This is a genomic window from Novosphingobium sp. Sphag1I (assembly GCF_056279125.1).
In genome coordinates, this window is sequence record NZ_JBWBQS010000005.1 from 223,280 (window position 1) to 279,027 (window position 55,748).

Genomic DNA, 55,748 nt, shown 5'->3' on the forward strand with positions numbered 1-55,748 from the left:
CCTGCCCGAAAGCCATATTCCGATCCATCTTCGACACGGTACTTCCCATCCTTAGCAACCGTCGGTCACCCGATCGGCAATGCGCCCCCGACAATTGGCCCCTTTCGGCGGCCAGTTGCGCGGTCCCCGTGTTTGCCTGTTTCGTCTTTTCCGGGCGACCGGACGAAACAGCACTCCATCTTGCGCGTCATGCGCCCTCTGCCCGATGCTGGCACAGCTTTCAAGGCATCTTGCGCCAGAGCGACAAGCGACCTGTTCAAGCCCGGCCGTTTTTAAAGGCCAAACAAATCCGTCGGCATCAGATCGTTGATCGTGACAAACACCATCAACGCCAACACGAAAGCAATCCCGGTGCGAAAAGCCCACTCCTGGCTCTTGGCATCCAATGGTTTGCGCCGCACTGCTTCGGCCACATAAAATGCTAAATGTCCACCATCCAGCGCCGGGATTGGCAGCAAATTGATGAATGCCAAATTAATTGAAATGAAAGCCGCGAAATAGACGAATTCCTGCCAGCCCAACGCCAGACGCTGGCCAGAGAATTTCGCGATCTTGACCGGCCCGCCCAGCTCCTTGATGCTGCGCTGACCAAACAGGATCTGGCGGATTCCGGTGACCATCGAACCCATGACGCCGATGGTCTGATCCCCGGCCATGGTCAACGATTCCACCGGCCCCAAACGGACCCGCTCCAGATTGCCGCCCTGTACACCCAACATGCCAACCCGGCTTTCATTGCCGAATTCATCATGCTGCACCGCACTGGGGATGGTCATGTTGAACGTCAGGCGCGCAGCCCCACGCTCAACCACAATCGCCGTCTGTTCGCCCGGAAAGGGCGCAATCAGCGGACGAATGTCTGAAAAGCTGTCAACCTTGGTGCCACCGATCGAAAGGATCCGGTCGCCCGTCTGCATGCCCACCTGTTGCGCCGCCGAATTTTGCGCGAATGCCGCCACCACCGGCGGGGCATAAATCCGGCCATAGGTGACGTTAAAGGCTGCAAAAATCAGCACCGCCACGATCAGATTCGTCGCAGGTCCGGCCAGAACGATCAGGAACCGCTGCCACAAAGGCTTGAAATGGAACCAGCCCTCGCGCTCCTTGATGTCCAGCGGGATCTTGTCCACCCCCGCCGAGGCCGGGTTCATATCCCCCGCAAACTGAACATAGCCGCCCAGCGGCAGCATCGAGATCTTCCACCGCGTCCCGCGCCGGTCGGTCCACCCCGCAATCTCGCGCCCGAAACCAATCGAAAAAGCCACCGCCTGAACACCGCACCAGCGGCCCACCAGATAGTGCCCCAATTCATGCACCATCACCAAAGGCCCCAGCAAAAGGCCAAAGGCGATGATGGTCATCAAGATCGACGGTTGCGCCATGATTCAGGCGATCTCCAGCAAGGCTGCGGCGTGGCGGCGGGCCTGCGCGTCAACCTCATGCACATCCTCAATAGCAGCCGGCGGCGGCGGCGCATAGGCGCTCAACACATCCTCGACCATTGTGGGAATGCGGGTAAAGCCGATGCGCCCGTTCAGGAAAGCATCGACGGCAATTTCATTCGCCGCATTCAGGACCGCAGGGATGCCCCCGCCCGCATGGGCCGCCTGCCGCGCCAGACGGGTCGCGGGAAAACGGGTTTCATCGGGCGCGCGGAACGTCAATTCCCCAATCGCGGCCAGATCGAGCTTATCCGACAACGGCGTTTCCATCCGCTCAGGCCAGGCAAGGCACGAGGCGATGGGCACGCGCATATCGGACGGCCCCAATTGCGCCAGCGTAGAACCATCGTGATATTCCACCATCGAATGGATAATCGATTGAGGATGCACGATGATGCGCAGCCGATCCAGCCCGACCGGGAACAAGTGATAGGCCTCGATGAATTCGAGCCCCTTGTTCATCATGCTGGCCGAATCGACGCTGATCTTGGCACCCATGCTCCAGTTGGGATGCTTGATCGCCTGCGCCGGGGTCGCGGTGTGCAACTGCTCCAGCGTCCAGTCGCGGAACGGACCGCCGCTGGCCGTCAACGTGATCCAGCGGACGTGATCGACCTTGTTCCCCGACAAGCATTGGAAAATGGCGTTATGCTCGGAATCAACCGGCAACAGCGTGGTGCCATGGCGCTTGACCGCCGCCAGCATCACTTCGCCCGCCGATACCAGCGCTTCCTTGTTGGCCAGCGCGACCGTCCGCCCCTGTTCAATCGCCGCCATCGTCGGGGCAAGGCCCGCACAACCGACGATCGAGGCCATCACGATATCGGCCGGACGCCGCGCCGCATCGACCAGAGCATCCGACCCGGCCGCCGCTTCAATACCCGATCCGGCCAAAGCCTCACGCAACGCAGGCAAAGCGGCCCCATCGGCGCATACCGCCACTTCGGCCTCAAACTCACGCGCCAATGCGGCCAAAGCCTGCGCATTGCCATTGGCGGTCAGCGCAACAACGCGCCAGTCACCGCGATTGCGGCGGATCAGATCCAGCGTGGAGGCGCCGATTGACCCCGTAGCGCCTAAAACGGAAATGGATCGCACTTAGAATCTTCCTACTGCGCCGATAACACCGGCAACGAACAGCACGGCGAGCAAACCGTCAACCCTGTCGAACAAACCGCCATGGCCCGGAATGAGATGGCCGGAATCCTTGACCCCTGCACGACGCTTCATCCAGCTTTCGAAAAAATCGCCGGTCTGGGCGATGATGGCGATGCAGGTGCCCATCGCCAAGGCTTGAGGAATAGTCGCCAATGGCGTCGGCCAACCGCCCAAAACACCAGCAGCCACGGAGGCCCCAAAAATACCCCCGCCAAGACCCGACCAAGTTTTACTTGGGCTAATCCTTGGAGCAATTTTCGGGCCACCAAACGTCCGCCCTGTGAAATAGGCTCCGATGTCCGTGAAGATGACCGATGCTACCACCATCAGCACCAGCAACAGCGCCTCTGCCCGCAATGTTATCAACATTTCACAGGCGAACCCGACGTAAGCCACCCCCGCCACCAGCCACAGCGCCCTGCCCCACCAGCTCGCCGCAATCGCTCGCGAAAGCTTGCTCCACTCCCACAAGACGCCCGTGGCGACCAGCAGCACGAAGACCATCCATGGCAAACCACCCAACCACAGGGCCAAACCCGCCACCGCCACCATCACGATGGCCGACAGCGTGCGCACCTTAAGGTCAGAGTTCTTTTTGGGCGCAACGGCCCCCTCGCCCGTCACATCAGGCGTTTCAACGGCCGCCAAAACGACGCTCCCGCTGGCCAAAGGCGCCAAGGGCATGGGCCAAATGGTCGGGCGTAAAATCGGGCCACAACACATCGGTGAACCACATTTCGGCATAGGCCGCCTGCCACAACAGGAAGTTCGACAGGCGCACCTCGCCGCTGGTGCGCACCACCAGATCGAGCGGCGGCAGACAGGCGGTGTCGAGTTCGGCCTCAATCGCTTCGGGCGTCACTTCGCCCTTGGCGGCGGCGGCGGCGGCGGCGCGGGCAATCTCTTGCTGGCTGCCGTAATTCAAAGCAATCGCCAGTGTCAGTTCACGATTGCCCGCCGTGCGCGCCATCGCGCCTTCGAGCAATTCGACAATATCAGGCGACAAAGCCTTGTAATCACCGATGATCTTGAGCCGAACGCCATTCCCGGCAATCTCATCCAGATCGCTGATGATGAAGCGCTTGAGCAGCCCCATCAAATCCGACACTTCCTGCTCCGGCCGACGCCAATTTTCGGACGAAAAGGCGTAAAGCGTCACCGCCTCCAGCCCCATGCCGCGCACACCGCGGATCAGGCGGCGCACCGCCTCAACCCCGCGCTGGTGGCCCAGCACGCGCGGCAAATGCCGCTTCTTTGCCCAGCGGCCATTGCCATCCATGATGATGGCCACATGGCGGACGCCGTGATCGGCGCCCCCATTGGCAGGCCCGGAAGCCGGAAGCAGCGCAGCGGTCACTTGCCCAGGATTTCCTTTTCCTTGGCCGCCGCAGCTTCATCAGCCGACTTGATCGCCTCATCGGTCAGCTTCTGCACTTCGGTTTCAGCGCGCTTGCGCTCGTCTTCCGAAATCAGCTTCTTGTTCTCGTCAGCTTTCAGCGCTTCCATGCCGTCACGACGCACGTTGCGGATGGCGATACGCGCGCCTTCGGCATATTTGCTGGCCAGTTTCGCCAGTTCCTTGCGGCGTTCCTCGGTCAGGTCGGGGATCGGCAGACGGATCGTGTTGCCATCGGTGATCGGGTTCAGCCCAAGTCCGGCCGAACGGATCGCCTTTTCCACCGGGGTCACGCTGGAACGGTCCCACACGGTGACGGTCAACATGCGCGATTCGGGCGCGGCCACCGTGGCGCAGGCGTTGAGCGGCATGTGGCTGCCATAGATTTCCACCGTGATGGGATCGAGCAGCGCGGTGTTGGCGCGGCCCGTGCGCAGACCCGACAGGTCGCCCTTCAGCGATTCCACCGCGCCCTTCATCCGGCGCTCAAGATCAGCCTTGTCATATTTGGGAGCAGCCATTGGTATTCTCCTGAATTACTGCACAATCGTCTGGGTGCCCTCACCCATCAACACGCGGGCCAGATTGCCACGCTCGCGGATCGAGAAGACGACGATCGGGATCTTGTTGTCACGACACAGGGCCACTGCACTGGCATCCATTACCTTGAGGTTATCGGCCAGAACAGTGTCATAATCTATGGTATCATAACGCTTTGCCGCAGGATCATGCTTGGGATCGGCATTATAGACGCCGTCCACGCTGGTCCCTTTAAGCAGAGCATCGCACCGCATTTCCGCCGCGCGCAAAGCAGCGCCGGAATCGGTGGTGAAATAAGGCGCACCAACACCGGCGGCAAAGATCACCACGCGGCCTTTTTCAAGGTGACGCTCGGCGCGGCGACGGATGACGGGTTCGCAAACCTTGTCCATTTCGATGGCCGATTGAACGCGCGTCGGCACGCCCAGTTGTTCGAGCGCATTCTGCATCGCCAAGGCGTTCATCACCGTGGCCAGCATGCCCATATAATCGGCCTGCGCCCGGTCCATACCCTTGGCCGCGCCGGCCATGCCGCGGAAGATATTGCCCCCGCCGATGACCAAACAGATCTCAAGCCCGCTTTCCTTGGCGGCCTTCACCTCGGCGGCCATTTCGGCCACAAATTCGGGATCGATGCCGAAAGGCTGGCTCCCCATCAACACTTCGCCCGAAAGTTTCAACAAAACGCGCTTGTATTGGGGTTGAGCCATGGTTCCGATCTATCCTTATGCTTCGCAAGCGCCCTTATACCGTGGCGTTGCCTGTGCCAAGGGCGCGCAAAAACTAATGCACACACGGATAGTAGAAACCCCGAAAATGACAAACAAAAAGGCCCGCCGTTTCCGGCGAGCCTTCCTGATTTCCTTGACGGAAAAGAAACTTACTTCAGGCCAGCGGCAGCAGCCACTTCGGCGGCGAAGTCGGTTTCTTCCTTTTCAATGCCTTCGCCCAGCTGGAAGCGGACATAGTCCACCAGCTTGATCGTGGCGCCAGCGGCCTTGGCAGCAGCGGCAACAACGTCCGAAACCGGGGTCTTGCCGTCCATCACGAACAGCTGCGACAGAAGAGCGTTTTCCTTGGCATACTTGGCCACGGCGCCTTCAATCATCTTGGCCTGAACGGCTTCGGGCTTGCCCGATTCCGCAGCCTTTTCAGCAGCGATCTTGCGCTCGCGCTCGATCAGCGAAGCGTCGAGATCTTCAGCCGACAAGGCCAGCGGGAAAGCGGCGGCAATGTGCATGCCGATCTGCTTGCCCAGGGGTTCCAGAACGTCAGCCGGAGCGCTGCCTTCCAGAGCGACCAGCACGCCGATCTTGCCCAGGTTGGGGGCGGCAGCGTTGTGCATGTAGGCGACAACCACGCCTTCGCTGACCGAAACGGCCTTGATGCGACGGACCTGCTGGTTTTCACCGATCGTGGCAACGTTGCTGGTCAGCTTTTCGCCAACCGTGCCGCCGTCAGGGTACGCAGCAGCCTTGAGAGCTTCGACATCGGTGATGTCGCCGTTCAGGGCAGCTTCGGTCGTCTTGCGCACAAAGTCCTGGAACTGGTCGTTCTTGGCAACGAAGTCAGTTTCCGAGTTCACTTCAACCGCGATGCCCTTGGTGCCGGCAATGGCCAGACCCACGAGACCTTCAGCAGCGGTGCGGCTCGACTTCTTGGCGGCAGCAGCCAGACCCTTGGCGCGCAGCGCGTCAACGGCAGCTTCCATGTCGCCATTGGCTTCCTTGAGCGCCTTCTGGCAATCCATCATGCCAGCGCCAGTGCGTTCGCGCAGGTTCTTCACGTCGGCGGCAGTAAAGGCCATGTCCGATAGTCCTTAGACAAGAGTTTTATACAGATGCGCCGGGCCACATGGACCCGGCGCGTTCCAATTTTGTGACGGGGTCGTTTTGGCAACCCCGCTCCAAAGGCTGATTAGCCTTCGACCACTTCTTCAGCGACCGGCTCGGCCATGGCGCCGATGTCCGCGCCCGAAGCGACCACAGCAGCGCGGTTGCCCTTGGTGGCAGCAGCAGCAACAGCGTCGCAGTACAGGCGGATAGCGCGCGAGGCGTCATCGTTGGCGGGGATCGGGAAAGCAATGCCTTCGGGCGAAACGTTCGAGTCGAGGATCGCAACGACCGGGATACCCAGCACGTTGGCTTCCTTGATCGCCAGCTCTTCCTTGTTGGCGTCGATCACGAACATCACATCCGGAATGCCGCCCATGTCGCGGATACCGCCCAGCGACAGTTCCAGCTTGTCGCGTTCACGCGTCAGCTGCAGGATTTCCTTCTTGGTCAGGCCCGAAGTCGCGCTCGACAGGCGTTCTTCAAGGGTCTTGAGACGCTTGATCGACTGCGAGATCGTCTTCCAGTTGGTGAGCATGCCGCCCAGCCAGCGGTGGTTGACGAAGTGCTGACCAGCAGCACGAGCGGCTTCAGCGATGGGCTCCTGGGCCTGGCGCTTGGTGCCAACGAACAGAACCTTGCCGCCGGCCTGAACGGTGGCCGAGATGAATTCCAGAGCGCGGCTGAACAGCGGCACGGTCTGCGACAGGTCGAGAATGTGGATGCCGTTGCGCGCGCCGAAGATGTACGGCTTCATACGCGGGTTCCAACGGTGGGTCTGGTGGCCAAAGTGGGCACCGGCTTCGATAAGCTGCTGAATCGTGACGACAGGAGCCGCCATAGGTAATTCCCTTCCGGTTGTTCCTCTGAGGCGCTGGAACCGTGCGGCCAAGGTCGAAAGACCCGAAATCCCGCTGCGGCACCGGTGAAAGTGCGCCCCATGTGGGGTGGCCCAAGGTTGCGAAATCCGCAGGATAGCGAATCTCTTTGTTCTCGGGTGCCGCGCCCTTAGCGCCTGCGGCCCGAATAATCCAGACCCATTTTGGATGTCGGCGTGATGAAGGCACCGCAAGGAATCTTCAACTCACCGCAAAAAGCGCTTGACCGACGGGAACAATGGTGGAACAAAGTGCATACAGAACGGAACACGGAAAGGTCCGGATAGGAACCGTTCAAACTCTTAATGGTTATCCACATGTTGTACACAGGGTCATTCGCCGCATCAAGCCGCGCCTGACCGGATGGACAAAGGACTATACCGCGATGCTGACTCTTGTGATCAATGGCATGACCGGCCTTATTGCCGCCCTTGTTATCGTTTCGGTGATCCAGAGCGCTCGCGCTTTCATCCCTGCGTGGAAAAAACTGCATGCAGAGGTCAAGCGGCTTGAACAGGGAAGCATCATTCACGCCTCGCTGCGCGAGGTGACGGCGGCAGATTTGGATCGCCTGTCGGCACCGGCGCCGGCGTTTGCGGTACATATTGAAAGACCGGCGGTTAAGCCGGTCTCCCTTATTCCCCAGAATCGGCGCGCGCTTCGCTCACCCTTGCTCCACGCGGTCGCTTGACCCTTGCATACATGATCAACCCCACCGGGATCAGGATCAGATAGGCAACGCAAATCCCCACCAGCGTAAACCATGGCTCGCTGAGCAAAGCGGCAAAAACGATGCCGAACAAAGCCAGCAATTCCAAGCGAACCGAACGGCGCGGACGGATGGATTTCCAGCTGAGTGTCGGAATGGCCGAGATCAGCAGGAACGCATTGAACGCCAGCCAGACGCCGACGATGCGCGGATCGCGAAAGATCGGATTGCCCGAAACATCGCCACCGCTGGCAATCCAAAGATAGATCGGCAGGAAAGCCAGCCCGGCCCCAACAGGCGCGGGAACGCCGGTCAGGAAACCAGCCTGCTTACGCGGCTCATCGGGCATATCGATGCGGGCATTGAAACGGGCAAGGCGCAACGCCATGCAGATCGCAAAAGCCAGAGCCGCAAACCAGCCCAGACGCGGAACGTCCTTCAACGACCATAGGAACACGATCAGCGCAGGTGCGACACCAAAGGAAATGGCGTCGGCCAGACTGTCAAGTTCGGCACCAAAGCGGGATTGCGCCTTGAGCAAGCGGGCAATCCGGCCATCGATGCCATCAAGCACCCCGGCTAGAATGACCGCCAGCACCGACTTTTCCCAATCGCCTTGAATGGCAAAGCGGATGCCCGTCAGTCCGCAACACAGCGCAGCAGAAGTAATGGCATTGGGCGCCAAAGCCCTCAGCGTCAGCCCACCGGGCATACGCTTTTGCCAACGCGGTCCATCACTCACTGGCTTACGCCCTCGATCAGGCCGACCTCACCGATTTCGGCCAGAATGGTTTCACCGGCCACCGTGCGCTGACCCAGCAGCACCTTGGGTTCGGTCCCTTCGGGCAAATAGACGTCGACGCGGCTGCCGAAACGGATCAGGCCAACGCGTTGGCCTGCGCCGATAATATCACCCGGCTTGACGAAAGGCACGATGCGGCGTGCGACAAGGCCCGCGATCTGGGTAAAGCCGATCATCGCGCCATTGCCGCGATCAATCAGGATATGCTGGCGCTCGTTCTCTTCGCTGGCCTTGTCGAGGTCAGCGTTCAGGAACTTGCCGGGAATATAGATGACACGGGTCACGGTGCCGCTGATCGGTGCGCGATTGATGTGAACATCAAACACGCTCATGAAAATCGACACGCGCGTGACAAGGCCATCGCCAAGGCCCGGCGTACCGGTGCCATCTTCCATGGTCAGCTCACGAGGCGGCGCAACCTTTTGAATCAGCGTGATCAGGCCGTCAGCGGGCGCCACAACATAGCGGTCACCGCGCGGCGTCACGCGCAGGGGGTCGCGGAAAAACGCGCAAATCCCATAGGTTAAAATACCAAGCGGCCATGCCAACAAGCTCCACCCCATAAGCGCCGCCAAAAGGCAGGCAAGGGCAGAAACCGCAGCAAATTTGCGCGCTTCGGGGTGTACGGCGGGCCAATGCCATCCGGCAGTGCCACGCCCCTGGTTATCAAGAATTTCTCCGGGCATAGTCTCGTTCTCTAGGGCCTCGATTGGCCGCCTGCAAGCGCCGCCTGTCGCCTACCCCCAGATAGCTGTTGGCCAAGGCCGGTTTGCGACTTCTGCGGTCAGGCGTCTTCCTCAACAACCTCAACGATTTCGAAGACATAGCTCTTCCAACCGCGCATCTTTGCGCCTTCCGACGCGGCCGTCTTTAACCGCGTTGCGTCGGCCAGCGACCGCGTGTGGCCCCAGAACACCTCGGTCTTGCCATTGGCCAATTCGGCCACAATGCGCCAGTAATGGGTGAAACGGTCGCTGGTCGGACCGATCCGCTTGACATAGCCATCGGGCATGGTGGCGGTCAGATAACGCTTCTTCTTGGCCATGCCCGTGCGCCTAGCAGATCAATCAGTCTTCATCATCACCAATCCACAAATGGTGGCTGTCGATGCGCAAACGTGTGATCGCGGCATGGGCGTCGCCGCGCGCAATGCTTTCCGCGCGGGCCGCATCCTGACTTTGCCGCTCGGCCAAAAGCAGTTCGGACAGATCGAGCGCCCCGCCCTGAAACCCGCGGCGAACCTTGAGCAAGGCCGCATCCTGCGCCTTGCGGCTCGCGTCCGCCCGTTCCCATGCGTGCAGCGCAGCCTGCGCACCGGCCAGATCGGAATCGGCAGTTTCCTGCAAAGATCGGCGCACCGCCTGAAGATCAGCCCCGGCCGCCGCCGCATTCGCCCCCGCCTGATCGGCCAGAGCGCTGCGTCGCCCATTGCCAAAGGGCATGATGAAGATCAGCCCAGCCCCGCGTTCGATCCCGCCCTTGTCGGAAAATACGCGCACCCCCACCTGCGGATCGGCCAATTTATCCGCCCGCGCGCGCTCAGCGCTGGCGTCGGCCATATGCGCGGTTGCTTCTGCCGCCGCAATTTCGTGGCTGCGGGCAAAGACCAGATCGCGCAAATGGGTCAAGCCGCCTTCCGGCTCATGCGGCATCGGGATGATGGGCGGGTGTTCGGGCAGAGTCATGGCGGGAAATTGCGCCTGCAAACGGCTGCGCGCCACCTTTTCCCGTCCGCTCGAACGTTCCGCCGCCAGACGCGCCGCCTCCAGGGCAGCCAAAGTCTGATCCGCCTCCAGCACGGACGCATCGCGCAATTCCACGCGCCGTTTGACCGCCGACAGCAAGGATTGGTAATTGGTCACACTGTCCCGGTCGACCTGCGCCTCGCTGGCCGCCGACAACCACGCCCACCAATAGTCGGCCAGCATCAGCGCGGTTTGATGGCGCACATCCTCGGCGCGGTTCTTCTGCGCGGTCAGACCATATTGCCCGATTTCCCGGTCCAAACGCACCTTGCCGGGCCAGCGCACGCCTTTGGTCAGTTGCGCCTCAAACTCGTCAAAAACGCTTTCCTGAACAATCGATCGACGGTTGTACGAGGTCTGAAGGTTGTAGTCATAGGGACCACGTTCCAGCACATGCATTTCCGCCTCGGCGGCGCGGGTGCGTGCGTTCGCAGCCTCAACGCCGGGATGGCTGGCCAAGGCCTGCGCCACGGCGGCGGGATCCGGCAGTCCCGGTTCGGCCACCACCGCCGCCATCACCGGCAAAGGCATCAGGAACAGGGCGAGCGAAACAAACTTACGCATCGGCTTTCTCCGTGCGGGATTCGCCAAATCGTTCATACAGGATCGGCAACAGAACCAGCGTCAGCAGCGTCGAGGTGAACAGCCCCCCGATCACCACAATGGCCAGAGGCTTTTGAATTTCCGAACCCGGCCCGGTGGCAAACAACAAAGGCACAAGGCCAAAGGCGGCAATCGTGGCCGTCATCATCACCGGGCGCAGGCGGCGGCGCGCGCCCACCTGAACGGCCTGCGCCAGATCCATCCCGCCTTCACGCAATTGGCGGAAATAGCTGACCATCACCAAGCCGTTGAGCACGGCAATCCCCAGCAGCGCGATAAAGCCCACCGAGGCCGGAACCGAGAGATATTCCCCCGACGCCGCCAGCGACACCATGCCCCCCACCAGCGCAAAGGGAATATTGACCAGAATGAGCAGCGAGGCGCGCACCGAGGAAAGCGTGGCGTAGAGCACGACAAAGATCATCAGCAAAGCAATCGGCAGCACCACCGAGAGCCGGGCCGAAGCACGCTGCTGGTTCTCAAACTGACCGCCCCAGACGAGGCGGTAGCCCTGCGGCAATTTGACATTGGCATTGATGTCGGCCTTGGCCTGCTGAACATAGCCGACCAGATCGCGGCCGCTGACAAAGGCCTGAACCAGAGCAAAGCGTGAGCCGTTTTCATGCTCAACCTTGACCGGGCCTTCGGTGCGTTCGACCTTGGCCACATCGCTGGCGCGGACCAACTGGCCGGTCGGACTGCGATAGAGGCGGTCGGCAAAGCTGGCGGGATTGGCGCTTTCGCCCTCACCCCGGATCAGGATCGGCACGCGGCGCAAACCGTCGGCCACGACGCCCGAACGAACGCCCTCCAATTCCGAACGCATCGCATCCTGAAGCGTATCAAGAGGCATGCCAACCCGGCCCGCCGCGGTGCGGTCGATGTCGATCTGAAGGTAATCCACCTTGTCATTGGCCATGGTCAGCGCCTCGCTGGTGCCGGGAATCGCGCGCAGGCGGCGCTGAACCTCTTCGGCCAGACGACCCAGTTCGGCGCTGTCGGGACCAAAGATGCGGATCGCCAGATCGCCGCGCGCGCCGGTCAGCATTTCGGAAATGCGCATTTCAATCGGCTGGGTGAAACTGGTTTCCACACCGGGCAGATTGGACACGGCCTTGCGGATCTGATTGACCAGCCATTCCTTGTCCCCGACGCGCCATTCGCTGCGGGGCTTGAGGATGACGAAACTGTCGGTTTCATTCAGGCCCATCGGATCGAGCCCCAATTCGTCCGAACCCGTGCGCGAGATGACATTGGCCACTTCGGGCACCTGCGACATGATCGCCTTTTGCGCGGCCCGGTCGATCTCCATACTGTGCGGCAAGGAAATGGAGGGCAGCTTGGTCAACTGAACGATGCTTGACCCTTCATCCATCGTGGGCAGAAAGATCGTGCCCGTGACCGAATAGGCCCCCACGGCCACCACCAGCGACAGGCCCGCGGCCACGAAAACCGACTTGCGATGGGCAAAGGCCCAATCGAGCAAGCGGCCATAGCGCGGCGCCAATTGGCGCATCAGCCAAGGTTCGTGATGGGCGACATCATGCCCTTCGGTCTTTTTCAGGCCAAAGAAGGACAGGACCGGCACCAATGTCAGCGCCAGCAGCAAAGCCGAAAGCAACGCCAGCACGATGGTCAGCGCCACCGGGGCAAACAGTTTACCCTCCAACCCTTCAAGCGTGAGGAGAGGCAGGAACACCAGCGCGATAATGGCAAGGCCGCTGGCCACGGGCGTTGCAACCTCTGCCGAAGCGGCAAAAACATTATGCAGGCGTGAGGATGAAGCATGACGGGGATCGTTCAAACGCTCCACCACATTTTCCACCACCACGACCGCACCGTCGACCAGCATCCCCACCGCGATGGCAAGGCCGCCAAGGCTCATCAGATTGGCCGTCAACCCGACCGCGCGCATCGCGATAAAGGTCAGCAACACCGCCATCGGCAAGGCCAGCGCGACGATGACCGAGGCCCGCACATCGCCAAGAAACAGCAGCAGCAGCACGACCACCAACAGCGTCGCCTCAATCAAAGCCTCTTCGACCGTCCCGACGGCGCGCTCGATCAGATCCGAACGGTCGTAAAAAGTAACTACCTTCATGCCTTTGGGAAGGCTGGGTTTCAACTCCTCCAGACGCGCTTTGACGCCATCGACGATCTTGGCCGCGTCCACGCCGCGCAATCCGATCACGATGCCTTCGACCGCCTCGCCCCGCGCGCCCTGACTGACCGCGCCATAGCGGGTCAGCGCGCCGATGCGCACCCGCGCCACATCGCCAACGCGAACGACGCGCCCGGTCGCCGATTTGACCACCACCGCCGACAAATCCGCCACGTTGCGAATTGCGCCCGATGAACGCACGATCAACGCTTCCTCACCGGCCACAAGACGCCCGGCGCCATCGTTGCGGTTGGACGTGTTGATCGCCTCGGACAAGTCGCTCACCGTCAGGCCGGCCGCCGCCAAGGCCTGATTGTCGGGCACGACCTCATAGCTTTCGGCCAGACCGCCCAGCGAATTGACATCCGCCACCCCCGGCACCGTGCGCAGCGCGGGACGGATCACCCAATCGAGCGTGCGGCGCTTTTCCATCAGGTCCTGCGGCCCCTCGATGGTGAACATGAACATATCAGTCAAAGGCGTCGCAATCGGGGCCAGACCACCGCTGACGGTCGAGGGCAGATTGCCCATCACGCCCGTCAGGCGTTCGTTGACCTGATTGCGCGCCCAGTAGATGTCGGTGCTGTCGTCGAAATTGATCGTGACATCGGCAATCGCATATTTGGCCACAGAGCGTAGAACGGTCTGATGCGGAATGCCCAGCATTTCCATTTCGATGGGGGCGACGACGCGGCTTTCCACCTCTTCGGGCGTCATGCCGGGGGCCTTCAGAATCACCTTGACCTGTGTCGAGGAAATGTCGGGAAAGGCGTCAATCGGCAGGTTGAGAAAGGACCACACCCCGACCCCGGCCAACCCCAGAGCCAGCGCCAGAACGGCAAGCCGGGCGGCCAGCGCCCGTTCGACCAGTTTGCGCAACATGGCTCAGGCCCCTGTAAAAATGGCTTTGAGTTCGGCCACGCCTTTGGTGACCACCTGGGCATTGGCGTTCAGGCCGCCCCCGATCACCATGCGCCCGCCGCTCTCACCCGCGACCGTCACGGTCTGGCGGCGGAAATTCTTGCCCTCGCGGACAAAGACCACATCCTTGCCATCGATATTGGCCACGGCATTGCGAGGCACGCTGACACCCTTGGCCTTTTCGGCGGGGGCCTCGATAATCGCCGTCACACCCTTGCCGGGGATCAGGCCGGAATCGCCCGCCACACTGGCCCGCGCCACCAATGAACGCGATATCGGGTCGAGCGAGGCGCCGACCGAGAGCAATTTGCCCGTTACGCGCCGACCATCCTGTTCAACCGCCACCGGCATGCCGGGGTACAATTGGCCCGCCAGCCTTTGCGGCAATTGCAGGTCAAGGCGCAGGGCCGCAACATTTTCCACGACAAATGGCGCGCCCTCGGTGCTGACCGCGCCGCCGGTTTCCACGCCCACACTGGCCACGCGCCCCGCAATCGGCGAACGCAGCGTCACCGTGCCATCGCGCGAGGCCCCGCCCAGCGCCAGCAAGCGCCGATTTTCCGCCAGCGTCGCCTGAACTGCGCGCAGATTGGCAACCGCTTCCTCGGCGCGTGATGGGGCAATGACGCCTTCACGCGCCAGTTGGGTCAGGCGTTGCGCATTGGCCTGTGCCACGGGCAATTCGGCCTGAGAACGCGCCATGGCGCCGCTGTATTGCACCGATTCGGCGGCCTTGACGACGCCCAGCACCGCACCCTTTGCCACCTGCTGCCCCGGAATGACCAGCACCCGGACCGCCGTGCCGCCAAAGGGAGACGTTACCGCCACGCGCGCTTCGGGCGGCAGGGAAACCGTGCCCGGCACGCTGGCCAAGGGGATGGGCGCATCGCCGATCGCGGCCTCCACCACAATGCCCAACTGACCCACCTGCGCATCACTCAGCGCCACAAGGTCGCCCTTGGGAGAAGGCGCTTCGGGCGCGGCCTCCTCGCTCTGGCGCGAACAGGCGGTAAGCAGGGCGAGCGCGGCACAGGCCGCCAGCAGAGAGTTTTTGGGCATCATGGGCGTCGCCATGGCCCATGAAGCTGACAGGAACTTGTCAGTTTCGTGTGGCAGGTCCATGAGACATGACGCAAACGGAAATGGGGACAAAGGGCTTGCGCCTGTTGTTGATCGAGGATGACGGCGAGTTGGCAAGCCGGCTGAGTAATCGGCTGCGCGATGCGGGCTTTGCCGTGGATGTGGCCGGATCACAGGCCGATGGCGAAGGGTGGCCCGATCTGGACAAGATTGCCGCGATCATCCTCGACCTCGGACTGCCCGACGGCAATGGGCTGGACCTGTTGCGATACTGGCGGGCGCGGCGGGTGGATTGCCCGGTACTGATCCTGACCGCGCGCGGCAGTTGGCAGGACAAGGTCGAAGGCTTGAACGCGGGCGCCGATGATTTCGTGGTGAAACCTGTGCGTTTCGAAGAACTGCTGGCGCGGCTTCACGCATTACTGCGGCGGCACAGCGGGCAAAGGGCGCAATGGATCGAGGCGGGCGGGGTTCGACTGGACCCGGTTGGCCGCAATGCAGAGGTCGATGGCGCGCCGCTTTCCCTTTCCAAACAGGAGTTTCGCCTGCTGCAACTGTTCCTGCGCCGCCCCGGTCAGGTTCTGGCGCAGGGCGACATCCTTGAGCATCTCTATGATCTGGGCGCGGAACGCGATCTCAACGCGGTCGAGGTCTTGATCAGCCGCCTGCGCCGCAAGGTGGGGGCCACCCGGATCAAAACCCTGCGCGGCCTTGGCTATAGGTTCGAAGCATGAAGCGGATGCTGATCCCCGCCCGTTTTGCCGCGCATAGCCTGCGCCTGCGTTTCCTGCTGGCCATCCTGTTCTGGGTGGCGCTGGGCATCGGCGGCATCTGGTATTCGGCGACGCGGGTTTTCACCCGCCATATCGAGGCGCAATATCACGACGAGCTTTACGGCCATGTCCGCGAACTGGCCGGATTGGTGAATATTTCCAAGGACAGCCACCTATCGCTGTCACGCCCCCTGTCCGACCCACGCTATCTGGAGCCGATGTCGGGCTATTACTGGCAGGTTTCCGTACACAAGGGCGACCGCATCCATTCCGCATCCATGGTGCGCGGCGTGATTGACGAGGACATTGCCCATTCGCCCGAAATTTTCCATTCGATCGACAATGGCCCAACCGGCAAGACGATCGCCTATGGCTTTACCGGCTTTACCCCCGACGGTCGCGTCGTTCATTATGTGATCGCGGTCGACAAACGCTATCTCGACAATGCCATTGCCAATTTCACGCGGGAATTGACGCTGTGGCTGTCGGCTTTGGCGGCGGCTTTGCTGATCACGGGCTATGCGGTGGTCCTGTTCGGCCTGCGCCCGCTCAACCGATTGGCCACCGCCATCGGGCAATTGCGCGAAGGCACCAGCGCCCGCCTCGAAGGTGCCTATCCGGCCGAAATCGCGCCTCTGGTCGAGGACTTGAACGCCTATATCGCGGGCAATGAGGCCGTGATCGAACGCGCGCGGGTGGAGGCGGGCAATCTGGCCCATGGTTTGCGCACCCCTCTGGCCGTCATTACGGACGAAGCAGAGCGTCTGGCCCGCCAGCCTGAAAGCGAAAGGGCCGCGCGTGCCTTGCTGGATCAGGCGCATGTCATGGTGCAACAGATCGACTTTCGCCTTGCCCGCACCCGGTCGGCGGCGGGCGCAAGGGCATCGCTGAAAATCAGCCATTTGCCCGAAGCGCTGTTGCCCGTGTTGTCGGCCATGCGCAAATTGCACCCAGATCGCGTGTTTGAACTCAACGCCCCCGAACCGGTGCGTATGGCCATTGACCCGGTTGACCTGTCCGAACTTGTGTCCAATCTGCTGGACAATGCGGGCAAATGGGCGCGTCACAAGGTGGTCCTGTCCATCACCCAAGGGCCGCGCATCACCGTGGTCGATGACGGTCCGGGCATGAGCGAGGGGCAAATCGCCAAGGCCTGTGAGATCGGCAGTCGGTTTGACGAACATATGCCCGGCAGCGGCCTAGGCCTTGCGATTGCCCGCGATATTGCCGAGGCCTATGGGTTCACGCTGCGGCTTTCGACGACGCCTGGTGGCGGCCTGATGGCGGAACTGGCATGAGGGTCATCCTGCAAGTCGTTGCCATCCTTGCCTTTTATGGTGCAGGCGACGCGCTGGCACGCCTTTCCTACTCCCCCCTGCCCGGCAGCGTGGTTGGGCTTGGACTGATATTGCTGGCCTTTCGTTTTCGGCTGCTGCGCCCCGAACATTTGCGAGAGGGCGCGCTGGCCTTGCTGGGGCGGATGCTGCTGTTTTTCGTGCCCGCGGTGCCTGCGATCATCGACCATCCCGAATTTTTCGGCATGTTGGGCGTCCAATTGCTGCTGGTTGTGGTCTGCGGCACTTTGATGGTGATGGCCGTAACCGGGATGGTGGTGCAAATGGTCGCACGTCAGGATTATGGCGATGGTTGACCCTGTCGCTATCGCTATGTGGTCAACCTTGACGCTGGGCACATTTGCCTGTGCGCGATCGATCCACAGGCGCTGGACGCGGTGGTGGCTGATGCCGCTGATCACCGCGCCAGTAATGATCGCCACCATCCTGATCCTGTTTCACATACCCTATGCCGCCTATCGCGCCGGGTCGGGCTGGCTGCTCTGGATGCTGGGGCCAAGTGTTACGGCCTTTGCCATACCGATTTACGATCAACGCGCGATGATCGCTCGATATTGGCGCCCCCTCGCCGCCGGAATGGTTGCGGGCAGCGCCACGTCCATTCTCTCGGCATGGACCTTGGCGGGCGCCTTGGGCATTGACGGCACGCTGCGCCTATCGCTCTTGCCCCGGTCGATCAGCACGCCCTTTGCCATGGCCGTTTCGGGCCAGATTGGCGGAATTCCTGAATTAACCGCCGTCTTTGTCATCGCAACCGGCATTTTGGGTGCCTTGTTGGGCGAAATCGCCATTCAACATTCACGCCCGCGCAACCCGACGGCACAGGGCGCGATGGTGGGCGTGACCGCCCATGCCATCGGCACGGCGCAAATTCAAACCGCACACCCCCATGCCGGCGCAATCGCAGGCCTGTCCATGGTCCTGACAGGCCTGCTCAATCTGGCGCTGACGCCGGTGGCATTGTGGTGGTTTCACGTTTGAAAAACCGGACGAATTGAATTCAAAACCGTTGCATCCTTGCCCCGGCGCGCAAAAACCTTGTCGGCCTGTTAACTTTTTATCTCTAGGATTCAGCGCATCAAAGGAGGCATGTTTTTCGTGAATATGCAAAATTATCAAGGTTTTGGAAAATCACGCCCCGGCGGTCAAGGCGGGCGCGAAGACAATCAACGCGTTGAAATCTCCACTGTTTGTGAAGTTCGCCAAGGCATGGCCGAATGGCGACGCGTAACGCTGGATGAACTGTCGCCCGGCGGCTTTCGCATCAACCGTTATGGACCGGGCGACCCCTCGCAACCTTTGCGCATCCGCATTCCGGGCCTGCAACTCCTGTCGGCACGGATCGTCTGGCAAAAGGATGGTGCGATCGGCTGCGCCTTTGCATCGCCGTTGCATGCGGCGGTGTTTGAACATATTACGCGTCTTCTTCGTTAAATCACAATTACTTGCGGCCAAAACTTGCGGGTGCATTGCGGGGCCTTTGCGGCGCTGGACGATGCACCCTGGGCGGCATGGCCGCGCTGGCCCGATAGGCCAAATGGCGTGCGATGATCATATCGGGATCGAAATCCTCGCCACGATCCTCATCCAGCAACGCCAATCTTGCGCGTTCCTTCCTGCCCTTTTCGCGCAGGAAATAGACCAGAATCACAAATCCGGCGATCAAGCCCATCGCGATCAACACCAGCACCAGCACCGCCCCCCCGGCGGAGTTCCAGGCTAGATCCGAAATCTGTTGAACATTCAACAACATCGATGACAGACCGCAAATCGCGGCAAAACTCAGCGCAAACACATTGCGCAGCATCGAACCTAATGATCCCAATAGACTCAACATCGCTTTTCCCCCGTCAGTTTGGGGATAGCGATCAATGGTTAATGCGCAGATAACCCCAGCTTGCATTTCAGGAAGCATTGAAAAAGGGCGGGAGACTTTCGCCCCCCGCCCCTATTCATTCCATCTGCGCGGCAAAGATCAGATGTGGAGCGCACGGCCATAGGCGGCCAGCGTTGCCTCATGCATCATTTCCGACAGGGTCGGATGCGGGAAGACCGTGTTCATCAATTCCTGCTCGGTGGTTTCCAGCGTCTTGCCGACCACATAGCCCTGAATGAGCTCGGTCACTTCCGCGCCGATCATATGCGCGCCCAGCAATTCGCCGGTCTTGGCGTCGAACACCGTCTTGATGAAACCTTCCGGCTCGCCCAGAGCGATGGCCTTGCCATTGCCGATGAAGGGGAAATTGCCGACCTTGAGGGTATAACCGGCTTCCTTGGCCTTGGCCTCAGTCAGGCCGACGCTGGCCACCTGCGGGTGGCAATAGGTGCAGCCCGGAATATTGCGGCGGTCCAGAGCGTGCGGATGCACATCCTTGTTGCCCAGTTCCTTGGCGATGGCTTCGGCCGCCGTCACACCCTCATGGCTGGCCTTGTGGGCCAGCCACGGTCCGGGCGTCACGTCGCCAATGGCCCAGACGCCCTTGACGTTGGTGCGGCCATAGGGGTCGGTGTTGATGATACCGCGATCGGTCGGGATGCCCAGCGTTTCCAGCCCGATGTTCTCGGTGTTGGCGACAACGCCCACGGCCACGATCACATGGCTGAACTCTTCCTCGGTCACCTTGCCATCGGGGGCCTTGATCTTGGCCTTCACGCCCTTGGCATCGGCGACCAGACCTTCCAGGCCCGTCTTGGTGCGGATCTTGAAGCCCTGCTTGGTCAGCGACTTTTCAAGGAAGGCCGAAACGTCGGCGTCCTCGGCAGGCACGATGCGGTCGGCCATTTCGACGACCGTGACGTCCGCACCCAGATCGTTGTAGAAGCTGGCAAATTCAATGCCGATCGCGCCCGATCCGATGACCAGCAGCTTGGTCGGCATTTCCTTGGGCGTCATTGCATGGCGATAGGTCCAGATGCGGTTGCCATCGGCAGGCGCAAAAGGCAGATCGCGCGCACGCGCTCCGGTCGCCACAATGATATGCTTGGCGGTCAGGGTTTCAACGCCCTTGTCGCCCGTCACTTCCAGCTTGCCGGGAGCCAGCAGCTTGCCCGTGCCCATGTGGACCGTGACCTTGTTCTTCTTCATCAGATGCGTAACGCCCTGATTCAACTGCTTGGCCACGCCGCGCGAACGGGCAACCACTGCGGCCAGATCAGCCGCAACGCCCGTGGCCGACAGACCATAGGCCTTGGCATGCTGCATCTGGTGGAACACTTCGGCGCTGCGCAGCAGGGCCTTGGTCGGGATACAGCCCCAGTTGAGGCAGATCCCGCCCAGATTTTCGCGTTCGACAATCGCGGTCTTGAGGCCCAGTTGGGCCGCGCGGATCGCCGCGACATAGCCACCGGGGCCCGAACCCAGAACAATCACATCATACTGTTCAGCCACGTTGTTTACTCCTGAACCACCGGGCGGGGCCGCCCGGCGTCATCGACGGCGACAAAGGTGAAAACCGCTTCGGTCACCTTTTGCGCCTCGTGTTGAAAACGGTCACGCCGCCATGCTTCGATGGCAATCGTCATCGAAGAGCGACCCACCTTGCGGATTTCGCCATAGACCGAAACCTCGTCGCCGACCTTGACCGGCTTGAGGAATTGGACGCCGTCCATCGCGATGGTCACGGCCCGGCCGCGCGAATGGCGCGCGGCCAGCAACCCTGCCCCCATATCCATTTGACACAGCAGCCACCCGCCGAAGATGTCGCCATAGGCGTTGGCATCGGCGGGCATCGCGGTGACCCGGATGACCGGCTCAGTGGCGGGGCGCAGGGTCAAGGCCTCCATCTCAGGCCAGCAGGCCCAGCGGATTTTCGACCAGTTCGCGGAAGGCCGCCATCAGCTGCGCACCATCGGCGCCGTCGATGGCGCGGTGGTCAAAGCTGCCCGTGGCGCACATGGCCGTGGCCACGCCCAGGCTGCCGTCTTCCAGCACCCAGGGGCGCTTTTCACCCGCGCCAATGGCCATGATCATGCCCTGGGGCGGGTTGATGACGGCTTCGAACTGCTTGATGCCCATCATGCCCATGTTCGACAGGCTGGCGGTGCCGCCGATAAACTCGGTCGGGGCCAGCTTGCCTTCCTTGGCGCGCTTGCCAAGGTCGGCCATTTCGGTGCTGATCTTGGCCAGACCCTTGCCCGCGGCATCCGTCACGATGGGCGTGATCAGACCGTTGGGGATCGATACGGCCACCGACACGTCGGCGCGGCTGTATTGACGCAGCGTGTCACCGGCAAAGGCCACGTTGCACTGCGGAACCTGCGTCAGGGCAACACCCAGAGCCTTGATCAGCATGTCGTTGACCGACAGCTTCACCTTGCGGCCCGTCAAGGCCGAGTTCAATTCAGCACGCAACTTGAGCAGCGCATCGAGGCGGACATCGACCGTGAGGTAGATATGCGGAACCTGCTGCTTCGATTCGGTCAGGCGGCGCGCAATCGTCTTGCGCATCGTCGAGAGCGGCAGATCCTCGTGCGGGATGCCAAAGTCGGGCAGAGCGGCAGGCGCCGAGGGAGCCGGAGCCGCAACGGGTGCGGGCGCAGCAGCCGGAGCCGCGGCCGCAACAGGTGCCGCCGCGCCGGGCTGTGCGCCTTCAACGTCGGCCTTGACGATGCGGCCGTTCGGGCCGGAACCCTTGACGCCCGACAGATCGACGCCCTTTTGCGCCGCAATACGCTTGGCCAGAGGCGAGGCAACGACGCGATCGCCGGTCTTGACCGGGGCCGCAGCAACCGGGGCGGGCGCCGCGGCAACAGGTGCCGGAGCCGCCGCAGCGGGCGCGGCAGGAGCAGCAGCAGGCGCGGCAACCGGGGCCGAGGCATCTTCACCTTCACCGGCCAGCTGGGCAATCACGGTCCCGACCTTCACATTGTCGGTGCCTTCGGCGATTTCGATGGCCACAATCGTGCCTTCGTCCACCGCTTCGAATTCCATTGTAGCCTTATCGGTTTCAATCTCGGCCATGATATCGCCAGCACTGACAGTATCACCAACTTTAACCAGCCAACGGGCCAGTTTCCCCTGCTCCATGGTTGGAGACAAAGCGGGCATCTTGATCGAGATCGGCATGAGGGCTTCTCGTCCTTATGGCTAATTTTAGAATCGGTCTGCTTCTGCCGGGGATTGTCGCAATCGGCAAGATGCTTGCACCGAATAGGAATGTGCTTGATAGCTTAACCCACAAATCTTATGCCCCCTTTGACCTTTGGGAAGCAGCAAATTTGCGCGCGGTTTCGGTTTATGCCATCTGCGTGGTAAGCGCAAACATGCGCTCAGAGGAAATATGCGATGCGTGTCTATTTGGTGATCGTGGACGAAAGCGATGAGGCGCGCGTGGCGCTGCGTTTTGCCACCCGCCGCGCGATCAAGACGCAGGGACAGGTGCATATTCTCGCGCTTGTCCCGCCCCAGCCCTTTTCGGCCTTTGGCGGAATTCAGGCGACAATCGAGGAAGAAGCCCGCGCCCGCGCCGAAACCATCGCCGCATCGGCCGCCGGCAGCGTTCTGTCCCAATCGGGCCATATGCCCGTAATTACGGTTGCGTCGGGCGACCCGGTCAAGGTTGTGCGCGAATATCTGGCGCAGCACAGCGAAGTGGCCGCCCTTGTTCTGGGCGCACCGGCGGGCGGTGGACAGGGGCCGCTGATCGGCCATTTTACCGATACAGGCCTTGGCGCCCTGTCCTGCCCGCTGTTCATCGTTCCGGGCGGAATGGATGAGGCGGAAATCGACCGCCTCAGTTAATCACCGCTTTTTGCCCTGATGGCGGATGTTGGCCGGGCGGCCGCGCTTGCCGACCAGATGGCTGCCGCGACGTTTCATCCCCGCCTTGTCGGGCAAGGGGACGCCGCGCCTTTCGATACGGCCCTGCCCGTCTTCGGGTTCGAACTTCAACGCGCCGGTCAAGGCATTGGCCTCGGCCAGACGCAGCCGCAGACGATCGCCAATGGCAAAGGTCGTGCCAGTCGATTCGCCACGCAACACTTGCGCGCGCTCGTCATGGTGGAACCGTTCATCGCCCAGCACCGAAATCGGCACCAGCCCATCGCCGCCCAACCCAAGAATCGTGGCGAACAGGCCAAAGCGCTGAACCCCGGTGATGCGGCAATCGAAAACATCGCCCACATGGGTCGAGAGCCATGCCGCAACATAGCGATCGACCGTCTCGCGCTCGGCCTCCATCGCACGGCGTTCGGCGGTGGAAATCGCATCGCAAATCCGCGCCAGATCCGAACGATCCCGGCCATGCAGCCCCGACAGCGCGGGCAGATCGCCACCAGGCGCCGGCTGTTCCAAATGGAACGCATCGACCAGAGCGCGATGGACCAGCAAGTCCGAATAGCGTCGAATGGGTGAGGTGAAATGGGCATAGGACCCCAGCGACAGGCCAAAGTGCCCCGCATTGCGCGGCCCATAATAGGCCTGCGTCTGGCTGCGCAAAACGGCCTCCATGATCAGCGCCTTTTCAACATCGTCCTCGATGCTTTTCAGCATGCGGTTGAACAGCGCGGGCGTGATCACCTGACCCAGCGCCAGCTTGCGTTCAAACGTGGCCAGATAATCCTTGAGAGCAATCAGCTTTTCGCGGTTTGGCGGTTCGTGGATGCGATAAACCACCGGGGCGGTCTTGCTTTCCAACGCCTTGGCCGCCGCGACATTGGCCGCAATCATGAAATCTTCGACCACGCGATGCGCGTCCAATCGTTCACGCAGGGCAACCTGCGCCACGCGCCCCATTTCATCCAGAACCACGCGCCGTTCGGGCAGATCGAGTTCGAGCGGATCGCGGCTGGTGCGCGCATGGGCCAGCGCCTTCCACGCGCCCCACAGGTTGACCAGATGCGCCTCGGCCTCACCCGCGTCGATGCGGCGCTGGGCTTCCTCATAGGCGATGACTTCGGCGATCTGCACAATGGCGCGGGTAAAGCGGAAGGAAGTCATCCGCCCCTCGGCGTCAATCGTCATGTGGCACGCCATGGCCGCACGCGGCGCGCCAGCCTTGAGCGAGCAGACATCGGCCGACAAAACTTCGGGCAACATCGGCACCACGCGGTCGGGGAAATAGACCGAATTGCCCCGCTTGCGCGCCTCACGATCCAGCGCGCCGCCGGGGCGGACATAGAAGGACACGTCGGCAATCGCCACCACGGCGCGCCAGCCACCCTCGCCATCCGGTTCGGCCCAGATCGCATCGTCATGGTCGCGCGCATCCACCGGGTCGATGGCAACGATGGGCAGATGCGTCAGATCCTCGCGCTGATCCCGGCTCAGCGGTTGACGCGACGAAGCCTGCGCCTCGCCGATCACCTCGCTGGAGAAGACATGCGGCAGGCCGTGCTTGTGGATGGCAATCAGGCTGAAGCTCTTGGGCGCCAACGGATCGCCCAGCACGACCGTCACGCGCACACCTGCGCGGGGGCTACGTCCGGCGGGTTCGGCCATGACCAATTGCCCTTCGACCGCGCCGTTCAGATCGGCAATCGGCGCGGCATGGCGCTCACGTTTATCAACCGGCGCCAGCCACCCTTTGCCCGCGCCATCAATCTCGACCACGCCCATGATGGCTTCGGCCGAATTGGGCAGCTTCTTCATGGGGAAGGCCACCATGCCTTCGGCGGTTTCCTCGGTCCGGCTGAGAATCTTGTCACCCGGTTTCAGCGCGCCAACACCGCGCATCTGCGGGCCTTTTTTCTGCGCCACGCGCTGTTCCACCACGGTCAGGCGCGGCGGAGGGCTGGCATCATCAGGCTCCCATTTGTCGGGAACCGCGATGGGCAAGCCATCCTCAATCCCGATCACACGCAGCACCGTAACCTTGGGCACGCCGCCCATGCGGTGATAGGCGGTGCGATTGCCGTCAATCAAACCTTCCTCGGCCATATCCTTGAGCAGGGCCTTGAGTTCGATCTTTTCGGCCCCCTTGAGGCCAAACGCCTTGGCAATCTCGCGCTTGCCCACTTCTTCCTGCGCCTCGGCGATGAATTCCAGCACCTGATGGCGCGTGGGCATGCCGGGTTCAATCTTGCCACGGGCGTCCTTGCTGCGGATCGTCAGTTTGCCGGGCTTGCGAGAGGTTCGTTTGTCAAAGGCCATGGATCACGCCTTGGCCCCAAAGCGCGCTCAATACAAGCGTCAGGGTTTGACCCTTTCATACGATCCGCCCGGAAGCGCGCTGGCAATCGGGCTTTGCGCGCCATTGCCTCCGACCGCCGACACGCCCAGAAACCAGTCGTCCCCGCGCAACCCCTTGAACGTCATGACCGTGTCCCGCGTGGTGGCAAAGGGCTTGGCCTCCCACCCGGACGCATCGGTACGTCGGCGCCAGATCAAGTAAGACGCCGCGCCCGGTATGGCGTTCCATTTGAGGTCGGTATCGGGCGAAACGGCAATCTTTTGCGTCACGGTCGGCGGCATGGGGGCCGCCGCAATCGCACTGGCCGCGCGGATGTTGAGCGCGGTCACGCGGGCCAGATAGGGGAAGTCCATGAATTCGATCGTGTCGCCATATTGGGTTGCCCCTTCGCGGCGGATGTCCTGATGCTGATGGTCGTAATTTTCAACGGCCACGGTGATGCGCACAGCGGGAAAACCCTTCTCCTCAAAGGGCAGATGATCGCCCCCGCGCCCCACCCGATCCGCGCGCCACACCTGTCGCACCGCCAGATCCCGCGCCGAAAGCCCCGCGATAAAGCGTGAGAGATTGCGGCTGGGGCTGTCATTCTCGCCCCCTTCGCGGCGTTGGGCGGCGGTCAGTTTCGCGTCGGCATTGGCGCGCGGCCCTTCGGAGAAAACGCGAATATGGGTATCGTCGACCAGACCATCGGAACCGCGTGTGTTGCCCACAATGTCATTGTTGAGCACGGCCTTCACTTTCCACCCGCGATCCGCCGCCACATCGGCCAGCAGACGCCCGCCGAGCAATCCCTGCTCCTCGCCGGACAGGATGGCGTAAACAACGGTGGTCGGGAATTTGCGTTTGGACATGATGCGCGCCGCCTCCAGCACCAAGGCGACGCCCGAACCATCGTCATTGGCGCCCGGCGCATCGGCGGTGGCATTCATCACATCGGACACGCGCGTATCGATATGGGCCTGAATGATGGTCACCTCATCGGGGCGCTCGGTGCCCTTTTGAATGGCCACCACATTGACCAGACGCGCCGGCGTCGGAATGCGAGCGCTGGTCACCATACGTTCGGGCAATTCGATGGAAAGGCATCCGCCGCATTGCGCGCTGATCTGGCGGAACTGTTCCCCTGCCCAAGTGCGCGCCGCGCCGATCCCGCGTTTGGGATCATCCTGCGAGGAGAGCGTGTGGCGCGTTCCGAACCCGACCAGTGATGCCACGGTCGCGCGCAAGCGTTGAGGCGAAGGCGCATCGGGTGACTTGGGTTGCGCAATGGCGGCGGCGGGCAGCAGGGCTGCAGCAAGGAGCGTGTAACGAAGCATGGGCGCGAATGTGCCACGCCGCGCCCGATCCGCAAGTGGTCAACCAACGTAGTTCAAACGCAAAGCGGCGGCGCAGAAACCCACGCCGCCGCCTGATTGTGTCAACGTCGATCAGTAGGAACGAGCGACGTAGATCCGTTCCACTGCCGCCTCGCCGGTGAAGGGGCAAAGCCCTTGCGCAGGCGCAGCGTCGAGCGCGGTGTTGCGGATGGTCAGCTTCAGCGCCTTGAGCTGTTCAACCACCTTGTCCAGCGCCGCGCCGGTGGGGCGGCTCCAGTTCAGCTCGACCCAACCGGGGTAACGCTTATCCTCGCTGAAGAACTCGGCAAGCTGTTCCAGCGTGGTCAGGCCCCGCGTGATATTGGCGTCTCGCTTTTCGGTCGCCTCGCGGTGCAGGCTGGCCTGAATATCCTCCAGCAGCGCCGCGGCACCGGCGATGAATTCCTCGCGGGTCTGGCCCACGAAATTGGTCTTGGCATCCTCGCGCCAGATCTGATCACGGCGCAGGGCCGAAACCATGCCGCCCGCCGCATCGCGCCCGCCGATTTCCAGAATGATCGGCGCGCCCTTCTTGACCCAAGCCCAGCGCTTTTGAGTCGCCTTGCCGGGACGCTTGTCGAGCAACACGCGGATCGGTTCGCCCAGAGCCGAGAGCTTGAGCAATTCGCGGCGAATTTCCTCGCAATAGGCCAGCAGCGCCTCATCGCCATCGTCCTCGCGCAGCATGGGCAAGATGATGATCTGATGCGGGGCAATTGCGGGGGGAACGCGCAACCCGTCATCATCGCCATGGGTCATAATGACGCCACCGATCATGCGGGTCGACACGCCCCAGCTGGTCGTATGCGCCAGTTCCTGCGCGCCTTCCTTGCTTTGGTAACGGATGCCCGCTGCCTCGGCGAAACCGGTGCCAAGATAATGGCTGGTCCCGGCCTGCAACGCCTTGCCGTCCTGCATCATCGCCTCGATGGAATAGGTTGCGACCGCGCCGGGGAAGCGTTCGTTCTCCGGCTTTTCGCCCGCCACCACCGGCATGGCCAGCACGTTTTCCGCAAAGCTGCGATACATTTCGAGCGCGCGCAGCGTTTCCTTCATCGCGTCATCGCGGTCTGCATGGGCGGTATGGCCTTCCTGCCACAGGAACTCGCTGGTGCGCAGGAACATGCGGGTGCGCATTTCCCAGCGCACGACATTCGCCCACTGGTTCACCATCAGCGGCAAATCGCGCCACGATTGCACCCAGCGCGCCATCGCCGCGCCGATCACCGTTTCCGAGGTCGGGCGCACGATCAGCGGCTCTTCCAGCTTGGCTTCGGGGTCGGGCATCAAGCCGCCCTTGCCATCGGCAATCAGGCGGTGATGGGTGACGACCGCCATTTCCTTGGCAAAGCCTTCAACGTGATCGGCTTCCTTGGAAAAATAGCTCAGCGGGATGAACAGCGGGAAATAGCAATTGTCGACGCCCGCCTCTTTGATCGCGGCGTCCATGATCTTTTGGATGCGCTCCCAAATGCCATAGCCCCACGGCTTGATGACCATGCAGCCGCGCACGCCGCTTTCCTCGGCCATCTCACCTTCGGAGACAACCTGCTGATACCAGGCGGCGAAATCATCCTCACGCTTGACGGTAAGGGCGTGGCGGATCTGGGCGGGCTTTTGCGTTTTCTGATTCATGGCGCGCTGCGTTTAAGCAAGGCGCCGAAAAACGGGAACCGGTTTTTTGCAAAAAACTGTGCGCATGCCAAAAATGATGCGCCGTGGTTCCATTAATGGCGCGGCCCAGCCGATGCCGGGCCACGCAAAATCGCTTACTTGGCCAGCTTGTCCAGCATCTTCTGCATTTCAAGCATCTGATTGCGCAGCGCATCGATCTCCGACTTGGTGCCGACGTCCTCTTCGGCCTCACGCGGCGTTTCGGCCGGCTTGGGCGCGCCCCCTTCTGCGCCGGGCATGAAAGCGGCGGCGGCGGCCTGAAACATCGCAATATTCTGCTGGGCCAATCGGGCCAGCGGATTGCTCTCGATGCTGTCCTCAAACGCCTTGCGCAGCTTCATCTGGTTGGCGCGGAACTGCTCCATGCTGGCTTCGAGATAATGCGGGATAAGGCTCTGCATCGAATTGCCATACATGCCGATCAACTGGCGCAGAAAATTCACCGGCAGCATCTGCTCGCCGCTGGCTTCTTCCTCCATGATGATCTGGGTCAGGATCTGGTGCGTGATATCAGCGCCCGACTTTGCGTCCAGCACACGGAATTCCACGCCCTCGCGCGTCATCTTGGACAGGTGATCCAGCGTGATATAGCTCGACGACTGGGTATTATAGAGACGACGGTTAGCGTATTTTTTGATGATAACCGTATCGCTCTTGCCTTCTGCCTTATCGGTCATGCGCGCTTCTCTTCTCCCAGAGTTATAGTGCAGGCTAACACCGGATAGAGGTGCAGTGCAACATATTGCTGCTGCGCGGCAGTGGTTTGTCACAATTGCATTTATAGGATCGCGGCTGCGTCGTTCCTGCCGTTGGCATAGGCCTGCAGAACTGCGCGCCAACCCAGCATGATCGCGCCATGGCGACCGGGAAATTCGCGCGCGGGCGCAATGGCCAAAAGACCCGGCCAATCAGGCAAGTCCCCTTCTCCACCCAACCAGCGCAACAAAGCGCTTTCGGCCTGCACAAAATCATCCATGCTGCGCCCGATGGCGGCATGGGCCATGATCGCGCTGGATGCCTGACCGATGGCACATGCCTGCGCGGCAAGCCCGATCCGTTCGATCCGCCCATCGCCGTCAAGATCAATCCCGACCTTCAACGTGCTGCCGCAACTGGGCGAACGCGCCGCGCCTTGCAGCATGAATTGGTCGTCCCACCGATATTGCACCAACCCGGTCGCCAGCATCAGCACTTCGGGCGTATAAAGCGCGGCAACGGATGCCATATCAATCGACCGTTCGATGCACTTTGCGCTTGGCCGCGTGGCTCGACGCTTTGGTGGTGGGTTTGGCGACGGGTTCGTCATCCTCCTTGGCGCGTTCTTCGGCGGCGTCGCGGCGGCGCTGCGAAATCATCTTCACCAAGGCCTCGCTGCTGGCGTCGATGAAATTATAGGTACGCGAATGCGTGATCCAGCCCGGACGCCCCTTTGGCCCCCAGATCGTGTCATAGGCCAGCACCAGAACCGAATAGCCCAGCACGATGATCAACGTACCCTTTACCGCGCCAAAGCCGAAGCCCAACACCCGGTCCACCGGTGCAAGAGCAGAGGCACGGCTGGCCGTCCCCAGATATTTCGCCACGCCCTTTACCAGCACATAAGGCACGATCAACAACAGGAAAAAGGCCAGAACACTGGCCCCGCTTTCGGTGCCGATATGCGGCGTGAGCACCTGCGCCAAAGGCGTGTGCAAGGAATGGATCGCCACAATCGCCACCACACCGGCGAAAAGCGAAATCGCCTCCTGCACAAAACCGCGCAGGAAACCAAAGGTGGCCGCAAAGCCCACCACCACAAGCACAAGAATATCAAATCCGGTCATAGGTTCATGGGGTTATTCGTCCCCCACGATGCGGTCAACGAGATTTGGCAGGAGATTGATCACGCGATGCTTCATATCGGCAACCGGATCACCGGGCCCGCCGCTTTCCTCCGGCCCATAGGCTTGCGAAAAGCCCAGCTTGGCCGCTTCGCGCAAACGCAACCCGCCATGGGCCACCGGGCGAATTTCACCGGCCAGCGACACTTCGCCAAACCACACCGATCGCGCGGGTAGAGGCTTATCCGCCAAGGCCGAAACCAACGCCGCCGCCACCGCCAGATCAGCGGCCGGATCGGCCAGACGATAGCCACCCGCGACATTCAAATAGACTTCGCAGGACGAAAAATTCAGCCCGCATCGCGCCTCCAGCACGGCCAGCAGCATGGCCAGACGCCCATTGTCCCAGCCCACCACCGCCCGCCGCGGTGTCGCGCCCGATTGCAAGCGTACAATCAACGCCTGAATTTCGACCAGAACTGGGCGCGTCCCCTCAATGGCGGTAAAAACCGCGCTGCCCGGAACCGGGTTTTCGCGCCCCGAAAGGAACAGCATCGACGGGTTCGAAACCTCTTCCAGCCCCTTGGTCGCCATGGCGAAAACGCCGATTTCATCGACCGGGCCAAAGCGGTTTTTCAGGTTGCGCAGAATGCGATATTGATGGCTGCGCTCGCCCTCGAACGCCATGACGACATCGACCATATGCTCCAGCACGCGGGGGCCGGCAATGCTGCCATCCTTGGTCACATGGCCCACCAACACCAGCGCCGCGCCATTTTCCTTGGCATAGCGGATCAGTTCAAAGGCACAGCCGCGCACCTGACTGACCGTGCCGGGCGCGCCCTCGATCTGATCGGAATGCATGCACTGGATCGAATCGATCACCAGAATCGCAGGCGCCTCCATCCCCCCCAGCGTGGTCAGGATGTCACGCACCGATGTCGAACTGGCCAGCCGGATCGGCGCGCTCTGCAGACCCAGACGTTCCGCGCGCAATCGGATCTGTCCGGGCGCTTCCTCGCCGCTGATATAAACGGCAAGCCCACCCGCCTGCGCCACCTTGGCACTGGCCTGTAACAGCAAGGTCGATTTGCCAATCCCCGGATCGCCGCCCATCAAAATCGCGCTGCCCGGCACCAACCCGCCGCCCAGCGCCCGGTCAAATTCGGCAATCCCCGTGCTGCGCCGCACCAGCTTGTCATCGGCCTTGTCCAGCGGCTCAAACAGGATCGCCCGCCCGCCGCTCGACAAATCATGCTTGGCCGAAAAAACCGTCTGCGGCGCCTCTTCGCCCAGCGTGTTCCATTCGCCGCAATCGGCACATTGCCCCTGCCAACGGTTGGTAACACTGCCACAGGAAGAGCAGACGAAGCGACGTTTCGGTTTGGCCATGAGACACATCGTAGGGAGAACAAAAGGGGAAATCAAGAAGGGAAGTTTTGCCTCCGGCGGGCAAAGGGATTCATCCCTTTGCAATCCCATAAATGGGTGGGGCATTCATCGCCGCGTAGCGCACCTTATAAAAATAAAAGCCTGCGGCGCTATTAAGCTGCGCCGCAGGCTTTAATATTTCCAACGCCGCGCCCGACACAAACGGCCGAAACAACAACGCAACCTATACAGTAACGGGATTGCAAAGGGATAAGTCCCTTTGCCCACCGGAGGCAAAAACCCCCAACCGTCACTCCGTCAAATCGCTCCAGACATTCTTCAACCGATCAAAGAAGCCCTTGGCCTCCGGGCATTCATCGCCCGTCTCGGTCCCCTGAAACTCGCGCAGCAATTCCTTCTGGCGGGCCGAAAGCTTGGTCGGCGTTTCCACCGCCACTTCGACCACCATATCGCCCATGCCGCGCCCGTTCAGAACCGGCATACCGGCCCCGCGCTTGCGCAATTGCTTGCCGGTCTGGATGCCTGCGGGAATGTCGATGACGTGCCTGACGCCATCCAAACCGGGGATCTCGATCTGGCCGCCCAGCGCCGCCGTCGTGAAGCTGATCGGCGCACGGGTCAGCAGCGTCGTGCTTTCGCGATCAAACACCGCATGGCGCTTAATGTGCAGGAAGATATAGAGATCCCCCGCCGGCGAGCCATTCGGCCCCGCCTCACCCTTGCCCTGAAGCCGGATGCGGTTGCCATTGTCGACGCCCTTGGGGATCGCGACTTCCAGCTTCTGACGCTTGTCGACGCGACCTTCGCCATGGCACCTCTTGCAAGGCTTCTCGATCACCTCGCCCCGGCCATGACAGGTCGGGCACGTGCGCTCGACCATGAAGAAGCCCTGCTGCGCCCGCACCTTGCCATGCCCGCCGCAAAGGTTGCAGCGGCGCTTGCCCGTGCCGGGTTCCGCGCCCGAACCGGCGCAAGGTTCACAACCCGTCGCCACTTCGACCTCGATTTCCACGGTCTTGCCGTGAAACGCGTCTTCCAGCCCGATTTCCAGATCATAGCGCAGGTCCGCGCCGCGACGCGCCTGTTGACGACCACCGCCGCCACCGCCGAAGGCATTGCCGAAGATGCTTTCGAAAATATCGCCGATATCGCCGAAATCACCGCCGCCGTGGAAACCGCCACCAGCGCCCGCGCCGCCCTGCTGAAACGCCGCATGGCCGAAACGGTCATAGGCTGCACGCTTTTGCGGGTCCTTCAGGCAATCATAGGCTTCGCTGATCTGCTTGAACTTGGCCTCGGACTCCTTGCAACCGGGGTTGCGGTCCGGGTGAAATTTCATCGCCAGCTTGCGATAGGAAGATTTCAGCGTGGCCTCATTGGCGTCCCGCGAAACCTCCAGCAATTCGTAATAGTCGATTTCAGCCGACATTGCACATTTCCCCTGAAGAGAGGCCCGCCCCGTTCAGAGCGGGCCTCTTTCATCGCAACATCAGGCCTTCTTGTCGTCCACTTCCGAGAACTCGGCGTCGACCACATCGTCCTGAGCCGGAGCGGCGCCCGGCGAGGCCGCAGCAGCCTGTTCCTTCTCATAGATCGCCTGACCCATCTTCATGGCCTTCTCGGTCAGAGCCTGTGTCTTGGCGGTCATTTCGGCCGGATCATTGCTTTCGATCGCGGTCTTGGCTTCGGCAATGGCGGCTTCGATTTCAGCCTTCAGACCGGCATCGATCTTGTCGCCATTTTCGGCCAGCTGCTGCTCGGTGGCGTGCACGAGGCTGTCGGCGTTGTTCTTGGCCTCGGCCGATTCACGACGCTTCTTGTCCTCTTCGGCGAACTTTTCGGCATCCTTGACCATCTGATCGATGTCATTGTCCGAAAGGCCGCCGCTGGCCTGGATCTTGATCTGCTGCTCCTTGCCGGTGCCCTTGTCCTTGGCGGACACGTTCACGATGCCGTTGGCGTCGATGTCGAAGGTCACCTCGATCTGGGGCACGCCGCGACGGGCCGGCGGAATGCCGATCAGGTCGAACTGGCCCAGGATCTTGTTGTCCGCCGCCATTTCACGCTCGCCCTGGAACACGCGGATGGTCACGGCCTGCTGATTGTCATCAGCGGTCGAGAAGACCTGCGACTTCTTGGTCGGGATCGTGGTGTTGCGGTCGATCATGCGGGTGAACACGCCGCCCAGCGTTTCAATGCCCAGCGAGAGCGGGGTCACGTCGAGCAGCAGCACGTCCTTGACGTCGCCCTGAAGCACGCCCGCCTGAATGGCGGCGCCCATGGCCACGACTTCGTCCGGGTTCACGCCAGTGTGCGGTTCCTTGCCGAAGAATTCCTTCACGGCTTCGCGCACCTTGGGCATGCGGGTCATACCGCCCACCAGAACCACGTCGTCGATCTGGGCCGCCGTCACGCCGGCATCCTGCATCGCCTTGCGGCAGGGTTCCATCGTGCGGGCGATCAGATCGGCCACCATGCGTTCCAGATCCGAACGGGTGATCGTTTCGACCAGATGCAGCGGGGTCGTCGCGCCGCCTTCCATACGCGCGGTGATGAAGGGCAGGTTGATTTCGGTGGTCTGCGCCGACGAAAGTTCGATCTTCGCCTTTTCAGCCGCTTCCTTCAGACGCTGCAAAGCCAGACGGTCGGTCTTGAGGTCCAGACCTTCCTTCGCCTTGAACTTGTCGGCCAGATATTCGACCAGCTTGGTGTCGAAATCTTCACCGCCAAGGAAGGTGTCGCCGTTGGTCGACTTCACTTCAAACACGCCGTCGCCGATTTCCAGGATCGACACGTCGAACGTGCCGCCGCCAAGGTCATATACAGCGATGGTCTTGCCATCATTCTTGTCCAGACCATAGGCCAGAGCCGCCGCGGTCGGCTCGTTGATGATGCGCAGCACTTCAAGGCCAGCGATCTGACCCGCGTCCTTGGTGGCCTGACGCTGGGCGTCGTTGAAATAGGCGGGGACGGTGATGACGGCCTGCGTCACGGTTTCGCCCAGATAGGATTCGGCCGTTTCCTTCATCTTCTGAAGGGTAAAAGCCGAAATCTGCGACGGCGAATAATCGGTGCCACCGGCTGCAACCCACGCATCGCCATTCTTGCCCTTGGCGATCTGATAGGGAACCAGTTCCATGTCCTTCTGGGTCATGGGATCTTCAAAACGACGGCCGATCAGACGCTTTACCGCGAAAATCGTGTTGTCGGGGTTGGTCACCGCCTGACGCTTTGCAGGCTGGCCGATCAGGCGTTCACCATCCTTGGTGAAGGCGACGATCGACGGCGTGGTGCGCGCACCTTCCGAATTTTCGATGACCTTGGGCTTGCCCCCATCCATCACCGCAACGCAGCTGTTGGTGGTGCCAAGGTCAATACCAATTACTTTACCCATATCTCAGATCCCTAAGTCCAGTGTGACACCACCCCTTGGCTCCCCGGAAATCCGGCAAAGCGGCTCGATGGCTCGTTTGACTTGGCGGCATATAGGTGGGGTTTTGCGGCTAACAAGGGCCTTGGGGCCTGTTGTTTCACTTCATCCCCGGTCGGGGTTCATTTTACCAGTCAAATTTGTGATGGATCATGGCCAATAGGAAGCAATCACGCGATGTGATCGATCCGTGACAACCACCACCAAACCGCTGTGAACATCGGCATTTACACCGTTGTAAACACTGTCATGCTTGGAATAAGACGCGAAAGCACCTAATTTCAATCTTTCAAGGCGCGCATATCCTATCCGGCGCGCAAGACCATTTGGCCCTTTGCCAACACCGCAATCGACACCAAGGAATGCCGCAGGATGAAAAAACCAGCTCTGGCCCTCTGTCTCACAATCGCGCTTGGCGCGTGCGGGGGGGAAAAAAAGGCCCAGCCCCCCGTCAGCCTGTCGGCCACCGATGGCGTTTTGGTTAACAGCGGCCGCCTTGTCCTGCCTGCGGTCAAAGGCAATCCGGCGGCGGCCTATTTCACCGTCTCCAATCAGAGCGGCGCTGTCGCCACGCTGACCGGGGTTGAGGTGGCCCATGCGGGCAAGGCGGAAATGCATGTGACGCAGGACGGCATTATGGAGGCCGTGCCCAAGCTGGACATTGGATCGGGGCAAAGCGTCGCATTCGGGCCGGGCGGCAAACATGCGATGGTCTTTGGCGTTTCGCCCGAATTGCAACCGGGCGGCACAACCGATGTCACGCTGGTCTTTTCCGATGGGCGCAAGATCACCTCGACGCTGAAAATCGAAAGCCCCGGCATGGTTGGCGACATGGCGGGCATGGATCATTCCAAGATGTAAACGCGAAAAGGGCCGCCAGCCAATCCGGCTAGCGGCCCTTTTCCTGCGCGCGCCGTCGTATCAGCGGCAGCGCACGCGGTATTCGCGGCCATAGCGGTCGGTACGATAGCATCCGCCATCCTTGCGAACGGTCGAACCGGCCACGCCGCCCGCCGCCGCACCGATGGCCGCGCCCGTTGCCACGTCGCCGCCGGCAACCCCGGCCACAACCGCGCCTACACCGGCACCGGCCAAAGCGCCTTCACCGCCATAATTGCTGGCACAGCCGCCCGTCATCATCAGGGCGCCCACCACAATCGACATCATCATTGCCTTGCGCATACATGCCTCCTTTCCTCGTTACTCAGGGAAAGGACTGAGGCGGAGGAATGTTCCATCCGCCCCGCGCAAGAGATGCCTATTCCGGCTTCTTGGCCACGGCCACCATGGCCGGACGCAGCAGGCGATCCTTGATCGTATAGCCATGCTGAAGCACCTGGATCACGGTGCCCGGTTCGGCATCATGGGGCACTTCGATCATGGCCTGATGCTGATTGGGGTCCAGCGGAAGGCCCTGCGCGGCAACCTTCTGGATGCCATGCTGACCAAACACTTTGTCCAATTCGCGGCCCGTCGCCTCGATCCCGGCCAGCAGAGCCTTCAACCGCTCATCCTCGCGCAGGTCGGCGGGAATGGCGTCGAGCGCGCGCGACAGGTTATCGGCCACGCTCAAAATATCGCGGGCAAAGGACGTGCTGGCATAAGCGCGCGCGTCGGCGATGTCCTTTTCCAGACGGCGACGCACATTCTGCGTGTCGGCGCGGGCGTAAAGGACGTCGTTACGAGCCGCTTCCAGATCATTTTCGAGTTGAGCGATGCGCGTTGCCAGATCGTCACCGGCTTCGTTCTGCCCCTGCGTAGTTTCTTCCGTCATTTTTCCGATTATTCCAGTTTCAACCGATCAACTTGCCCAACGACTGGGCCGTGAAATCCACCATGGGGACGAGACGCGCATAATTCAACCGCGTCGGCCCGATTACCCCCACAACACCAATGACCCGCCCATCGCGATCTCTATAGGGAGATGCAATAACCGATGAGCCGGAAAGTGCAAAAAGCCGGTTCTCGCTGCCTATAAAGATGCGCGTGGCGTCGCCTTCTTTGGCGCGGTCCAGCAATTCGGCCACCGATTGTTTGTTTTCCAGATCGTCCAGCAAAGATCGCACCCGGTCCAGATCGGACAGCGCCGCCTCGTCCAACAGATTGGCCTGTCCACGCACAATCAAAACGGGACGGTTGGCCGCATCCTCGCTCCATACGGCAAGGCCGCGCTGGACCAGATCGGCGCTGGCCGCGTCCAAAGCGCTGCGCCCGCTGGTGATTTCGACCTGCATCGCGCGGGCCGCTTCGCCCAAGGTCCGCCCGCCCAGATGGGCCGTGATGTAATTCGACGCCGCCTCCAGCGCCCCCGCCCCGATGCTTTCGGGCAGGGCCAGAATGCGGTTTTCGATCCCGCCATCCTCACCCACCAGAATCGCCAGAGCGCGCCCCGGCGACAGGGGGACAAGGTTCATCTGGATCAGGCGCGGCTCGCGCTGGGGCACCATGACCACGCCCGCACAGGCCGACATGTCCGACAGCGCCGCGCTGGTTGCGGCCAGAGCCGCCTCGATCGGGCCGGGTTGATGGAGCGAGCGCTCAATCGCGGCGCGTTCCTCAAGGCTGGGTTCGCGCACCTGCATCATGCCATCGACAAACAGGCGCAGCCCCTGCTCGGTCGGCATCCGGCCGGCGCTGGTGTGCGGGTGCGACAGAAGCCCCAACCCTTCAAGATCGGCCAGAACGCTGCGGATCGAGGCGGGCGAAAGGTTAAGCGCCCCGCCCCCGGCCAGCGTCTTGGACCCGACCGGCTGGCCGGAATGCAGATAAGCCTCGACCACTTGCCGAAACACTTCGCGCGCGCGCCCGGTAATCTCCGGAAACGAGAGGACAGAGGCGGGATTTTGAGCCATTGGCATCTTATTGGGCGGCACGCCTTTGCAAATCAAGGGCCACGTCGTCAAATCCTTGCCCCGCCCCGCGCAAACCGTTAGGGCCGCGACACGTTTAATTGAAAGGCTCCCCATGCGTCCTTCTGGTCGCGCGCCCGATGAAATGCGCGCCATCGAAATCGTCACCAATTTCACCAAACATGCCGAAGGCAGCGTGCTGGTATGCTTTGGCGACACCAAGGTTCTGGTCACCGCCAGCGTGGAAGAGCGCGTGCCGCCGTTCCTGCGCGGCAAGGGCGAAGGTTGGGTGACGGCCGAATATTCGATGCTGCCCCGCGCCACCCACACCCGCGGCAGCCGCGAAGCCGCCAAGGGCAAGCAGTCGGGCCGCACGCAGGAAATTCAGCGCCTTATCGGCCGTTCCTTGCGCGCTGTCACCGATCTGAAAAAGCTGGGCGAACGTCAGATTACGCTGGATTGCGACGTCATTCAGGCCGACGGCGGCACCCGCACGGCCTCGATTTCGGGCGCTTGGATTGCGCTGCGTCTGGCGATCAACGGACTGATGGCCAAGGGCCTGATCACCGAAGATCCGCTGCCGCGCAAGGTGGCCGCCGTATCCTGCGGCATCGTCAATGGCACGCCGGTGCTCGACCTTGATTACATTGAGGATTCTGGCGCGGACGCCGACGCCAATTTCGTCCTGATCGAAGGCGGCCATATCGCCGAAGCGCAGGCCACCGCCGAAGGCGCGACCTATGACGAGGAAGGCCTGCTGCGCCTGCTGCGTCTGGCCCGCATCGGTTGCGACCGCATCTTTGCCGCACAGGACAAGGCTGTAGGGGCTTAAACCTAACGCCGCTTAATTAACCATGGAACCTGCCGTTCTATGGAGAAATATCCGCCTAAGGACAGGGCCAATGAGCAGACTTTCCGGCAAGATCGTGATCGCCACGCATAATTTGGGCAAATTGGCCGAGATGCAGCGCATGTTGGCCCCCTATGGGCTGGAATGCGTGTCGGCGGGCGAACTCGGGCTTCAGGAACCGGAGGAAGTTGGCACGACCTTTATCGAAAACGCGCTGATCAAGGCGCGTTTTGCGGCGGTGGAAAGCGGCCTTCCCGCGCTGGCCGATGATTCGGGCCTCTGTGTACAGGCGCTGGGCGGCAGGCCCGGCGTCTATACCGCCGACTGGGCCGAGCGCCACTGGTACGAAGGCCCCGAAGGCCGCGACTGGTTTATGGCCATGGGTAAGGTCGAAGGGCTTTTGTGCGAACACGGCCCCGACGTTGGCCGCGCCGCGCATTTTGCCTGCGTCCTTGCCTTGGCATGGCCCGATGGGGTCGACGCCGTTTACGAAGGCCGCGTCGACGGCACGATGACATGGCCCCCGCGCGGGCGCCTTGGCTTTGGCTTCGACCCCGTATTCATCCCACGTGGGTACCAGCAAACCTTTGCCGAAATCCCCCCCGCCGACAAAGCCAAAATCAGCCACCGTGCGGATGCTTTCCGCAAATTGGTGGCCGATCAGTTTGGGTGAGGTTTTTCTTCGGGGTTAAGAATGCCTCCGGCGGGCAAAGGGCGGGGGCCCTTTGCAATCCCGGTACTGTATGCGTTGCGGGTTGAACGCGGCGTGGTGTTTGGGGGCGGCGTATAAGGTTTTGATAGCCGCTGCGCGGCGGGGAATGGCCGGAATGTAGGGAGAGCGAATATTTGCTATTCGGCCTTTGTTACGGCAATCGATGAACATGTCGCGCCTCAGCCTTATTTTGACAGCCTTGTCCACGGCGTTATCATTAAGCTCATCAGCATCGGCAGGGCATGCCGCGAGCAACACTATGGCCCCTGCACATTGTGAAAAACCAGTAAATTGGCATAACGCCCGCTTTCCCGTGCCAGAACCCGGTTATTACATTCCAATCGCGGTCCGCAATCGGTCCTATATCCTGATGCGTCGGGTAGAAGTTAATGAAGGCAAGATGCGAAACCATTTGCGACGCATTAGACAAGAATTGAGCGCACCACTGCCAATCTTCCTTCTGTCGGAACCTGGGTTGGCTTGCAGCACCTTTATCAATGCATCGCAGATTGTAAGTTCGGCATATCAGTGTGACAGACAGCGTCCTTGCATCTGGGGGTACGAGCTTGGAGAAATGGCTCGTCCAAGCAACGTTCCTGCACCGCCCCACTCAGATGGACGACGTCTCGGTCACTGATGGGCAACATTGCAAAGGGCCCCCGCCCTTTGCCCGCCGGAGGCATCGACTCTCAAAACCTTACGGCACCCTCTGTCCAAAGATATTCCCCGCAGGCCAATAGCGACACACCAGCACGTCATCACGCCGCGCCCGCGCGATGGCGCAACCCACCCGTCGCGTGCCTCGCCAAACGATCTGGGTGTAATGGGCGACATTGTGCCAATTGCCGTCGCGGGTGACATAGGGGAATGTGCCGGGCTGAAAGTCTTCGCGCTCGGCGATGAACTGGCCGATCATGGCGTCGATGGAAAAGGCGCCCGCAGTGCCCATGAACAGGTTTTCGCCCGCCCTCTTGCGCCTTGCCGCCGGGGCGTGGTCGAACTTGCCGGTGCGCGCCAGTTCCTGCGCCCAATCGAGTGCGCCACGCGCCAAAGCTTCATCCCAAACCAAGGGAGCCTCGCCATACTTGCCCCGCTCACGATTATGCGCGGCCAGAGCGCGGGCCGCGATGGCAGGCGGCATCACCGGATTGACCGGCCCATAAAGCGCCACGGGCGTAATAGTGGGCTGCGCCGCAACCGGCGTCGACAACAGGCAACAGAGGACAAAAGCATAGCGCATAGTGGGCAAGGCTTGACATCCAAGCCTTAAACCCGCGTGAAGAAAGCATGGCGCGCGCACTTTATATCCACTGGCCCTTCTGTCTCAAGAAATGCCCCTATTGCGACTTTAACAGCCACGTGCGTGACGGGGTTGACCATGATTTGTGGCAACGTTCGCTCCTGACCGACCTGCGCCGCGAGGCGGAAATGGCGGGCGGCGAGGCATTGGAGAGCATCTTCTTTGGCGGCGGCACGCCCAGCCTGATGCCCCCTGCCCTTGTAGCCGCGCTTCTGGCCGAGGCGGAAAATCTGTGGGGTTTTGCACCCGGGATCGAGATCACGCTGGAGGCCAATCCGTCGAGCGTCGAGGCCGCCAATTTCGCCGCTCTGGCCAGTGCCGGGGTCAACCGCGTGTCGCTGGGGGTTCAGGCGCTGGACGATGATGCCTTGCGCTTTCTGGGCCGCCTGCATGGCGTGGACGAGGCTTTGGCCGCGTTAAATGTCGCGCAAAACCATTTCGACCGCGTCAGCTTCGACCTCATCTATGCCCGCCCCGATCAAACGGCGGAAGACTGGGAGGCCGAACTCAACCGCGCCCTGTCCTTGGGCACCGATCACCTCTCGCTCTATCAATTGACGATCGAGGAAGGGACGCGCTTTGCCACGCTGGTGCGCGAGGGCGCCTTTGCCCCGCTGGAGGATGACCCGGCCGCCGACCTGTTCGCCATGACCCGCGCGATCACCGCCGCCGCCGGCATGCCCGCCTATGAAGTGTCCAACCATGCTAGGCCGGGGCAGGAAAGCCGACACAACCTGACCTATTGGCGATACCGCGATTATGCCGGGATCGGGCCGGGGGCACATGGGCGACGCGGCGGTCATGATGGCCACCAATTTGCCACGACGCGCCACAAAAAGCCCGAAAACTGGCTTTCCGCCATTGAGCGGCGCAGCGATGGTATTCAGGAAGAACGCCTGCTGACCATCTCCGAACAAGGGGCCGAGGCGGTGCTGATGGGCCTGCGCCTTGCCGAAGGGCTGGATGTGTCGGCGCTCTCGACGCGGCTGGGTCTGGCGCAGGATGATCTGATTGATGCGGACAAGTTGGCGCTGTTCATCCGCCAAGGCTTGATGTGGCAGGATGGCCCCCGTGTCGGCGCGAGCGAGGCGGGGATGCTGGTCCTCAACGCGCTGATCGCCGAGGTTACGCCCGACGGGCTTGGCGGATGAATGAAGCCGCCGCATTTCTGACGGCCCGCGCCGATGTTCTGGCGGCGTGGCACGCGCATCTGACCGATGCAAGGCGGCGCAGTCCGCATACCGTGCGCGCCTATATGGCGACGGCGGGGCGGTTGATGGATGCGCTGGAGGCTTACGACTGGGCCGCGCTGGCCCGGATCGAACCGGGCGGATTGCGGCATTTTCTGGCCCAAAGACGCGAGGATGGGATCGCCAATATCTCGGTCGCGCGCGAATTGTCGGCGGCGCGCAGCTTCCTGAGCTTTGCGCGTGAAAAGGCCGGATTGGTCAAACCCGCCCCTCCCCGCCTGCGTGGCCCCCGGATCAAACGTGGCATCCCCCGCCCGATCACGCCCGATGAGGCGACTGATCTGGCCGATCTGGTCGCGGTCAATGCGCGTGAGGATTGGCAGGGGTTGCGCGACCGGGCGGTGCTGCTGCTGCTTTATGGCGCGGGATTGCGCATTGCTGAGGCATTGTCGCTGACCGGGGCGGACTGGCCGATGGGCGACCGGCTGACCGTCACCGGCAAGCGCAACAAGCAGCGCGTGATCGCCATCCTGCCCGCCGTGCGCGAGGCGATTGCGACCTATCTCCAAGCCTGCCCCTATCCGGTCGAACGAAACAAGGCGCTGTTTCGCACAGGAAAAGGCGCCCCCCTCTATCAGTCCGCCGTCCAGAAAGCGGTGGCCCATGCACGCGGCATGCTGGGCCTGCCCGATACGGCAACGCCCCATGCGCTGCGTCATTCCTTTGCCACGCACCTGTTGGGCGCAGGCGCAGATTTGCGCTCGATTCAGGAATTGCTGGGTCACGCCAGCCTGTCATCGACGCAGGTCTATACCAGGGTGGATGCGGCGGTGCTGCTGGACGCCTATCGCAACGCGCATCCCAGAGCCGAAGATTAAACGGGCCGAGGATTAACGCGCGAACAATCGGTCGATCCGCGGACGCAGCCAGCCGATCACCGGCACCTCGACCCAGCGATAGACGGCCACCGACAGAGCGATTGCGACAAGGCTGACCACCCCCGCCCATGGCACCCATGGCATCGCGCCATCACCCAGCCAATCCTGTACCGCCAATCCGCCATGCACCACCGGCAGATGAACCAGATAAAGCGCAAAAGAAGCATCACCCAAGAGCACCAGCCAGCCTTGCCGGGACAGCCAGCCCGACAAAGCCCCGCCCCCCGCGCCAAAGGCCCAGATGAACAGCGCCATCAGCGGAAGATAAGCCAGTTGCATCCGCCACACATCGGGCACGCCCAGCAACGGATAGGCCACCATCGCGCCCAGCAACAAAGCCAGCGCCAGCCATTCCACCGTCGTCCCGCCACGTTTGGGCAGGCGATAGATCAGCATCCCCACCATAAAATCGAGCAACCGCGTCACCGGGCTGATATAGGTCAGCCAATGGGTCAGGGTCGGCTCCTCGCCCACAATGACCGCGCCATGGCCCGATATAATCCGCCACAGAACCACGCCCATATTGACCGCCAGCAACCCCGCCGCCAGCAACCCCAACCGCCGCACCGACAACAAAGCCAGACCTGCAAAACAGGCATAGAAAAACGCCTCGTCCGACAGGCTCCAGCTCGGTTCATTGATGGTGAAATACCAATCGGCACGGGGCACCCAAGCCTGAAGCAGCAGCAGATTGACCGCCACCTTGGACCATCCCTCCTGCCCCAGCGCCATCACCGCCAGCGGTACGCCCACCAGCCAATGCAGCGGCAGGATGCGCGCAAGCCGCAGCACCAGATAATGCCTCAGCCCAATCCGCCGCTCTGCCAGCCGACGCTGATAGGTATGGGCAAGGATATAGCCCGAGAGCATGAAGAAGAAGGACACGCCCGCGTACCCCTCGTGAAAGAGGGTTTGCGCGAGCGGTTGCAACGCATTGGGATATTCGGCCAGCGGCCATAAATGCGAGGCCAGCACCGCCAGCGCCGCGAAAAACCGCAGCGCTGTCAGTTGGTCGAGACGTTTCATGCGTCTTGGGGCATCAGGCGGCTGTCATCTCCGCATGGCGACGCTCGATCGCCGCCCAGATCAGCGCGCCGGTGTCGCTATTGTTGAAGCGGTCGATGGCGACAATCCCGGTAGGCGAAGTCACGTTGATTTCGGTCAGCCATTGCCCGCCGATCACATCGATGCCGACAAACACCAACCCGCGTGCGCGCAGTTCCGGGCCAAGCACGCGGCAGATTTCCGCCTCACGCTCGGTCAGATCGGTCGCCTCGGCGCTGCCGCCCACGGCAAGGTTGGAGCGGAACTCGCCCTCGCCTGGCTTGCGGTTGATCGCGCCGGCCACCTCGCCATCGACCAGAACGATGCGCTTATCTCCCTTGGACACGTCGGGCAGGAAGGGCTGCACCATGAAGGGCTCCTTCCACATCTGGGTGAAGACCTCGATCAAGGCGCCCAGATTGTCGCCGCTGGCGGGCACGCGGAACACCGCCTTACCGCCATTGCCGTGCAGAGGCTTGATGACCAGATCGCCGCCGAAACCGCGTTCCACCATCCGCTTTTGGAAATCGCGCACATCCTCAATCCGGCGCGCCACCAGCGTCGGTGGCATGAATTGCGCGTAATCCAGCACGAAGACCTTTTCGGGCGCATTGCGCACCTGTTCCGGGTCATTGACGACCAGCGTCGTGCCTTTCAGCTTTTCAAGGATATGCGCGCCGGTGATATAGCCAAGGTCGAAGGGCGGATCCTGACGCATCAGCACCACGTCAATGTCGGCGCCAAGGTCGATATTGGCAAAGTCGCCCAGCGTGAAATGCGATTCGCCCGCCTCCGGACGCCGGACCGTCACCGGCGCGGCCCATGCCGAGACGCGCCCCTTTCCGTCCGCCGTCGATTCCCACGCCAGCGTGCCGACATCGTAATACCACAGCGTATGCCCCCGCGCCTGTGCGGACAGCATCAGGGCAAAGGTGGAATCGCCCGCAACATTGATCGAGTGCAACGGGTCCATCTGGACAGCAATACGAAGGGACATCAGCAAAAACCTCAAGCGCCGCCGGAGGGCGGCAGACCGAATGACACCGATCAGATCGGCATCCATGCGTTGGGGATGTGGCGCACCATCGCGCCGGGCGCAAGCAACAGAATATCTACCCGCATGTCATCCCCAGCTTTCATGTAGCCCGGAGCGAGCAATTCGGCCGCCCGCGCCACGCGGGTCAGGCGGCGCTGATCGATGGCGAAATCGAGATCGGCCTCGCGGGCGCGCCATTTGACCTCGACAAATACGACAAGGCGCGGCTGGCGGGCAATAATGTCCACCTCGCCGCGCGGGGTTTTGACCCGCTGGGCCAGAATTTCAAACCCATGTTCGCGCAGCCAGCCGCAGGCCAGATCCTCGCCATGACGACCGCGCGCCTCGGCGGTCATGCGGTCGGCCTCGCGCCTCCAGTTCATTTCAGAGTGAGCGCCAGAGCGTAAAGCGCCTTTCGGTCCAGCCCGGTCGCCTTGGCGACGGCGGCGGCGGCCTGACTGGGTTTCAAATCCCGCAATTCGGCGCGCAGCAACCTTTCGGCATCCTCCATACTGGCGGCCTCTGCGACAGGCGGGCCGACCATCAGAACGATTTCCCCACGCGGCGGATTGGCGGTGTAATATTCGATCAGTTCATCGGGCGTGCCGCTCCGGCATTCCTCGAACATCTTGGTCAATTCGCGCGCCACCGCCACTTCGCGCCGGGGCAAAACCTTGGCAATCGCGGCCAAAGCATCGGTCAGGCGCGGCGAGGTTTCGTAAAACACCAAAGTCGAAGGCACGACCGCCAATTCGGCCAGCGCATGTTCACGCGCCTTTTCCTTGGACGGCAAAAACCCGGCAAACAGGAATTTATCCGAAGGCAAGCCCGACAGGGTAATCCCGACAATCGCCGCACTGGGTCCGGGCAAGGACGTGACCGCAATCCCCCTTTCCCGACATTCGCGCACCAGACGATAGCCCGGATCGGACACCAGCGGCGTCCCCGCATCCGACACCAGCGCCACGGCCTGATCCGCCATCATCGAAAGCAAGCCTTCACGAGAGCGTTCGTCGGCATGGTCATCATACCGGATCAACCGCTGTTTGATGTCCAGATGCTGCAACAATTTGCCGGTAACCCGCGTATCTTCACAGGCCACCGCCGCCACGCCTCGCAATGTCTCGATCGCACGCAGAGTGATGTCGCGGAGATTGCCAATTGGCGTGGCGACAATATACAGGCCGGGAGAGAGATTTTGTTCCATAGGTCAGCTTCATAGAGGGCGGACCGGGGCAAGCCAACAGGACAAACAGGAAGTGGAACAGCCGATGGCCCCCGTAAACCGCACGCTTTGGCGCAAGGGATTGGTTTTGGGCGCAACCGCGCTGCTTTCGGCCTGCGCGGTCGTGCCCAAGGCGCCGCTGGAAAGCCCCAATGTGCCCCCGCCCCCCACGGCTCACCTGCCCACGGACGAAGGGCGCCATCGCATCGCCCTGCTGGTGCCCTTGTCGGGTCCCGGCAGCGCCTTGGGTCAGGCGATGGAAAATGCCACGACCATGGCCTTGCTGGACACCAATGCGACCAAGATCCGTATCACCACCTACGACACTTCGCTGGGCGCGCCGGCGGCGGCGGCAAAGGCGCTGGCCGATGGCAACCGTCTGATTTTGGGGCCTATGCTGGGCGAGGATGCTCTGGCCGTGGCGCAAACGGCGCGGGCGGGCCATGTGCCGGTGATTTCCTATACGGGCGATGCGGGCGTTGCGGGCAATGACGTCTTTGTCATGGGCACCATCCCGGCCCAGTCCATTTCGCGCGTCGTCAAATATGCACGCGGGCAAGGCGTCACGCGCTTTGCCGCGCTGATGCCTTTGGGCAATTATGGCGAGCGCGCGGGCAGTGCGACGATTGCCGCCGTGCGCGCCGCCGGGGGCACGCTGGTGGGCATGGAAAGCTATGACCGGACCAAGGGTTCGCTGACGGCGGCGGTGCGCCGGTTGAAGGGGCGCGGGATATTCGATGCCGTGGTGATCGGCGACACGGCGGCCATGGCGGCGCAGGCGGCCCCTTTGCTGAAAGTCGCCGCGCCCAATCTGCGCATTCTGGGCAATGAATTGTGGGCGGGCGAAGCCATTGTCGCGCGTACCCCGGCGTTGAACGGCGCATGGTTTGCCGCGCTTTCGGATCAACGCTTTGGCCGCTTTACCGAAAGCTATAAGGCGCGCTTTAATCAGGCGCCCTATCGCGCCGCGACGCTGGGCTATGACAGCGTGCTTTTGACCTTGCGCATCGCGCGCGACTGGGCACCGGGCACGCCATTCCCGACGGCGCATATGCTGGACCGGGGCGGTTTCCTCGGCCTTGACGGCATTTTCCGGTTCAACACCAATCAGGTCATCGAGCGCGCATTGGAAGTGCGTGAGGCGCGCGGCGGCGCGGTCAATGTCATCAACCCCGCGCCGGTCAAATTCGATAACTGATTCAGCGTATATCTGAACCGGGGATTTAACGGTCCCCGGCGCTTGCTTTCAGGCGTCGGCGCGGTCTAGGCTGTCGTCCATGTCGGACGATCTGTTTGAAACCCCACGCGGCCCCACGGGCGAGGCTTATGACGGCTCGGCGATCGAGGTGCTCGAAGGGCTTGAGCCTGTGCGCCGCCGACCGGGCATGTATATTGGCGGCACCGACGAACGCGCGCTGCACCACCTTGTTGCCGAAGTGTTGGACAATGCGATGGACGAAGCCGTCGCGGGCCATGCCAACCGGATCGAGGTGTATCTTGAGGAAGCCCCCGGCAGCGCGGGCCGCGTCACCATCGTCGATAATGGTCGCGGCATCCCGGTGGACGAACACCCCAAGTTTCCCGGCAAGAGCGCGCTGGAGGTTATCCTCTCGACGCTGCATTCGGGCGGCAAGTTTTCGGGCAAGGCCTATGCCACCAGCGGCGGCCTGCACGGCGTGGGGATCAGCGTGGTCAACGCGCTTTCCACGCTGACCCGCGTTGAGGTTGCGCGGAACAAGGAATTGTTCGCACAGGAATTTTCCAAAGGCGTCACGCTTGGCCCCATTCAAAAGATCGGCGCGGCGCCCAACCGGCGCGGTACGTCGGTGCAATTCACGCCCGACCCGGAAATCTTTGGCGCCGATGCGCGCTTCAAGCCTGCGCGCCTGTTCAAGCTGGTGCGGTCCAAGGCCTATTTGTTTGCGGGCGTGGAAATCCGCTGGAAATGCGCGCCATCTCTGGCCAGCGAAGATGTGCCCGCCGAGGCGACGTTCCAGTTTCCCGGCGGTTTGGCCGATCATCTGGCCGAACAGATCGCCACGCGCGAATGCGTGACCGCCGCGCCCTTTTCGGGGACGCAGGATTTCCCCGGCGACATGAATGGCCGCGTCGAATGGGCGATTGCATGGCCGCTGTGGTCCGAAGGCGCCTATTCCTATTACTGCAACACCATCCCCACGCCCGACGGCGGCACTCATGAACAGGGCATGCGCGCGGCGCTGACCAAGGGCATTCGCGCCTTTGGCGAATTGGTGGGCAATAAAAAGGCCAAGGACATTGCGCCTGAAGACGTGGTCGTAGGCTGTGAGGCGATGCTATCTGTCTTTATCCGCGACCCGCAGTTTCAGAGCCAGACCAAGGACCGTCTGACCAGCCCCGAGGCGGCGCGCATGGTGGAAAACGCCATCCGCGACCATTTCGACCATTTCCTGACCGACAATATGGATCGCGGCAAAGCGTTGCTGGGCCATGTGATGGAGCGGATGGACGAGCGTTTGCGCCGCAAGGCCGAGCGCGAGGTCAAGCGCAAGACCGCCACCAATGCGCGCAAGCTGCGCCTGCCCGGCAAGTTGACCGATTGCAGCGGCGAAGGCGAAGGCGAAACCGAACTCTTCATCGTCGAAGGCGATTCGGCAGGCGGCAGCGCGAAACAGGCCCGCGACCGCAAAACGCAGGCCATCCTGCCCATTCGCGGCAAAATCCTGAACGTGGCCAGCGCCAGCATGGACAAGATCCGCGGCAATCAGGAAATCGCCGATCTGGCGCTGGCCATGGGTTGCGGGATGCGCAAGGATTGCAACCCGGACCTGTTGCGTTACGATCGCATCATCATCATGACCGACGCTGACGTCGACGGGGCGCATATCGCCACGCTGTTGATGACCTTCTTCTTTCAGGAAATGCCCGATGTGGTGCGTAAAGGGCACCTCTATCTGGCCCAGCCGCCGCTCTATCGCCTGACGGCGGGCAAAGAGAGCGCCTATGCCCGTGATGATGCCCATCGCGAGGAGTTGGAGCGCACCAAATTCAAGGGCAAGAAGGTCGAAGTTGGACGGTTCAAGGGCCTTGGCGAAATGAACCCCCAGCAATTGCGCGAAACCACGATGGACCCGGCCAAGCGCAGCCTTGTGCGCATCACCCTGCCCCAGGAATATGAGGACCGGGCGCAGGTAAAGGATCTGGTCGACCGCCTGATGGGCCGCAACCCGGAACATCGCTTTCACTTTATCCAAAACCGCGCCGCCGATATCGACCCGGACATGATCGACGCATAATGGCGACCAAGGCCCATTTCGAGGTGCTGGACGGGTTGCGCGGTGTGGCCGCGTTGCTGGTTCTGGTGTTCCATATCAGCGAGATCCTGTCCAAGGGCGTGATGGCGGACAACTGGCTGCCCCATGGCGCGCTGGCGGTGGATTTCTTCTTTGCGCTTTCGGGCTTTGTCATCGCCCATGCCTATGACCGGCGCATGGCCGAGGGGCTGGGTTTTGGCGGTTTCATGCTGCGGCGTTTCTTGCGCCTGCACCCCATCGTGCCGCTGGCGACACTGATCGGCGCGCTGGCGTGGGTGTTTGCGCCCTTTCATCAGTCCCCTCATCCTGTCGATGGACGGTTCTGGACGGCGGTGGTAATGGGGCTGGTCTTGCTGCCCTATCCCACACTGGCGGACCGGGCGGAGGATACCCATTCGCTCGACGGGCCGACATGGACGCTGTTTCAGGAATATATCGGCTCGGTGGCCTATGGGCTGGTCCTGCATCGCCTCAGCCCCCGCGTTCTGGCATGGCTGCTGATCCCGTCGGGCGGACTGCTGGCATGGGGCGCGGTGGCCTATGGTAATCTCTCGGTCGGTTGGGGGTGGAGCCATTGGTGGATGGCCGAGGCCAGGTTGGCGTTTCCCTTTATCTTCGGGATTCTGCTGCGGCGTATTCTGCACCGATTGACGCCTTTGCGGATGAGCTTTGGCGGATTGGCCATCATGATGGCGGTGGCGTTTGCCGCGGGCGTGCCGGGGGGCAAACCGGGCTGGGCCAATGGGCTGCTTGAATTTGCCTATGTCGCCTTGCTCTTCCCGCTCATCATCCTGATGGGCGCGCATTCGCGCATGAGCGCGGGGACGCGCAAGATCGCCAAGGCGCTGGGCCGCCTGTCTTACCCATTGTATATTATCCATTATCCCTTCATCTATTGGTACTGGGATTTGGCACTTGATCCGCGTCCGCATGATCTGATGATCTGGGCGCCGGTGCTTTATGCCGGATCGATTGCATTGGGTTGGGCGGCGCTGCGGCTTTGGGATGAACCCTTGCGGCGCTGGGCCACGGCCCGTTGGATTGCCAAGGAGAATTGAGATGACGCATACAGGACAATGCCTGTGCGGCGCGGTGAAGCTGGAACTGGAGGGCGACCCCATCGCCGCACGCATGTGCTGGTGCCATGACTGTCAAAGGCTGGCCAGTGGATCGGCGACGGTCAACGCGCTGTTCGCGCCGGAAAATGTGACGGTGACGGGGCCGATAACGCTGCACCACAAGGTGGCCGACAGCGGCAACACGGTCGAGCGCGCCTTTTGCACCACCTGCGGCAGCCATGTGTTCTCGCGGCCGCTGCTCGATCCGCCGGTGGCCTATCGCATCCGCGCCGGCGCGCTGGACAATCCCGAAATTGCCAAGCCCACCGGCATCATCTGGACGGCCAGCGCCCCTTCGTGGGCGGTGATGGACCCGGCCCTGCCGCAATTCCCCAAGGCGCCGCCGGCCTAAAGCTTCGCCGCCGGCCTGAAGCGTCGCCGCCAGCCTCAAGCAAGCGGCGCCCGTGGATATCAATCCTGCGGGCGCAGCTTTTCCATCGGGACTTCGGCAAACATCTTCTGCACCGCCGGGCGTGCGTTGATCTGGGCGATCCAGCGCGAGAGATGCGGCGCGTCATTGGGATTGACCAGTTCGGGGAAGCTGTAATTCATGCCATTGGCGATGGCGAAATTACAAATATCAGCCAGCGTGAACATGCCCCCGGCCAGCCATTCATTATCGGCCAGATGGTCATTGAGGCGCGTGACCGAAAAGGCGATCTTGCGCATTTCCTCGTCGAGCAGATCCTGCGGGAAACCTTCACGCGCGCGGCGCCATTTGACCTGCTGTTCAAAGACGGGGATGGCCTTGACCTTTTCCTCAAAGGCCTCATCGCTCATGCTCTTGACCATATTGCCGACATAGCGGTGCCAGCCGATGGTCGAAACGCACCAGCAGAAATATTCATCGACCCATTTCGTCCAGATCCGCATTTGCGCGCGGCCATAAGAATCGGCGGGGCGCAGCTTTACCTCACCGGGATGTTCATCCTCCAGATATTCGCAGATCACCGTGCTTTCGGTAATCACCTTGTCGCCATCGACCAGAGCGGGCACCTGACCACGCGGATTGATGGCCTTGAACCATTCCTGATGATGTTCAAAGATGGCCGGGTTCAGGCGGTGCCCTTCAAAAGGCGTGCCCTTTTCATAAAGGGTGAGCAGCGGCTTCATCGAATTGGCGGCGGGGCCGAAAGAATAGAGTTTGAGCATCGTATGGGCATCCTCTTGTGCTTTGCGCCGACCTTAAGGAATGTCAGTGTTGCATACAAGTGGTGGGAAAAATACCCGGCAGATTCAGCCTATCGGCCCCAGCCGTTTCGCCGCCATCCGCACGCGCATCGAAGCATTCGCCCCGCGCCCCGGATGGCGCACGTGGGTCTATGAATTCCTGCTCTTTGGGTTCAAGCAAGGCTGGGCCTGCCTGTTTGGCGGGCTGTTGCTGGCCCTGCTTTTGCTCACCCATCTGTTCTATCCGGCGCATGCGGCGCTGGCACGCTATGACATGCTGACACTGGCCGCGCTGGGGGTACAGGTGGCGATGCTGGCGCTGCGGCTGGAAAGCCGCGAGGAGGCGTGGGTGATCGCCGCCTTTCACATCGTCGGTACGGTGATGGAACTGTTCAAAACCGCGCAAGGATCATGGGTCTATCCCGAGGCGGGCTTTCTGCGGATCGGCAATGTGCCTTTGTTTTCCGGCTTCATGTATGCCGCGGTGGGCAGCTATATCGCCCGCGTCTGGCGCATCTTTGATTTCCGCTTCAGCCATTATCCCGATGGTCGGCTGACCGTGCTGGTGGCGGTGCTGATCTATGTGAATTTCTTTGCCCACCACTGGTTGCCCGACATTCGGCTGGGGCTGTTTGCGGCGATCGGTGTGCTGTTCTGGCGCACGCGAGTCTATTTTCGCAACTGGCGGGTGCATCGATGGATGCCGCTGCTGCTGGGCTGGTTTTTGGTGGCGGGCTTTATCTGGCTGGCGGAAAATATCGCCACCTTTGCCAATGCCTGGATCTATCCGGGCCAGCGCCATGGCTGGGTGATGGTTTGGCCATCGAAATTGGGCGCGTGGTATCTGTTGATGTATATTTCATTCGTGCTGGTGGCGCGGCTGCATCGCGCCGCGCCACCCACGGATCAGTAAAGCAGATGGGGCCGGATTTCCTCTGCCCAGCGCAATTCATCGGGCGTGGTGATCGCATCGAGATCGCCCGCGCATGACCCGGCATCATCCACCCATTCGCGCAAACCCGGCCCGCCGTTGATCACATCAATGGCAAGGCGGGTCAGCTCATACTCATAGGGGAAATCGCGCCACAGCGGATAATCGGGATAAAGCCGCCGGATCGCCTTGAAGGCCAGTGCCTGCAATCGCCATGGGCGGAAATGGGCGTGGTCATAGAACCCGCCTTCGGCATGGATCATCAAGGCGCTGCACAATTGGCCGACATGCTTGTGGAACGTAGGCGTAAACCAGCATTCGCGAAGAGCGCAGCCCGTCATCCATTGGGGCGCAAAGGCCTGCATTTCGGCCAGAACAGCCTTGGCATCCACATCGGGCGCGCCGAACAAGACCTCCAGAGGCCGCGTCGTCCCGCGCCCCTCGGACAGGTTGGTGCCCTCCAGCATCACCGCCCCGGCATAGGCCCGGGCCATGTTCAGGCTGGCCGCATTCGGGCTGGGGTTGATCCAGAGGCGTTCCTCGGGCCAGCCGAAACCGGCCAAACCAGCACGAGCAGGCGCATCAGGCAGCCAGCCCTCCATGGTGATGACGCGGTAATCGACGTCCAGCTTGTAATGGTCGATAAACCAACGCCCCATCTCGCCCAGCGTCAGGCCGTGGCGCATCGGCATCGGCCCCGCGCCGACAAAACTCTCCTGTCCGGGGATCAGCGTCAGCCCTTCGATGGGCCGTCCCGCCGGATTGGGCCGGTCCAGCACCCAGACCGATTTGCCCGTGCCCGATGCCGCCTCCAGCAGATAGAGCAACGTGGTGACGAAAGTGTAGATCCGGCAACCAAGATCCTGAAGATCGAACAGAAACACATCGGCCGTATCCATCATCGCCGGGGTCGGGCGGCGCACCTGACCATAAAGGCTGAACACCGGAATGCCGAGCGTGGGGTCGAACTCGTCCTCGGTCTCGACCATATTGTCCTGTTTGTCGCCCTTCAGCCCGTGCTGGGGGCCAAAGGCGCTGGTCAGTTTGATGTCGGGACATGCCGCCAGCGCGTCCAGACTATGCGTGAGGCCAGCGGTCAGCGACGCAGGATGCGCGACCAAAGAAACACGGCGTCCCGCCAGAGGCGCACGAAGCGAAGGATCAGCGAGCAGGCGATCAAGGCCGAAGTGAACAGTCATGGTGCCTCCGCTGCCGCAAGCTGGAGCGTGAAGCAAGAGCGCTTGTGAAAATCGGGCCGCCCCGGCCCATGAGCAAGCGCCCAATAGGATTTGTGACCGCCCGTTTCCTCGATCACCGCCGTCAGCCCCGCGCAATCGGCCCCGTCCAGAATGGCGCGGGCAAGGCGTACTTCGCAAACCGCCACATCGCTCGTCCGGGTCATGGCGATCATCGGGGCGATGGGCATATCGGAATCATGCCCGCCCTCGCGATAATCGGCAAAACCATAGGCGGCCCAGCGCGATGAGGGCGAGAAGTTGAACTCGCGATAAGTGCTTTCCACCAATCCCACAAAGAGTTCAAAGCAGGTCGCCTTCCAAAGGTCGTCATGACGATCCGGCGCCGCGGGCGCGGGCAGCACCAGTCCCCCCGCCCCGCCAACCCGATAGGTCAGCACCAGCCACTCCCCGCGCGCTTCCCAATCCACGCTGACGGATTTCACCCCCACGGCGGGCGTTTGCGGATGACAGATCAGCGAGAAAGTTCCCAAATCCAATTCTCCATGCTAGGCGGCGCGTTCAATCAAGAGGCAATCATGACCGAATACAAGTCCGACCTGCTGCGCCTGCTGTCCGAACGCGGCCATATCCACCAATTGACCGATGCCCAAGGGCTCGATGCCCTTGCCCAAAAAGACGTGGTAGTGGCGTATAATGGCTATGACGCGACGGCCTCCTCGCTGCATGTCGGCAATCTGGCCTCTGTCATGCTGCTGCGCCGCCTGCAACAGGCCGGGCATAAGCCCATCGCGCTGATGGGCGGCGGCACGACCAAGGTGGGCGACCCCAGCGGCAAGGACGAATCGCGCAAGCTGCTGACCGAGGAAACCATCGCCTCGAACATCGCAGGCATCGCCAAGGTATTCCACCGCCTGCTGCGCTTTGACGACAGCGCCACCGGCGCGCAAATGGTCAACAATGCCGACTGGCTGGATCAGTTGGGCTATATCGACCTGCTGCGCAATGTCGGCCCGCATTTCACGGTCAATCGCATGCTGACCTTTGATTCGGTGAAACTGCGGCTCGATCGCGAACAGCCGCTGACCTTCCTTGAATTCAACTACATGATCCTTCAGGCCTATGACTTCCGCGAACTGGCGCTGCGCCATGGCTGCCGGTTGCAGTTGGGCGGGTCGGACCAATGGGGCAATATCGTCAACGGCATCGAATTGACGCGCCGGATGAACGGGATCGAACTTTTCGGCCTGACCACGCCGCTGCTGACCACGGCCGACGGGGCCAAGATGGGCAAGAGCGTCAATGGCGCCGTATGGCTGAATGAAGAGCTGCTGCCGCATTATGACTTCTGGCAGTTCTGGCGCAACACCGATGACCGCGATGTGGGCCGTTTCCTTCGCATCTTTACCGATGTTCCGCTGGACGAGATTGTCCGGCTCGAGGCCCTGCAGGGCAGCGAGATCAACGCCGCCAAGGTCGTTCTGGCCAATGAAGTGACCAAGCTGGTCCGCGGTGAGGAAGCAGCCAAGGCCGCCGAAGCCACCGCCAGCGCAACCTTTGCCGGGGGCGGTCTGGGCGCGGACCTTCCGGTTTGGCATGTGCCCGCCGGTGGCTGCACGATCATCGATGCGTTGGTCGGAATTGGTTTTGCGGCAAGCCGAGGCGAGGCCAAGCGCCTGATCGCGGGCGGCGGCGCCAAGC

57 protein-coding genes (2 of these 57 running past the window's edge) are annotated in these 55,748 nt (G+C 61.8%); 18 read left to right on the plus strand and 39 right to left on the minus strand.

What is annotated here, in order from left to right; genetic code table 11:
* The 9 genes from bamA to rpsB all read right to left on the minus strand — a co-directional run.
* Window positions 1–16, minus strand: the 5' end (the start) of a protein-coding gene (gene bamA / locus ACZ9HU_RS07815) for an outer membrane protein assembly factor BamA (RefSeq protein ID WP_476104112.1). Its footprint begins 2,762 nt before the window's first position; the window shows 16 of its 2,778 coding nt (coding positions 1–16); its start codon is at window positions 14–16; the stop codon falls past the left edge of the window.
* A 256-nt stretch (window positions 17–272) separates the two neighbouring features.
* A complete protein-coding gene (gene rseP / locus ACZ9HU_RS07820) occupies window positions 273–1,361 on the minus strand; it encodes an RIP metalloprotease RseP (protein WP_476104113.1) in 1,089 nt (362 codons plus the stop codon).
* Between the two features lie 24 nt (window positions 1,362–1,385).
* Complete coding sequence (locus ACZ9HU_RS07825; protein WP_476104114.1) at window positions 1,386–2,540, minus strand: 1-deoxy-D-xylulose-5-phosphate reductoisomerase; 1,155 nt, start codon at window positions 2,538–2,540, stop codon at window positions 1,386–1,388.
* Complete coding sequence (locus ACZ9HU_RS07830; protein WP_476104115.1) at window positions 2,541–3,248, minus strand: phosphatidate cytidylyltransferase; 708 nt, start codon at window positions 3,246–3,248, stop codon at window positions 2,541–2,543. It lies immediately after the preceding gene.
* Window positions 3,235–3,879 carry a polyprenyl diphosphate synthase gene (uppS, locus tag ACZ9HU_RS07835; RefSeq protein ID WP_476104197.1) on the minus strand — a complete coding sequence of 215 codons (645 nt, stop codon included), beginning with the start codon at window positions 3,877–3,879 and terminating at the stop codon, window positions 3,235–3,237. Before uppS ends, ACZ9HU_RS07830 begins: the two co-directional genes overlap by 14 nt.
* Before the next feature lie 74 nt (window positions 3,880–3,953).
* A complete protein-coding gene (gene frr / locus ACZ9HU_RS07840) occupies window positions 3,954–4,517 on the minus strand; it encodes a ribosome recycling factor (protein WP_476104116.1) in 564 nt (187 codons plus the stop codon).
* A gap of 15 nt (window positions 4,518–4,532) precedes the next feature.
* A complete protein-coding gene (gene pyrH / locus ACZ9HU_RS07845) occupies window positions 4,533–5,246 on the minus strand; it encodes a UMP kinase (RefSeq protein ID WP_476104117.1) in 714 nt (237 codons plus the stop codon).
* A 170-nt stretch (window positions 5,247–5,416) separates the two neighbouring features.
* On the minus strand, window positions 5,417–6,343 hold the full coding sequence (gene tsf, locus ACZ9HU_RS07850) for a translation elongation factor Ts (protein WP_476104118.1): 927 nt from the start codon (window positions 6,341–6,343) through the stop codon (window positions 5,417–5,419).
* Window positions 6,344–6,453: 110 nt separating this feature from the next.
* Window positions 6,454–7,209, minus strand: a complete 756-nt coding sequence (gene rpsB, locus ACZ9HU_RS07855) for a 30S ribosomal protein S2 (protein ID WP_476104119.1) — start codon at window positions 7,207–7,209, stop codon at window positions 6,454–6,456.
* Between the two features lie 275 nt (window positions 7,210–7,484).
* Between rpsB and ACZ9HU_RS07860 the strand changes: the two genes are divergently transcribed.
* Window positions 7,485–7,937, plus strand: coding sequence for a hypothetical protein (locus tag ACZ9HU_RS07860; protein WP_476104120.1), 453 nt, complete (start codon window positions 7,485–7,487; stop codon window positions 7,935–7,937).
* Here ACZ9HU_RS07860 and ACZ9HU_RS07865 read toward each other — a convergent pair.
* From ACZ9HU_RS07865 to ACZ9HU_RS07890, 6 genes are all read right to left on the minus strand, one after another.
* Complete coding sequence (locus tag ACZ9HU_RS07865; protein WP_476104198.1) at window positions 7,882–8,667, minus strand: CDP-alcohol phosphatidyltransferase family protein; 786 nt, start codon at window positions 8,665–8,667, stop codon at window positions 7,882–7,884. The two genes, ACZ9HU_RS07860 and ACZ9HU_RS07865, sit on opposite strands and share 56 nt — an antisense overlap.
* Before the next feature lie 26 nt (window positions 8,668–8,693).
* Entirely contained in the window at window positions 8,694–9,443 is a 750-nt protein-coding gene (locus tag ACZ9HU_RS07870) for a phosphatidylserine decarboxylase (protein ID WP_476104121.1), read from the minus strand.
* 98 nt (window positions 9,444–9,541) lie between these two features.
* Window positions 9,542–9,802 (minus strand): hypothetical protein, encoded by a 261-nt coding sequence (locus ACZ9HU_RS07875; protein WP_476104122.1) that lies wholly within the window; start codon window positions 9,800–9,802, stop codon window positions 9,542–9,544.
* Between the two features lie 22 nt (window positions 9,803–9,824).
* On the minus strand, window positions 9,825–11,066 hold the full coding sequence (locus ACZ9HU_RS07880; RefSeq protein ID WP_476104123.1) for a TolC family protein: 1,242 nt from the start codon (window positions 11,064–11,066) through the stop codon (window positions 9,825–9,827).
* Window positions 11,059–14,148 (minus strand): efflux RND transporter permease subunit, encoded by a 3,090-nt coding sequence (locus ACZ9HU_RS07885; RefSeq protein WP_476104124.1) that lies wholly within the window; start codon window positions 14,146–14,148, stop codon window positions 11,059–11,061. The genes ACZ9HU_RS07880 and ACZ9HU_RS07885 overlap by 8 nt, the downstream gene beginning before the upstream one ends.
* A 3-nt stretch (window positions 14,149–14,151) precedes the next feature.
* A complete protein-coding gene (locus ACZ9HU_RS07890; RefSeq protein ID WP_476104125.1) occupies window positions 14,152–15,309 on the minus strand; it encodes an efflux RND transporter periplasmic adaptor subunit in 1,158 nt (385 codons plus the stop codon).
* 5 nt (window positions 15,310–15,314) lie between these two features.
* Here ACZ9HU_RS07890 and ACZ9HU_RS07895 point away from each other — a divergent pair, with 5 nt between their 5' ends.
* The 5 genes from ACZ9HU_RS07895 to ACZ9HU_RS07915 all read left to right on the plus strand — a co-directional run bounded on the left by ACZ9HU_RS07895 (window position 15,315) and on the right by ACZ9HU_RS07915 (window position 18,829).
* Window positions 15,315–16,001: a response regulator transcription factor gene (locus ACZ9HU_RS07895; protein WP_476104126.1), complete on the plus strand. Its 687-nt coding sequence runs from the start codon at window positions 15,315–15,317 to the stop codon at window positions 15,999–16,001.
* Window positions 15,998–17,338: a sensor histidine kinase gene (locus ACZ9HU_RS07900; RefSeq protein WP_476104127.1), complete on the plus strand. Its 1,341-nt coding sequence runs from the start codon at window positions 15,998–16,000 to the stop codon at window positions 17,336–17,338. The genes ACZ9HU_RS07895 and ACZ9HU_RS07900 overlap by 4 nt, the downstream gene beginning before the upstream one ends.
* Entirely contained in the window at window positions 17,335–17,691 is a 357-nt protein-coding gene (locus tag ACZ9HU_RS07905; RefSeq protein ID WP_476104128.1) for a CidA/LrgA family protein, read from the plus strand. The genes ACZ9HU_RS07900 and ACZ9HU_RS07905 overlap by 4 nt, the downstream gene beginning before the upstream one ends.
* Window positions 17,684–18,376: an LrgB family protein gene (locus ACZ9HU_RS07910; protein WP_476104129.1), complete on the plus strand. Its 693-nt coding sequence runs from the start codon at window positions 17,684–17,686 to the stop codon at window positions 18,374–18,376. The genes ACZ9HU_RS07905 and ACZ9HU_RS07910 overlap by 8 nt, the downstream gene beginning before the upstream one ends.
* A gap of 123 nt (window positions 18,377–18,499) precedes the next feature.
* Window positions 18,500–18,829, plus strand: coding sequence for a PilZ domain-containing protein (locus ACZ9HU_RS07915; RefSeq protein ID WP_476104199.1), 330 nt, complete (start codon window positions 18,500–18,502; stop codon window positions 18,827–18,829).
* A 7-nt stretch (window positions 18,830–18,836) separates the two neighbouring features.
* Here ACZ9HU_RS07915 and ACZ9HU_RS07920 read toward each other — a convergent pair whose 3' ends face one another.
* From ACZ9HU_RS07920 to ACZ9HU_RS07935, 4 genes are all read right to left on the minus strand, one after another.
* Window positions 18,837–19,232 carry a hypothetical protein gene (locus ACZ9HU_RS07920; RefSeq protein ID WP_476104130.1) on the minus strand — a complete coding sequence of 132 codons (396 nt, stop codon included), beginning with the start codon at window positions 19,230–19,232 and terminating at the stop codon, window positions 18,837–18,839.
* A 138-nt stretch (window positions 19,233–19,370) separates the two neighbouring features.
* Window positions 19,371–20,783 carry a dihydrolipoyl dehydrogenase gene (lpdA, locus tag ACZ9HU_RS07925; RefSeq protein ID WP_476104131.1) on the minus strand — a complete coding sequence of 471 codons (1,413 nt, stop codon included), beginning with the start codon at window positions 20,781–20,783 and terminating at the stop codon, window positions 19,371–19,373.
* 5 nt (window positions 20,784–20,788) lie between these two features.
* On the minus strand, window positions 20,789–21,124 hold the full coding sequence (locus tag ACZ9HU_RS07930; RefSeq protein ID WP_420540983.1) for an acyl-CoA thioesterase: 336 nt from the start codon (window positions 21,122–21,124) through the stop codon (window positions 20,789–20,791).
* A gap of 55 nt (window positions 21,125–21,179) precedes the next feature.
* Entirely contained in the window at window positions 21,180–22,460 is a 1,281-nt protein-coding gene (locus ACZ9HU_RS07935; protein ID WP_476104132.1) for a pyruvate dehydrogenase complex dihydrolipoamide acetyltransferase, read from the minus strand.
* A gap of 219 nt (window positions 22,461–22,679) precedes the next feature.
* Between ACZ9HU_RS07935 and ACZ9HU_RS07940 the strand changes: the two genes are divergently transcribed.
* Window positions 22,680–23,135 carry a universal stress protein gene (locus ACZ9HU_RS07940; RefSeq protein WP_476104133.1) on the plus strand — a complete coding sequence of 152 codons (456 nt, stop codon included), beginning with the start codon at window positions 22,680–22,682 and terminating at the stop codon, window positions 23,133–23,135.
* On the opposite strand, the gene ACZ9HU_RS07945 is transcribed toward ACZ9HU_RS07940, so the two are convergent.
* The 9 genes from ACZ9HU_RS07945 to dnaK form a co-directional block, all read right to left on the minus strand.
* Window positions 23,136–25,400: a ribonuclease R family protein gene (locus ACZ9HU_RS07945; RefSeq protein ID WP_476104200.1), complete on the minus strand. Its 2,265-nt coding sequence runs from the start codon at window positions 25,398–25,400 to the stop codon at window positions 23,136–23,138.
* A gap of 123 nt (window positions 25,401–25,523) precedes the next feature.
* Window positions 25,524–26,840 (minus strand): M20/M25/M40 family metallo-hydrolase, encoded by a 1,317-nt coding sequence (locus ACZ9HU_RS07950; protein ID WP_476104134.1) that lies wholly within the window; start codon window positions 26,838–26,840, stop codon window positions 25,524–25,526.
* 111 nt (window positions 26,841–26,951) lie between these two features.
* Window positions 26,952–28,514, minus strand: a complete 1,563-nt coding sequence (proS, locus tag ACZ9HU_RS07955) for a proline--tRNA ligase (RefSeq protein ID WP_476104135.1) — start codon at window positions 28,512–28,514, stop codon at window positions 26,952–26,954.
* Between the two features lie 134 nt (window positions 28,515–28,648).
* Window positions 28,649–29,230, minus strand: coding sequence for a polyhydroxyalkanoate synthesis repressor PhaR (gene phaR, locus ACZ9HU_RS07960; protein WP_476104136.1), 582 nt, complete (start codon window positions 29,228–29,230; stop codon window positions 28,649–28,651).
* Between the two features lie 101 nt (window positions 29,231–29,331).
* Window positions 29,332–29,778 (minus strand): iron-sulfur cluster assembly scaffold protein, encoded by a 447-nt coding sequence (locus ACZ9HU_RS07965; protein WP_476104137.1) that lies wholly within the window; start codon window positions 29,776–29,778, stop codon window positions 29,332–29,334.
* A 1-nt stretch (window position 29,779) separates the two neighbouring features.
* Complete coding sequence (locus ACZ9HU_RS07970; protein ID WP_476104138.1) at window positions 29,780–30,376, minus strand: CvpA family protein; 597 nt, start codon at window positions 30,374–30,376, stop codon at window positions 29,780–29,782.
* 12 nt (window positions 30,377–30,388) lie between these two features.
* Window positions 30,389–31,765, minus strand: a complete 1,377-nt coding sequence (gene radA, locus ACZ9HU_RS07975) for a DNA repair protein RadA (protein ID WP_476104139.1) — start codon at window positions 31,763–31,765, stop codon at window positions 30,389–30,391.
* A gap of 289 nt (window positions 31,766–32,054) precedes the next feature.
* A complete protein-coding gene (dnaJ, locus tag ACZ9HU_RS07980; RefSeq protein WP_476104140.1) occupies window positions 32,055–33,194 on the minus strand; it encodes a molecular chaperone DnaJ in 1,140 nt (379 codons plus the stop codon).
* 60 nt (window positions 33,195–33,254) lie between these two features.
* The gene (dnaK, locus tag ACZ9HU_RS07985) at window positions 33,255–35,159 is read right to left on the minus strand and encodes a molecular chaperone DnaK (RefSeq protein WP_476104141.1); all 1,905 of its coding nucleotides are present in this window, start codon (window positions 35,157–35,159) and stop codon (window positions 33,255–33,257) included.
* Between the two features lie 408 nt (window positions 35,160–35,567).
* On the opposite strand from dnaK, the gene ACZ9HU_RS07990 reads away from it, so the two are divergent.
* Window positions 35,568–36,056: a copper chaperone PCu(A)C gene (locus tag ACZ9HU_RS07990; RefSeq protein ID WP_476104142.1), complete on the plus strand. Its 489-nt coding sequence runs from the start codon at window positions 35,568–35,570 to the stop codon at window positions 36,054–36,056.
* A 60-nt stretch (window positions 36,057–36,116) separates the two neighbouring features.
* On the opposite strand, the gene ACZ9HU_RS07995 is transcribed toward ACZ9HU_RS07990, so the two are convergent.
* From ACZ9HU_RS07995 to hrcA, 3 genes are all read right to left on the minus strand, one after another.
* Window positions 36,117–36,377, minus strand: a complete 261-nt coding sequence (locus ACZ9HU_RS07995) for a hypothetical protein (protein ID WP_476104143.1) — start codon at window positions 36,375–36,377, stop codon at window positions 36,117–36,119.
* Window positions 36,378–36,453: 76 nt separating this feature from the next.
* Window positions 36,454–36,969: a nucleotide exchange factor GrpE gene (gene grpE / locus ACZ9HU_RS08000; RefSeq protein ID WP_476104144.1), complete on the minus strand. Its 516-nt coding sequence runs from the start codon at window positions 36,967–36,969 to the stop codon at window positions 36,454–36,456.
* A 19-nt stretch (window positions 36,970–36,988) separates the two neighbouring features.
* A complete protein-coding gene (gene hrcA, locus ACZ9HU_RS08005) occupies window positions 36,989–38,047 on the minus strand; it encodes a heat-inducible transcriptional repressor HrcA (RefSeq protein WP_476104145.1) in 1,059 nt (352 codons plus the stop codon).
* A 112-nt stretch (window positions 38,048–38,159) separates the two neighbouring features.
* On the opposite strand from hrcA, the gene rph reads away from it, so the two are divergent.
* Both rph and rdgB read left to right on the plus strand, forming a co-directional pair.
* The gene (gene rph / locus ACZ9HU_RS08010; RefSeq protein ID WP_476104146.1) at window positions 38,160–38,876 is read left to right on the plus strand and encodes a ribonuclease PH; all 717 of its coding nucleotides are present in this window, start codon (window positions 38,160–38,162) and stop codon (window positions 38,874–38,876) included.
* Window positions 38,877–38,946: 70 nt separating this feature from the next.
* Complete coding sequence (gene rdgB / locus ACZ9HU_RS08015) at window positions 38,947–39,567, plus strand: RdgB/HAM1 family non-canonical purine NTP pyrophosphatase (protein WP_476104147.1); 621 nt, start codon at window positions 38,947–38,949, stop codon at window positions 39,565–39,567.
* A gap of 736 nt (window positions 39,568–40,303) precedes the next feature.
* Here the strand turns inward: rdgB and ACZ9HU_RS08020 are convergent.
* Entirely contained in the window at window positions 40,304–40,816 is a 513-nt protein-coding gene (locus ACZ9HU_RS08020; RefSeq protein WP_476104148.1) for a CAP domain-containing protein, read from the minus strand.
* A 77-nt stretch (window positions 40,817–40,893) separates the two neighbouring features.
* On the opposite strand from ACZ9HU_RS08020, the gene hemW reads away from it, so the two are divergent.
* Window positions 40,894–42,057, plus strand: coding sequence for a radical SAM family heme chaperone HemW (hemW, locus tag ACZ9HU_RS08025; protein WP_476104149.1), 1,164 nt, complete (start codon window positions 40,894–40,896; stop codon window positions 42,055–42,057).
* A complete protein-coding gene (locus ACZ9HU_RS08030) occupies window positions 42,054–42,974 on the plus strand; it encodes a tyrosine recombinase XerC (protein ID WP_476104150.1) in 921 nt (306 codons plus the stop codon). Before hemW ends, ACZ9HU_RS08030 begins: the two co-directional genes overlap by 4 nt.
* Window positions 42,975–42,986: 12 nt before the next feature.
* On the opposite strand, the gene ACZ9HU_RS08035 is transcribed toward ACZ9HU_RS08030, so the two are convergent.
* Genes ACZ9HU_RS08035 through rsmI form a run of 4 tightly spaced genes read right to left on the minus strand, consistent with a single transcriptional unit; the run spans window position 42,987 to window position 46,321 of the window.
* Complete coding sequence (locus ACZ9HU_RS08035) at window positions 42,987–44,060, minus strand: acyltransferase family protein (protein WP_476104151.1); 1,074 nt, start codon at window positions 44,058–44,060, stop codon at window positions 42,987–42,989.
* 13 nt (window positions 44,061–44,073) lie between these two features.
* Entirely contained in the window at window positions 44,074–45,075 is a 1,002-nt protein-coding gene (gene gshB / locus ACZ9HU_RS08040; RefSeq protein ID WP_476104152.1) for a glutathione synthase, read from the minus strand.
* Window positions 45,076–45,125: 50 nt separating this feature from the next.
* Complete coding sequence (locus tag ACZ9HU_RS08045) at window positions 45,126–45,497, minus strand: YraN family protein (RefSeq protein WP_476104153.1); 372 nt, start codon at window positions 45,495–45,497, stop codon at window positions 45,126–45,128.
* Window positions 45,494–46,321, minus strand: coding sequence for a 16S rRNA (cytidine(1402)-2'-O)-methyltransferase (gene rsmI / locus ACZ9HU_RS08050; protein ID WP_476104154.1), 828 nt, complete (start codon window positions 46,319–46,321; stop codon window positions 45,494–45,496). Before rsmI ends, ACZ9HU_RS08045 begins: the two co-directional genes overlap by 4 nt.
* A gap of 64 nt (window positions 46,322–46,385) precedes the next feature.
* On the opposite strand from rsmI, the gene ACZ9HU_RS08055 reads away from it, so the two are divergent.
* The 4 genes from ACZ9HU_RS08055 (at window position 46,386) to ACZ9HU_RS08070 (ending at window position 51,102) form a co-directional block, all read left to right on the plus strand.
* A complete protein-coding gene (locus ACZ9HU_RS08055; RefSeq protein WP_476104155.1) occupies window positions 46,386–47,537 on the plus strand; it encodes a penicillin-binding protein activator in 1,152 nt (383 codons plus the stop codon).
* A gap of 79 nt (window positions 47,538–47,616) precedes the next feature.
* A complete protein-coding gene (gene parE, locus ACZ9HU_RS08060; RefSeq protein WP_476104156.1) occupies window positions 47,617–49,614 on the plus strand; it encodes a DNA topoisomerase IV subunit B in 1,998 nt (665 codons plus the stop codon).
* Complete coding sequence (locus ACZ9HU_RS08065; protein ID WP_476104157.1) at window positions 49,614–50,690, plus strand: acyltransferase family protein; 1,077 nt, start codon at window positions 49,614–49,616, stop codon at window positions 50,688–50,690. Before parE ends, ACZ9HU_RS08065 begins: the two co-directional genes overlap by 1 nt.
* A gap of 1 nt (window position 50,691) precedes the next feature.
* Window positions 50,692–51,102, plus strand: coding sequence for a GFA family protein (locus tag ACZ9HU_RS08070; RefSeq protein WP_476104158.1), 411 nt, complete (start codon window positions 50,692–50,694; stop codon window positions 51,100–51,102).
* 59 nt (window positions 51,103–51,161) lie between these two features.
* On the opposite strand, the gene ACZ9HU_RS08075 is transcribed toward ACZ9HU_RS08070, so the two are convergent.
* Window positions 51,162–51,902 carry a glutathione S-transferase family protein gene (locus tag ACZ9HU_RS08075; RefSeq protein WP_476104159.1) on the minus strand — a complete coding sequence of 247 codons (741 nt, stop codon included), beginning with the start codon at window positions 51,900–51,902 and terminating at the stop codon, window positions 51,162–51,164.
* A 46-nt stretch (window positions 51,903–51,948) separates the two neighbouring features.
* Here ACZ9HU_RS08075 and ACZ9HU_RS08080 point away from each other — a divergent pair, with 46 nt between their 5' ends.
* Window positions 51,949–52,833 carry a DUF817 domain-containing protein gene (locus ACZ9HU_RS08080; protein WP_476104160.1) on the plus strand — a complete coding sequence of 295 codons (885 nt, stop codon included), beginning with the start codon at window positions 51,949–51,951 and terminating at the stop codon, window positions 52,831–52,833.
* Here the strand turns inward: ACZ9HU_RS08080 and ACZ9HU_RS08085 are convergent.
* On the minus strand, window positions 52,827–54,050 hold the full coding sequence (locus ACZ9HU_RS08085) for an exo-beta-N-acetylmuramidase NamZ family protein (RefSeq protein ID WP_476104161.1): 1,224 nt from the start codon (window positions 54,048–54,050) through the stop codon (window positions 52,827–52,829). The genes ACZ9HU_RS08080 and ACZ9HU_RS08085 overlap by 7 nt on opposite strands.
* Window positions 54,047–54,586: a DOMON-like domain-containing protein gene (locus ACZ9HU_RS08090; protein WP_476104162.1), complete on the minus strand. Its 540-nt coding sequence runs from the start codon at window positions 54,584–54,586 to the stop codon at window positions 54,047–54,049. Before ACZ9HU_RS08090 ends, ACZ9HU_RS08085 begins: the two co-directional genes overlap by 4 nt.
* A gap of 39 nt (window positions 54,587–54,625) precedes the next feature.
* On the opposite strand from ACZ9HU_RS08090, the gene tyrS reads away from it, so the two are divergent.
* Window positions 54,626–55,748, plus strand: the 5' portion of a protein-coding gene (tyrS, locus tag ACZ9HU_RS08095; protein ID WP_476104163.1) for a tyrosine--tRNA ligase. 107 nt of this gene lie beyond the right edge of the window; the window shows 1,123 of its 1,230 coding nt (coding positions 1–1,123); it begins with the start codon at window positions 54,626–54,628; its stop codon lies off the right edge, out of view.

Bases quoted from the DNA above. Each gene is read 5' to 3' on its own strand.
- radA (WP_476104139.1), bottom strand. From the start codon at position 31,765: ATGGCCAAACCGAAACGTCGCTTCGTCTGCTCTTCCTGTGGCAGTGTT.
- pyrH (WP_476104117.1), bottom strand. From the start codon at position 5,246: ATGGCTCAACCCCAATACAAGCGCGTTTTGTTGAAACTTTCGGGCGAA.
- ACZ9HU_RS07865 (WP_476104198.1), bottom strand. From the start codon at position 8,667: ATGCCCGGTGGGCTGACGCTGAGGGCTTTGGCGCCCAATGCCATTACT.
- ACZ9HU_RS07920 (WP_476104130.1), bottom strand. From the start codon at position 19,232: ATGTTGAGTCTATTGGGATCATTAGGTTCGATGCTGCGCAATGTGTTT.
- ACZ9HU_RS07940 (WP_476104133.1), top strand. From the start codon at position 22,680: ATGCGTGTCTATTTGGTGATCGTGGACGAAAGCGATGAGGCGCGCGTG.
- ACZ9HU_RS07910 (WP_476104129.1), top strand. From the start codon at position 17,684: ATGGTTGACCCTGTCGCTATCGCTATGTGGTCAACCTTGACGCTGGGC.
- tsf (WP_476104118.1), bottom strand. From the start codon at position 6,343: ATGGCCTTTACTGCCGCCGACGTGAAGAACCTGCGCGAACGCACTGGC.
- ACZ9HU_RS07860 (WP_476104120.1), top strand. From the start codon at position 7,485: ATGGTGGAACAAAGTGCATACAGAACGGAACACGGAAAGGTCCGGATA.
- ACZ9HU_RS07935 (WP_476104132.1), bottom strand. From the start codon at position 22,460: ATGCCGATCTCGATCAAGATGCCCGCTTTGTCTCCAACCATGGAGCAG.
- ACZ9HU_RS08070 (WP_476104158.1), top strand. From the start codon at position 50,692: ATGACGCATACAGGACAATGCCTGTGCGGCGCGGTGAAGCTGGAACTG.
- uppS (WP_476104197.1), bottom strand. From the start codon at position 3,879: ATGGATGGCAATGGCCGCTGGGCAAAGAAGCGGCATTTGCCGCGCGTG.
- ACZ9HU_RS07965 (WP_476104137.1), bottom strand. From the start codon at position 29,778: ATGGCATCCGTTGCCGCGCTTTATACGCCCGAAGTGCTGATGCTGGCG.
- ACZ9HU_RS07945 (WP_476104200.1), bottom strand. From the start codon at position 25,400: ATGCCCACGCGCCATCAGGTGCTGGAATTCATCGCCGAGGCGCAGGAA.
- ACZ9HU_RS07875 (WP_476104122.1), bottom strand. From the start codon at position 9,802: ATGGCCAAGAAGAAGCGTTATCTGACCGCCACCATGCCCGATGGCTAT.
- hemW (WP_476104149.1), top strand. From the start codon at position 40,894: ATGGCGCGCGCACTTTATATCCACTGGCCCTTCTGTCTCAAGAAATGC.
- dnaK (WP_476104141.1), bottom strand. From the start codon at position 35,159: ATGGGTAAAGTAATTGGTATTGACCTTGGCACCACCAACAGCTGCGTT.
- ACZ9HU_RS07905 (WP_476104128.1), top strand. From the start codon at position 17,335: ATGAGGGTCATCCTGCAAGTCGTTGCCATCCTTGCCTTTTATGGTGCA.
- ACZ9HU_RS07930 (WP_420540983.1), bottom strand. From the start codon at position 21,124: ATGCCCGCCGATGCCAACGCCTATGGCGACATCTTCGGCGGGTGGCTG.
- hrcA (WP_476104145.1), bottom strand. From the start codon at position 38,047: ATGGCTCAAAATCCCGCCTCTGTCCTCTCGTTTCCGGAGATTACCGGG.
- ACZ9HU_RS07890 (WP_476104125.1), bottom strand. From the start codon at position 15,309: ATGGACCTGCCACACGAAACTGACAAGTTCCTGTCAGCTTCATGGGCC.
- ACZ9HU_RS07885 (WP_476104124.1), bottom strand. From the start codon at position 14,148: ATGTTGCGCAAACTGGTCGAACGGGCGCTGGCCGCCCGGCTTGCCGTT.
- gshB (WP_476104152.1), bottom strand. From the start codon at position 45,075: ATGTCCCTTCGTATTGCTGTCCAGATGGACCCGTTGCACTCGATCAAT.
- ACZ9HU_RS07970 (WP_476104138.1), bottom strand. From the start codon at position 30,376: ATGACCGGATTTGATATTCTTGTGCTTGTGGTGGTGGGCTTTGCGGCC.
- rseP (WP_476104113.1), bottom strand. From the start codon at position 1,361: ATGACCATCATCGCCTTTGGCCTTTTGCTGGGGCCTTTGGTGATGGTG.
- ACZ9HU_RS08055 (WP_476104155.1), top strand. From the start codon at position 46,386: ATGGCCCCCGTAAACCGCACGCTTTGGCGCAAGGGATTGGTTTTGGGC.
- ACZ9HU_RS07895 (WP_476104126.1), top strand. From the start codon at position 15,315: ATGACGCAAACGGAAATGGGGACAAAGGGCTTGCGCCTGTTGTTGATC.
- proS (WP_476104135.1), bottom strand. From the start codon at position 28,514: ATGAATCAGAAAACGCAAAAGCCCGCCCAGATCCGCCACGCCCTTACC.
- ACZ9HU_RS07995 (WP_476104143.1), bottom strand. From the start codon at position 36,377: ATGCGCAAGGCAATGATGATGTCGATTGTGGTGGGCGCCCTGATGATG.
- ACZ9HU_RS07900 (WP_476104127.1), top strand. From the start codon at position 15,998: ATGAAGCGGATGCTGATCCCCGCCCGTTTTGCCGCGCATAGCCTGCGC.
- ACZ9HU_RS08030 (WP_476104150.1), top strand. From the start codon at position 42,054: ATGAATGAAGCCGCCGCATTTCTGACGGCCCGCGCCGATGTTCTGGCG.
- ACZ9HU_RS08075 (WP_476104159.1), bottom strand. From the start codon at position 51,902: ATGCTCAAACTCTATTCTTTCGGCCCCGCCGCCAATTCGATGAAGCCG.
- grpE (WP_476104144.1), bottom strand. From the start codon at position 36,969: ATGACGGAAGAAACTACGCAGGGGCAGAACGAAGCCGGTGACGATCTG.
- parE (WP_476104156.1), top strand. From the start codon at position 47,617: ATGTCGGACGATCTGTTTGAAACCCCACGCGGCCCCACGGGCGAGGCT.
- rpsB (WP_476104119.1), bottom strand. From the start codon at position 7,209: ATGGCGGCTCCTGTCGTCACGATTCAGCAGCTTATCGAAGCCGGTGCC.
- rsmI (WP_476104154.1), bottom strand. From the start codon at position 46,321: ATGGAACAAAATCTCTCTCCCGGCCTGTATATTGTCGCCACGCCAATT.
- ACZ9HU_RS08085 (WP_476104161.1), bottom strand. From the start codon at position 54,050: ATGACTGTTCACTTCGGCCTTGATCGCCTGCTCGCTGATCCTTCGCTT.
- ACZ9HU_RS08035 (WP_476104151.1), bottom strand. From the start codon at position 44,060: ATGAAACGTCTCGACCAACTGACAGCGCTGCGGTTTTTCGCGGCGCTG.
- ACZ9HU_RS07880 (WP_476104123.1), bottom strand. From the start codon at position 11,066: ATGCGTAAGTTTGTTTCGCTCGCCCTGTTCCTGATGCCTTTGCCGGTG.
- frr (WP_476104116.1), bottom strand. From the start codon at position 4,517: ATGGCTGCTCCCAAATATGACAAGGCTGATCTTGAGCGCCGGATGAAG.
- phaR (WP_476104136.1), bottom strand. From the start codon at position 29,230: ATGACCGATAAGGCAGAAGGCAAGAGCGATACGGTTATCATCAAAAAA.
- ACZ9HU_RS07990 (WP_476104142.1), top strand. From the start codon at position 35,568: ATGAAAAAACCAGCTCTGGCCCTCTGTCTCACAATCGCGCTTGGCGCG.
- ACZ9HU_RS08065 (WP_476104157.1), top strand. From the start codon at position 49,614: ATGGCGACCAAGGCCCATTTCGAGGTGCTGGACGGGTTGCGCGGTGTG.
- dnaJ (WP_476104140.1), bottom strand. From the start codon at position 33,194: ATGTCGGCTGAAATCGACTATTACGAATTGCTGGAGGTTTCGCGGGAC.
- ACZ9HU_RS07950 (WP_476104134.1), bottom strand. From the start codon at position 26,840: ATGCTTCGTTACACGCTCCTTGCTGCAGCCCTGCTGCCCGCCGCCGCC.
- rph (WP_476104146.1), top strand. From the start codon at position 38,160: ATGCGTCCTTCTGGTCGCGCGCCCGATGAAATGCGCGCCATCGAAATC.
- ACZ9HU_RS08045 (WP_476104153.1), bottom strand. From the start codon at position 45,497: ATGAACTGGAGGCGCGAGGCCGACCGCATGACCGCCGAGGCGCGCGGT.
- ACZ9HU_RS07870 (WP_476104121.1), bottom strand. From the start codon at position 9,443: ATGCCCGGAGAAATTCTTGATAACCAGGGGCGTGGCACTGCCGGATGG.
- ACZ9HU_RS07915 (WP_476104199.1), top strand. From the start codon at position 18,500: ATGCAAAATTATCAAGGTTTTGGAAAATCACGCCCCGGCGGTCAAGGC.
- rdgB (WP_476104147.1), top strand. From the start codon at position 38,947: ATGAGCAGACTTTCCGGCAAGATCGTGATCGCCACGCATAATTTGGGC.